General features: G+C 72.2%; 33 protein-coding genes. 12 read left to right on the forward strand and 21 right to left on the reverse strand.

From position 1 onward, the window contains the following. Positions 1–122: 122 nt before the first annotated feature. Entirely contained in the window at positions 123–1,316 is a 1,194-nt protein-coding gene (locus AB0H81_RS23245) for an FAD-dependent oxidoreductase (protein ID WP_358378079.1), read from the reverse strand. Positions 1,317–1,575: 259 nt separating this feature from the next. Here AB0H81_RS23245 and AB0H81_RS23250 point away from each other — a divergent pair, with 259 nt between their 5' ends. Further along, complete coding sequence (locus AB0H81_RS23250; RefSeq protein WP_358378082.1) at positions 1,576–2,769, forward strand: cytochrome P450; 1,194 nt, start codon at positions 1,576–1,578, stop codon at positions 2,767–2,769. 97 nt (positions 2,770–2,866) lie between these two features. Continuing rightward, complete coding sequence (locus AB0H81_RS23255) at positions 2,867–3,280, forward strand: hypothetical protein (RefSeq protein ID WP_358378086.1); 414 nt, start codon at positions 2,867–2,869, stop codon at positions 3,278–3,280. A 14-nt stretch (positions 3,281–3,294) separates the two neighbouring features. Here the strand turns inward: AB0H81_RS23255 and AB0H81_RS23260 are convergent, their stop codons facing one another. The 3 genes from AB0H81_RS23260 to AB0H81_RS23270 all read right to left on the reverse strand — a co-directional run bounded on the left by AB0H81_RS23260 (position 3,295) and on the right by AB0H81_RS23270 (position 6,095). Continuing rightward, complete coding sequence (locus tag AB0H81_RS23260; RefSeq protein WP_358378089.1) at positions 3,295–4,044, reverse strand: SDR family oxidoreductase; 750 nt, start codon at positions 4,042–4,044, stop codon at positions 3,295–3,297. A gap of 58 nt (positions 4,045–4,102) precedes the next feature. Beyond that, on the reverse strand, positions 4,103–4,453 hold the full coding sequence (locus AB0H81_RS23265; RefSeq protein ID WP_358378092.1) for a hypothetical protein: 351 nt from the start codon (positions 4,451–4,453) through the stop codon (positions 4,103–4,105). Between the two features lie 136 nt (positions 4,454–4,589). After that, the gene (locus AB0H81_RS23270) at positions 4,590–6,095 is read right to left on the reverse strand and encodes an MDR family MFS transporter (protein ID WP_358378095.1); all 1,506 of its coding nucleotides are present in this window, start codon (positions 6,093–6,095) and stop codon (positions 4,590–4,592) included. Positions 6,096–6,161: 66 nt separating this feature from the next. On the opposite strand from AB0H81_RS23270, the gene AB0H81_RS23275 reads away from it, so the two are divergent. Then, positions 6,162–6,923 carry a TetR/AcrR family transcriptional regulator gene (locus AB0H81_RS23275; protein ID WP_358378098.1) on the forward strand — a complete coding sequence of 254 codons (762 nt, stop codon included), beginning with the start codon at positions 6,162–6,164 and terminating at the stop codon, positions 6,921–6,923. Between the two features lie 205 nt (positions 6,924–7,128). Here AB0H81_RS23275 and AB0H81_RS23280 read toward each other — a convergent pair whose 3' ends face one another. Next, positions 7,129–7,242 carry a helix-turn-helix domain-containing protein gene (locus AB0H81_RS23280; RefSeq protein WP_358378101.1) on the reverse strand — a complete coding sequence of 38 codons (114 nt, stop codon included), beginning with the start codon at positions 7,240–7,242 and terminating at the stop codon, positions 7,129–7,131. A gap of 108 nt (positions 7,243–7,350) precedes the next feature. Between AB0H81_RS23280 and AB0H81_RS23285 the strand changes: the two genes are divergently transcribed. Then, entirely contained in the window at positions 7,351–8,286 is a 936-nt protein-coding gene (locus AB0H81_RS23285) for an adenosine deaminase (RefSeq protein ID WP_358378104.1), read from the forward strand. 57 nt (positions 8,287–8,343) lie between these two features. Here the strand turns inward: AB0H81_RS23285 and ilvC are convergent, their stop codons facing one another. The 5 genes from ilvC to AB0H81_RS23310 all read right to left on the reverse strand — a co-directional run bounded on the left by ilvC (position 8,344) and on the right by AB0H81_RS23310 (position 15,633). Beyond that, positions 8,344–9,327: a ketol-acid reductoisomerase gene (ilvC, locus tag AB0H81_RS23290; protein ID WP_358378169.1), complete on the reverse strand. Its 984-nt coding sequence runs from the start codon at positions 9,325–9,327 to the stop codon at positions 8,344–8,346. A gap of 23 nt (positions 9,328–9,350) precedes the next feature. Next, on the reverse strand, positions 9,351–9,875 hold the full coding sequence (ilvN, locus tag AB0H81_RS23295; RefSeq protein WP_358378107.1) for an acetolactate synthase small subunit: 525 nt from the start codon (positions 9,873–9,875) through the stop codon (positions 9,351–9,353). Then, entirely contained in the window at positions 9,868–11,607 is a 1,740-nt protein-coding gene (locus AB0H81_RS23300; protein WP_358378110.1) for an acetolactate synthase large subunit, read from the reverse strand. Before AB0H81_RS23300 ends, ilvN begins: the two co-directional genes overlap by 8 nt. A 209-nt stretch (positions 11,608–11,816) precedes the next feature. Then, positions 11,817–14,489 (reverse strand): sensor domain-containing phosphodiesterase, encoded by a 2,673-nt coding sequence (locus AB0H81_RS23305; RefSeq protein WP_358378113.1) that lies wholly within the window; start codon positions 14,487–14,489, stop codon positions 11,817–11,819. 223 nt (positions 14,490–14,712) lie between these two features. Then, positions 14,713–15,633, reverse strand: a complete 921-nt coding sequence (locus tag AB0H81_RS23310) for a 2-hydroxyacid dehydrogenase (RefSeq protein ID WP_358378116.1) — start codon at positions 15,631–15,633, stop codon at positions 14,713–14,715. Positions 15,634–15,662: 29 nt separating this feature from the next. Between AB0H81_RS23310 and AB0H81_RS23315 the strand changes: the two genes are divergently transcribed. Further along, positions 15,663–16,826 (forward strand): PQQ-dependent sugar dehydrogenase, encoded by a 1,164-nt coding sequence (locus tag AB0H81_RS23315; protein WP_358378119.1) that lies wholly within the window; start codon positions 15,663–15,665, stop codon positions 16,824–16,826. A gap of 57 nt (positions 16,827–16,883) precedes the next feature. On the opposite strand, the gene AB0H81_RS23320 is transcribed toward AB0H81_RS23315, so the two are convergent. The 3 genes from AB0H81_RS23320 to AB0H81_RS23330 all read right to left on the reverse strand — a co-directional run bounded on the left by AB0H81_RS23320 (position 16,884) and on the right by AB0H81_RS23330 (position 21,331). Beyond that, entirely contained in the window at positions 16,884–18,935 is a 2,052-nt protein-coding gene (locus AB0H81_RS23320) for a VanW family protein (protein ID WP_358378122.1), read from the reverse strand. 93 nt (positions 18,936–19,028) lie between these two features. After that, positions 19,029–19,736, reverse strand: coding sequence for a response regulator (locus AB0H81_RS23325; protein ID WP_358378125.1), 708 nt, complete (start codon positions 19,734–19,736; stop codon positions 19,029–19,031). Further along, entirely contained in the window at positions 19,733–21,331 is a 1,599-nt protein-coding gene (locus tag AB0H81_RS23330) for a sensor histidine kinase (protein ID WP_358378128.1), read from the reverse strand. The genes AB0H81_RS23325 and AB0H81_RS23330 overlap by 4 nt, the downstream gene beginning before the upstream one ends. Before the next feature lie 135 nt (positions 21,332–21,466). On the opposite strand from AB0H81_RS23330, the gene AB0H81_RS23335 reads away from it, so the two are divergent. Genes AB0H81_RS23335 through AB0H81_RS23345 form a run of 3 tightly spaced genes read left to right on the forward strand, consistent with a single transcriptional unit; the run spans position 21,467 to position 24,513 of the window. Next, positions 21,467–22,447 carry a tripartite tricarboxylate transporter substrate binding protein gene (locus tag AB0H81_RS23335; RefSeq protein WP_358378131.1) on the forward strand — a complete coding sequence of 327 codons (981 nt, stop codon included), beginning with the start codon at positions 21,467–21,469 and terminating at the stop codon, positions 22,445–22,447. After that, positions 22,447–22,992 carry a tripartite tricarboxylate transporter TctB family protein gene (locus AB0H81_RS23340; RefSeq protein ID WP_358378134.1) on the forward strand — a complete coding sequence of 182 codons (546 nt, stop codon included), beginning with the start codon at positions 22,447–22,449 and terminating at the stop codon, positions 22,990–22,992. The genes AB0H81_RS23335 and AB0H81_RS23340 overlap by 1 nt, the downstream gene beginning before the upstream one ends. Further along, a complete protein-coding gene (locus AB0H81_RS23345; RefSeq protein ID WP_358378137.1) occupies positions 22,993–24,513 on the forward strand; it encodes a tripartite tricarboxylate transporter permease in 1,521 nt (506 codons plus the stop codon). A gap of 162 nt (positions 24,514–24,675) precedes the next feature. Here AB0H81_RS23345 and gatB read toward each other — a convergent pair whose 3' ends face one another. The 6 genes from gatB to AB0H81_RS23375 all read right to left on the reverse strand — a co-directional run bounded on the left by gatB (position 24,676) and on the right by AB0H81_RS23375 (position 33,909). Then, complete coding sequence (gatB, locus tag AB0H81_RS23350) at positions 24,676–26,163, reverse strand: Asp-tRNA(Asn)/Glu-tRNA(Gln) amidotransferase subunit GatB (RefSeq protein ID WP_358378172.1); 1,488 nt, start codon at positions 26,161–26,163, stop codon at positions 24,676–24,678. An 11-nt stretch (positions 26,164–26,174) separates the two neighbouring features. After that, on the reverse strand, positions 26,175–27,665 hold the full coding sequence (gatA, locus tag AB0H81_RS23355; RefSeq protein ID WP_358378140.1) for an Asp-tRNA(Asn)/Glu-tRNA(Gln) amidotransferase subunit GatA: 1,491 nt from the start codon (positions 27,663–27,665) through the stop codon (positions 26,175–26,177). Then, entirely contained in the window at positions 27,662–27,961 is a 300-nt protein-coding gene (gene gatC, locus AB0H81_RS23360; protein ID WP_101787882.1) for an Asp-tRNA(Asn)/Glu-tRNA(Gln) amidotransferase subunit GatC, read from the reverse strand. Before gatC ends, gatA begins: the two co-directional genes overlap by 4 nt. Before the next feature lie 127 nt (positions 27,962–28,088). Next, a complete protein-coding gene (locus AB0H81_RS23365) occupies positions 28,089–30,161 on the reverse strand; it encodes an EAL domain-containing protein (RefSeq protein WP_358378143.1) in 2,073 nt (690 codons plus the stop codon). Between the two features lie 493 nt (positions 30,162–30,654). Beyond that, the gene (gene ligA, locus AB0H81_RS23370; protein ID WP_358378146.1) at positions 30,655–32,844 is read right to left on the reverse strand and encodes an NAD-dependent DNA ligase LigA; all 2,190 of its coding nucleotides are present in this window, start codon (positions 32,842–32,844) and stop codon (positions 30,655–30,657) included. A 75-nt stretch (positions 32,845–32,919) separates the two neighbouring features. Continuing rightward, positions 32,920–33,909 carry a methionine synthase gene (locus AB0H81_RS23375; protein ID WP_358378149.1) on the reverse strand — a complete coding sequence of 330 codons (990 nt, stop codon included), beginning with the start codon at positions 33,907–33,909 and terminating at the stop codon, positions 32,920–32,922. A gap of 23 nt (positions 33,910–33,932) precedes the next feature. On the opposite strand from AB0H81_RS23375, the gene AB0H81_RS23380 reads away from it, so the two are divergent. Further along, positions 33,933–34,565: an MBL fold metallo-hydrolase gene (locus AB0H81_RS23380; protein ID WP_358378152.1), complete on the forward strand. Its 633-nt coding sequence runs from the start codon at positions 33,933–33,935 to the stop codon at positions 34,563–34,565. A 25-nt stretch (positions 34,566–34,590) separates the two neighbouring features. Here the strand turns inward: AB0H81_RS23380 and mnmA are convergent, their stop codons facing one another. Further along, positions 34,591–35,649, reverse strand: a complete 1,059-nt coding sequence (gene mnmA, locus AB0H81_RS23385) for a tRNA 2-thiouridine(34) synthase MnmA (protein WP_358378155.1) — start codon at positions 35,647–35,649, stop codon at positions 34,591–34,593. 147 nt (positions 35,650–35,796) lie between these two features. On the opposite strand from mnmA, the gene AB0H81_RS23390 reads away from it, so the two are divergent. Continuing rightward, positions 35,797–36,876, forward strand: a complete 1,080-nt coding sequence (locus tag AB0H81_RS23390; RefSeq protein WP_358378158.1) for a DUF695 domain-containing protein — start codon at positions 35,797–35,799, stop codon at positions 36,874–36,876. Between the two features lie 83 nt (positions 36,877–36,959). Here AB0H81_RS23390 and AB0H81_RS23395 read toward each other — a convergent pair whose 3' ends face one another. Continuing rightward, positions 36,960–38,123: a cysteine desulfurase family protein gene (locus AB0H81_RS23395; protein ID WP_358378161.1), complete on the reverse strand. Its 1,164-nt coding sequence runs from the start codon at positions 38,121–38,123 to the stop codon at positions 36,960–36,962. Positions 38,124–38,176: 53 nt separating this feature from the next. Here AB0H81_RS23395 and AB0H81_RS23400 point away from each other — a divergent pair, with 53 nt between their 5' ends. Together AB0H81_RS23400 and AB0H81_RS23405 are read left to right on the forward strand one after the other, a co-directional pair. Beyond that, positions 38,177–38,695 (forward strand): TetR/AcrR family transcriptional regulator, encoded by a 519-nt coding sequence (locus AB0H81_RS23400; RefSeq protein WP_358378164.1) that lies wholly within the window; start codon positions 38,177–38,179, stop codon positions 38,693–38,695. Positions 38,696–39,201: 506 nt separating this feature from the next. Next, positions 39,202–40,395 (forward strand): MFS transporter, encoded by a 1,194-nt coding sequence (locus AB0H81_RS23405; RefSeq protein ID WP_358378167.1) that lies wholly within the window; start codon positions 39,202–39,204, stop codon positions 40,393–40,395. The last annotated feature ends 100 nt before the right edge of the window (positions 40,396–40,495 follow it).

Raw genomic sequence — 40,495 nt, forward strand, 5'->3', positions numbered from 1 at the left:
CGGGCGCCCCCCCCCCGGCGGGCCCGCCCGCGACCCCCCCCCCCCCCCCCCCGCGGCCGGGCCCGCCCCTTCCTCCCTCGCCGGCTCCTATCGGGTGAACCGCTCCGCACGCTCGCCGGTGGTCACGGCGATGTGACGCCCCGCGCGGTGGACGCCGGCTGCCCGGGACGCGGGCCGCCCTTGACCCAGATGGCGGAGCCCGGTCTGCCGGCCTCGCGGCGGATCCTCGTCACGGCGAACCTGCAGGTGAACTCCTTGATCGCCGCGCCCATGCGGCCGCCGACGTACAGGTTCACGGCGGTGTCGTCCTTGCGGGCGAGCTGTCGTACGCCGACGCGCCGGCCGAGACTGACGCACGCCCCCGAGAAACCCAGGCTGATCACGGCCGGTTCGGTCCCCGCGACGCGGCTCAGCACGGTGTCGGCGGCCTGCGCCCCGAGCGGCCCGGCGGCGTAGCAGCTCATCCGCAGCGGCCGGCCCGACGGTGCTGCGGCGTCCCCGGCGGCGACGACGCGGTCGTCGTCGACGCTGGTCAGCGTCTCGTCGGTGAGCAGCCGGCCGAGCGCGTCGGTCCGCAGTCCGCTCGCGGCGGCCAGCTCCGGCACGCCGAAACCGGCCGCCCAGATGGTCAGCGCGCTCGCGCGCACCGAACCGTCGGCGAAGACGACCGCGTCCGGCCGGACCTCGCTCACCACGGCGGCCTCGAGCACGGCGGCACCGTGCCGGGACAGCCACGTGGACACGGCTCGGCGAGCGGGTGCGCCGAAGGACGGAGCGAGGGCCCCGCCACACGCCAGTGTGACCGCGCGTCCCCGTTCGGCCAGTTCGGCGGCCGTCTCGATGCCGGTCAATCCACCGCCCACCACGGTGACCGGAGCGTCGAGGGGCAACCCCTCCAGCCGGGCGCGCAGCCGCCGCGCGGGCTCGAGTTCAGCGATGTCGAACGCGAATTCGGCCGCCCCGGGCACCGATGACGGTGTCGCCGCGGTGCTGCCGACCGCGTAGATGACGTAGTCGTAGTCGAGGGCGCGGCCCGATGCCAGCCGCACGGTGCGGGTGGCGGTGTCGATGCGCGTGGCGCTGTCGACGACCAGGTGGATGCCCTCGCCCAGCAGCGTGCCGTAGTCCACCGTGGCGTCGCGGGTGCCGGCCACGAACTGGTGCAACCGGACCCGTTCGACGAACTCCGGGCGGGGATTGACCAGAGTGATGTCGACGTCGTCGCGCATCCGCAGATGGTTGGCCGCGAGTGTTCCTGCGTAACCGCCGCCGACGACGACGACCTTGTGGGGGGTGTGGTGTTCGGACGTGGACATGGAGAGGTCTTCCCTTCTCACGAGGTGCGACCCGACGGGGCCGGCCTTCGTCACGAACGACAGCGCGACGCCGCGGAATGTGAGGCGACGGCCGGCCTCACAGTTCACCGAGCTGTCTTGTCGAACGGGTATGGGCAGCCGCGACAGGAACGGCAGCCGGTGCCCGAGCGATAGACAGTCGCGTTTCCCTTGACGGGTGACGCGGATGACTGGTGACGCGGAGAAGGTCTCACACGATCACAGGACGGATGGACAGAAGATGACCCAAGCGCAGGAGTTGCCGCTGCAGATGCGGCGGAACGGGTTGGACCCGGCCGAGGAGCTGGCCCGGGCACGGGACGGCGAGGGCGTGGTGCGGGTGATGACCCCGTTCGGCCCGCCCGCGTACCTGGTCTGCCGCCACGAGGATGTCCGCCAGGTGCTCTCGGATCCTGGCCGTTTCAGCAGTGCCTCGACACCGTTCCCGGGGTCCGGTGCCATGGACGAGGAGGAACGGGCGAAGATGCGGGCCGGGAATCTGATCGGGTTCGACCCGCCGGAGCACACACGATTGCGCCGGATGCTCACGCCGGAGTTCACGGTCCGCCGGATGCGCAGGCTGGAACCGCGCATCGTGGAGATCGTCGAGGCGGCCCTGGACGACCTGGAGCGGGCGGGCCGGCCGGCCGATCTGATGGCGCACTTCGCGATGCCGGTGCCGTCGCTGGTGATCTGCGAGCTGCTGGGCGTGCCGTACGCCGACCGTGCCGAGTTCCAGGAGCGTTCCGCCCGACTGCTGGACATGTCGTTGACGGTGGAGCAGCGGGCCGCCGCGGGGCGGGAGGACCGCGCCTACATGGCCGGCCTGGTGGCCCGCGCCCAGGCCGACCCGGGCGAGGACCTGCTCGGCATGCTGGTGCGCGAGCACGGCGACGACCTCAGCACCGACGAGCTCGTCGGCGTCGCGAGGCTGCTGCTGCTGGCCGGGCACGAGACGACCTCCAACATGCTCGGCCTGGGCACCCTGGCCCTGCTGAGGCATCCCGGCCAGCTGGCCATGATCCGCGACGATCCGGCGCAGGTCGAGCCCGCCGTCGAGGAGCTGCTGCGCTGGCTGTCCATCGTGCACGCGCTGGCGCCGCGCACGACCACGACGGACGTGGAGATCGCCGGGCATGCCATCCCCGCGGGCTCCTTCGTGATGCTCTCGCTTCCCGCCGCCAACCGCGACCGCGCCTTCATCGACGACCCCGACACCCTCGACATCACCCGGGGAGCCGCCGGCCATGTCGCCTTCGGCCACGGCGTGCACCACTGCCTCGGGGCGCCGCTGGCGCGGATGGAGATGCGCATCGCCTTCCCCGCCCTGCTGCGCCGCTTCCCCCGCCTCGCCCTCGCCCACCCGGACGAGCAGGTGGACTTCCGGGCCTTCAGCATCGTGTACGGCGTGAACGCGCTGCCGGTGACCTGGTGAGCGACTGATCGTCCGGCCACCCCCTCGGACGGGTGGGACATGAGCGGCCGCGGCGGGAAGGATCCCTGATGGGAGCCATGACCGTTGGGGGTGGCCGGTGCACTGGCATGCCTACGTCTGGGTCGGTGACGGCGAGGAGCGCGAGCGGGAGGAGGTCCGGCGGCCCGGTTCGCCGGAGTTCGCCGCGTCGGACGTCCCGCCCATGCTGACCGGCGACTGGCTGGCCCGGCCCGCCTCCCGCGTCGCCGCGACCTTCGACGAGCCCGGCCCCGCGCTGGAGTGGCTGTCGGACCAGTACCGCAGGGTCGAGAGGTCCTTCCCGCGGCCGGACCGGGTGGGACTGCGGGCGCGGCTCGACGGGGCGGCCGACGCGCTGCCGCGCGGTGTGGACGTGGTGTGGGGCGAGTGGCTGACGGGCGGGCGGTTCGCCGGCATCGCGATGATCTGCTGCCCGAACCGCCACACCACGCACCCGTGCCCGGTCCGCCGCCCCGCGGCCCACCGCCGGTGACGCCGGGGCTCCGGCTACATGGTCGTCCCGCCTGAGACGTCGAGCCGGTGTCCGGTGATGTAGCGGCTGTCGTCGGAGGCCAGGAAGGCGACGGTGTCGGCCACGTCCTCGGGCGTGCCCAGCCTGCCGAGGGGCGTCTGGGACGACAGCCAGGCCAGGGCCTCGCCGACCAGGCGTCCTTGGTGCATGTCGGTGTCGATGACGCCGGGGGCCACGACGTTGACCGTGATGCCGCGTGGCCCGAGCTGCTTGGCCAGGGCGGTGGTGAGGACGTCGAGCGCGGCCTTGGACATGGCGTAGTCGATCGCCCTGGGCATGGCCGCTCCCCGGGTCAGCATGGTGCCCACGGTGATGATCCGGCCGCCGTCGCGCAACCGTGGCAGCGCGAGCTGGGTGATGAAGAAGGGGGCGGTGGTGTTGACCGCGAACAGGTGCTCGAAGCCCTCCCGGGTGACGCCGTCGATCTCGGCCTGACCGCCGAGGATGCCCGCGTTGTTGACGAGGATGTCCAGCCCGTCGGCGTGGGCGTCGAAGCCGGCCCACAGGGTTTCGGCGTCGCCCGGCGCGCCGAGCTCGGCCTGGATGGCGAAGGCCTGCCCGCCGGCCGCTTCGACGGCGGCGACGGTGTCCTTGGCGGCGACGTGGTTGCCGCCGTAGTGCACGGCGACCCGGGCGCCTTCACGGGCCAGCCGGGCGGCGATCGCACGGCCGATGCCCCGGCTGGCGCCGGTCACCAACGCCGTCTTTCCGGTCAGTCTCATCATGATCAGCCTTTCCGTTCCATGCGGGGAGTTCTATGCGGGGAGTTCTATGCGGGGAGTTCTATGCGGTGTAGGGGGTGGTGGCCTTGGCGTCGCGCAGGACCCGCGCCCACCACGTCACCTGATCCAGGAGGGCCTTGGCGGCGGTGGCCGGGCCGACGGGGTCCTTCGGCTGCCCGGAGCTGTCGAAGCACTCCCAGACGCATCCGGTCAGCGGGGGCAGGTCCTCGATGAGGAAGACCGGCACGCCGGTGATGCCGAGGCGGCGCACCCGGTCGAGCCGGGCGCGCACGACGGCGGGAGGTACGCCGCCGGTGGCGACGCCGACCTCGGCGGCCAACCGGGTGAGGGTGGTGGGGTCGCCGATGTGCAGTCCGTCGGTGAAGTGGGCGCGGAAGAGGCGTTCCGCCATGGGCTCGGCCTTGTTCTTCCCTCGCTCCTGAGCCGGTCGGCGGCGCGGGCGAAGCGGGTGTAGCCCAGGTAGGAGTGTGAGCAGATGACGTCCACCACGATCTGGGCCTTCACGTTGTGCGGCATGCGTCGCCCCCTCACGCGGCCGCGCCGGCCGGTTCGGCCGACGGGCCCCGGTCGCGCAACGGGACCTCGCGGACGAACCAGGCCAGCATGAAGGCGAGCCCTCCCAGCGCGGCCGCGCCGAGGGCCATGGCGTGGATGCCGCCGGAGACGGCGAGGTGAACGGCCTCCCGGGCGGATGCCGGGAGTTGCGCGAGCGCGCGGGGAGTGAGCTGGCCGGAGGCGATCCGGGTGCCGGTCTCCGCGCCGAGGCGGTCGACGAGCGTGCCCTGCAGCCGGGCGGTGTACAAGGCGCCCAGGGCGGCCACGCCCAGCGAGGCGCCCATGGTGTGCCAGAGGGTGACCGAGCCGCTCGCGGCCCCCATGTCCCGCGGCTCGGCGCTGTTGATCGTGATGATCGTGGTGGACTGCATGAGCAGGCCCACGCCGATGCCGCCGATCAGTGTGAGACCGGAGGCGAGGGCCAGGTTGGTGCCGGGCCGCAGGAACAGCAGCACGAGCATGCCGGCGGCCACGGTGGCGCCGCCGAGGATCGGGTAGATGCGGTAGCGGCCGGTGCGGCTGATGAGCCGGCCGCTGCCGATCAGCACGGCGACCATGCCCAGCATCGAGGGCAGGATCAGCATGCCGCTGGCGATCGGCGAGGCGTTCTGCACCAGCTGCATGTACTGGGGCAGGAAGGTGGCCGCGACCACCATGCCGACGCCGCCCAGGAAGCGGATGACCTGGGCGAGGGTGAAGTTGCGGTCGGCGAACAGCCGTAGCGGGACGATCGGTTCGGCCGCGCGCCGTTCCACGAAGAGCAGGGCGGCCAGCGCCGTTAGCCCGGCCAGGGTCAGCCCGAGGATCGGAGCCGAAGTCCACGCGTACCGGGTGCCGGCCCAGCTGGCGACCAGGCTCAGCGCCACCAGCGCCACCGTCAGCAGCAGCGCGCCCAGGTAGTCGATCCGCGCTCTGATCCGGCGCCGCTCCAGCCGTACGGCGGCGCCGATGAGCAGCAGGGCGACCGCGCCGATGGGCAGGTTGACGTAGAACGCCCGCCGCCAGCTCAGATGCTCGGCGAACAGACCGCCGAGCACCGGTCCGGCGATGAAGGCGATCGGCATCATCGTCCCGAACAGCCCCATGAGCTTGCCGCTGTGACGGGGCGGCACCAGCTCGCCGATCAGCGCCAGAGCACCGGTCATCAGACCGCCCGCGCCCAACCCCTGCACCATCCGGAAGCCGACGAGCTGGATCATGTCCTGCGCGATCCCCGACAGCCCGGATCCGAGCAGGAAGACCACGATCGCGGCCATGTAGACCGCCTTGCGGCCATAGAGATCGCCGAGTTTCCCCCAGATCGGCGTCGAGGCGGCCATGCAGATCAGGTAGGCCGTCGCCACCCAGGAGAAGTACTCCAGACCGCCCAGGTCCCGCACGATCGCCGGCAGTGCGGGCCCGAGCATCATGCCGTCCAACGGCGCGGTGATCATGCCGAGCATCACGCCGATCACACCTGTACGCAGAGATCGTTCCAACGTGTCCTCCATTCGCGTACTCCGTACTCGAAATGGACCATAACCATTCAGGTACCATGTACGCAAATGAGGGAAGGGATGCGGATGGCCGACGAGCAACCGACCAGCATCTGGCTGCAGCCCGAGCGGCAGGAACGCTCCGGACCGGGACGGCGCCCCGGCTACAGCCGCGAGCAGATCACCCGCGCCGCCGTCCAGATCGCCGACGCGGAGGGAGTGGAAGCCGCGACCATGCGGCGGATCGCGTGCGAGCTGGGCACCGGCGCCATGTCCCTCTACCGCTACGTACCCCGCCGCGACGACCTGTTCGACCTGATGATCGACCTGGCGATGAGCGAGATCGAACTCCCCGGCAGCCCGTCCGGCGACTGGAGGTCCGACCTGGCGCTGCTGGCCGATCAGGTCCGCGCCGTCGGCCTGCGTCATCCCTGGCTGATCACGCTGCTCACCAGCCGCCCGACCCTCGGCCCCAGCCTGCTGCGGGTGCACGAGTTCGCGCTCGGCGCGCTCGACGGACTCGGACTCGACATCGACGACATCGCCGGCCTGGTCGACATGCTCAACGACTACGTCCACAGCGCGATCCGCCGCGAGATCGGCTGGCTGGAGGAGGCCCGCCGCACCGGCCTGGACCCCGAGCGCTGGAAGCGGGACTACATCGGGCCGTACGTACGCGAGGTCGTCGCATCCGGCGCCTTTCCGCTGTTCAGCCGGTCGGTGACGGACTCACGCACCGCCCACCTCGCACCCGAGGAACGCTTCCGGCACGGCCTCGACCGGATCCTCGACGCCATCGCCGCGCTCGTCACATCGCTCCGGCGTCGTTGACCAGCCCCCTGGCAAGGGCTTGATCGGAGTTCTTCGGGCGACTCGGGCCGGCCGCTGCGAGAAGGTCGAAGATGGCGTCCAGCGCGGCCGGGGGTCGGGCTCCGCGCCCGCGAGTTCGGGGATCTCCAGGATGTGGCGGACGAGAGCGCCGCAACGCGGCCTCCGGCAACGCCCGGCGGGTCTGCGCCCTCGAACCCGTCCAAGGTCACCTGGCCGGCTGCACGCGGTAGCGCAACGTGTTGACGTGCACGTACAGCTCGTCGGCGGCCCGCTGCCACGACCGGCAGGTCTCCAGGAAGGCGTCCAGCGTGCGCTCCAACGCAACACCCCCGATTTCCCCAAATTTGATGTTGTGCCAGGTCAGGGGGCAGCAGTTCGGAGGTTCGCACGATATCGCGACGGCCTTCGGTCCGGTTTACTCGGTCCCATGCGGCCCAAAGCAGAACTCCACCTGCACATCGAAGGCACCCTGGAGCCCGAGCTCGTCGTCGAGCTCGCCCGGCGCAACGGGGTCGACCTGCCCACCTTCGACACCGAGGAGATCAGGTCCCGCTACGACTTCGCCGACCTCCAGTCGTTCCTCGACATCTACTACGACAACATGGCCGTGCTCCGCACCGAGCAGGACTTCCACGACCTCGCCGCCGCCTACCTGCGCCGCGCGGAGGAGCAGGGCGTGCGCCACGCGGAGATCTTCTTCGACCCGCAGGCGCACCTGACGCGCGGCGTCCCGCTGGAGGCGGTCTTCTCCGGCTTGAGCGCGGCCCTCGGCGACAGCCCGGTGTCCTCCGCGCTCATCCTGTGCTTCCTGCGCGACCGGGGCGCCGAGGAGGCCGAGGCCGTGCTGCGGGCGGCCCTGCCGTTCCGCGAGCACTTCATCGGCGTGGGGCTGGACTCGGCGGAGGTGGGGCATCCGCCGTCGCTGTTCCGGCGCGTGTTCGACATCGCGACCGGCGAGGGGCTGCGGCGCGTCGCCCACGCCGGCGAGGAGGGCGGTCCCGACTACGTGTGGGAGGCGCTGGACGTGCTCAAGGTCGAGCGGGTCGACCACGGCATCCGCTCGATGGAGGACCCCGAGCTCGTGGCGCGGCTGCGCGAGGAGCGGATCCCGCTGACGGTGTGCCCGCTGTCGAACGTGCGGCTGCGGGTCGTGCCCACGCTGCGCGACCACATCCTGCCCGCGATGCTGGACGAGGGGCTGATGGTGACGGTCAACTCCGACGACCCCGCCTATTTCGGCGGGTACGTGGAGGACAACTACCGGGCGCTGCGCGACGAGCTGGGCATGACGGACGAGCAGCTCGACCGGATCGCCCGCAACTCGTTCGAGGCGTCGTTCGTCCCCATGGACGCCCCCGCGTGAGAACTCACGCGTCACCGGCGCGGGACCCGTGAGGGACCCGCACCGGCGAGCGACGGGTCAGGCCTTCAGCCAGCTCATCATCGGGCGCAGCTTGGCGCCCGTCTTCTCGATCGGGTTGCCCGCGAGCTCCTCGCGGTGGCGCTGGAACTCCTTCTGGCCGCCGTCGAACTCCTCGACGAGCTGCCGGGCGAACGTGCCGTCCTGGATCTCGCCGAGGATGCGGCGCATCTCCTGACGGGTCTCGTCGGTGATGACGCGCGGGCCGCGGGTGTAGCCGCCGTACTCGGCGGTGTCGGACACCGACCAGTACATCTTGGAGATGCCGCCCTCGTACATGAGGTCGACGATGAGCTTCATCTCGTGCAGGCACTCGAAGTAGGCGACCTCCGGCTGGTAGCCGGCCTCGATCAGCGTCTCGAAGCCCGCCTTGATCAGCTCGGACACGCCGCCGCACAGCACGGCCTGCTCGCCGAACAGGTCGGTCTCGGTCTCCTCGGTGAAGGTCGTCTTGAGCGCGCCGGCGCGGGTGCCGCCGATGCCCTTGGCGTACGACAGGGCGAGGTCGAGCGCCTTGCCGGAGGCGTCCTTCTCGACGGCGACGAGACACGGGACGCCGCGGCCGGCCTCGAACTGGCGGCGCACGAGGTGGCCGGGGCCCTTCGGGGCCACCATGCAGACGTCGACGCCCTCGGGCGCCTCGATGAGGCCGTAGCGGATGTTGAGGCCGTGGCCGAAGAACAGCGCGTCGCCCTCGACGAGGTTGGGCGCGACGTGCTCGGCGTACAGGTGGCGCTGGATGTGGTCGGGCGCCAGGATCATCGTGAGGTTGGCCTCCTCGACCGCCTCCGACGGGGTGAGAACGCGCAGGCCGTCGTTCTCCGCCTTCTCGCGGCTCTTGGAGCCCTCGGGAAGACCGACGCGCACGTCGACGCCGGAGTCACGCAGGGAGAGCGCGTGGGCGTGGCCCTGGCTGCCGTACCCCAGCACGGCCACGTGACGCCCCTGGATGATCGACAGGTCGGCCTGGTCGTCGTAGAAGATCTCGGTCACTTGCATTAAACCTTTCAGGCGGTACGGTCCAGTGCCCTGAGGGACCGGTCGGTGATGGAACGGGCGCCGCGGCCGATGGCCACCATGCCCGACTGGACGAGCTCCTTGATCCCGAACGGCTCGAGCACCTTCACGAAGGCGTCGAGCTTGTCGGAGGTGCCGGTGACCTCGATGGTCACGGCGTCGGCCGCCACGTCGACGCAGCGGGCGCGGAAGAGCTGGACGAGCTCCAGCACGTGCGAACGGCTCTCGGCGTCGGCCTTGACCTTGATCAGCATCAGTTCGCGCTGGACGCACTGCGCCGGGTCGAGCTCGACGATCTTGAGGACGTTCACCAGCTTGTTGAGCTGCTTGGTGACCTGTTCCAGCGGCAGCTCCTCGACGTTGACCACGATGGTCATGCGGGAGATGTCGTCGTGCTCGGTCTGCCCGACCGCCAGCGAGTCGATGTTGAAACCTCGCCGGCTGAACAGCGCGGACACCCTGGCGAGCACACCGGGCTTGTTCTCGACAAGCACGGACAACGTGTGCCTACTCATCCTCGTTCTCCCACGTCGGCGCCATGTCACGGGCGATCTTGATGTCGTCGTTGCTGGTGCCCGCCGCCACCATCGGCCACACCATCGCGTCCGCGTGGACGACGAAGTCGATCACGACGGGCACGTCGTTGATCTCCATGGCCTTCTCGATGATGGCGTCGACGTCCTCCGGACGCTCGCACCGCAGTCCCACACAACCATAGGCCTCCGCCAGCTTGACGAAGTCGGGGATGCGGCGCACGGACTGCAGGTCGGTGTTGGAGTAACGCTTGTCGTAGAACAGCGTCTGCCACTGGCGGACCATGCCCAGGTTGCCGTTGTTGATGACCGCGACCTTGATCGGCACGCCCTCCAGGGCGCAGGTGGCGAGCTCCTGGTTGGTCATCTGGAAGCAGCCGTCGCCGTCGATGGCCCACACCATGGCGTCGGGCCGGCCCATCTTGGCGCCCATCGCCGCCGGGACGGCGAAGCCCATGGTGCCGGCGCCGCCCGAGTTGATGAACGTCCCCGGCTTCTCGTACGTGACGAACTGCGAGGTCCACATCTGGTGCTGGCCGACGCCCGCCACGTAGAAGGCGTCGGGCCCGACGAGCGCGCTCAGCCGCTCGATGACGTACTGCGGGGCCAGCGAGCCGTCGTCGTAGTCGTCGTAGCCCAGCGGGTAGGTCTCCTTGTAGCCGTTGAGCAGCGTCCACCAGGCGGAGTAGTCGCCCCGCTGGTCGGAGCCCTCGATGGCGGCGATGAGGTCGCCGAGGACCTCCTTGCAGTCGCCCACGATCGGCACGTCGGCGTGGCGGTTCTTGGAGATCTCGGCCGGGTCGATGTCGGCGTGGACCACCTTCGCGTAGGGCGCGAACGTCGCCAGATCACCGGTCACCCGGTCGTCGAAGCGCACGCCGAGCCCGATGATCAGGTCGGACTTCTGCAGCGCGCCGACCGCGGCCACGGTGCCGTGCATGCCGGGCATGCCGAGGTGCTGCGGGTGGCTGTCGGGGAAGGTGCCGCGCGCCATCAGCGTCGTGACCACGGGGATCTCGGTCAGCTCGGCCAGCCGGCGCAGCTCGGGGGCCGCGCCCGCCTTGTGGACGCCGCCGCCGACGTACAGGACGGGGCGCCGCGCCTCGGCGATCAGCTTGGCGGCCTCGCGGATCTGCTTGGAGTGGGGGCGGGTGACGGGGCGATAGCCGGGGAGCTGCATGACCGGCGGCCAGGAGAAGGTCGTCTCGGCCTGGAGGGCGTCCTTGGAGATGTCCACGAGAACAGGGCCGGGGCGGCCGGTGGAGGCGATGTGGAACGCCTCCATGATCGTGCGGGCGATGTCGGCCGGGTCGGTGACCAGGAAGTTGTGCTTGGTGATCGGCATCGTGATGCCGGAGATGTCGGCCTCCTGGAAGGCGTCGGTGCCGATCGCCTTGCTGGCCACCTGTCCCGTGATCGCCACGATCGGCACGGAGTCCATGTAGGCGTCGGCCAGCGGCGTCACCAGGTTGGTGGCGCCGGGGCCGCTGGTCGCCATGCAGACGCCGACCCGGCCGGTCGCCTGGGCGTAGCCCTCGGCCGCGTGGCCGGCGCCCTGCTCGTGCCGTACGAGCACGTGCCGGACCTTGGTCGAGTCGTAGAGGGGATCGTAGGCCGGGAGGATGGCGCCGCCCGGGATCCCGAACACGGTGTCGACTCCGACGTGCTCCAGAGCCCTGACGAGGGCCTGTGCACCTGTCATCCGTTCGGTCATCGGCTCGTTTCCTTGCGTGGCTGTCTCGTGAGGACATAAAAAATGCCCCTGCCCCACCGAATGAGGCGGGACCAAGGGGCGGCGCGCAGGTCGTCGTGCTTCGCTATCGGCCTGCGCGCCGGCGAAGTACTACGAGGATCTGCATGCGAAGCATGGCCTCACCATAGTCCCTCGGCGCGGGTGGGTGTCAACTTGATGGGACGCGTGTCTCACACAGTGAGACTCGTCCTCATCAGCGAGTCCACTCCGCGGGCAGCCATCGGCCTGGCCACGAGGAAGCCCTGACCCCGGGTGCACCCCATCTCGCGGAGCAGTTCGAGCTGCTCCGGCCGCTCGATCCCCTCGGCCACCACGATGAGGCCGAGATCGTGGCCGAGCCGGACGATGGTCCGGGTGAGCAGGGTGAGGGTGTCGTCGCGGCCCAGCCCGGACACGAACGACGGGTCTATCTTGATCATGTCGACCGGGAGCTGCCGCAGGAACGCCAGCGAGGCGTAGCCGGTGCCGAAGTCGTCGATCGCCAGCCGCACACCGAGGGCGCGCAGCTCCGACAGGCGCCGGATGGTCTCCTCGGCGTCCTCGACGAGCATCTCCTCGATCACCTCGAGGGTGAGCGCCGAGGCGGGCAGCCCGCTCTCGTTCAGCGCCTCCTCGACGGTCTCGACGAAGCGCGGCGCGGTGATCTGCCGGGCCGACAGGTTGACCGACAGGCCGATGTCCCAGGAGGAGGCCCGCCAGGCGGCCACCTCGCGGCACGCCTCGCGCAGGATCCACTCGCTCAGCGGCACGATCAGCCCGGTGTCCTCGGCCGGGCCGAGGAACTGCTCCGGCGGCACGAACACCGAGCCGCGCCACCAGCGCACCAGCGCCTCGACGGCGGTCACCCGGGAGGTGGCCAGGTCCACGACCGGCTGGTACTCGATGGCGAACTGCTGCTCCATCAGTGCCCGCTGCAGGTCGGCGGCCAGCTCCAGCCGGCGCACCACGTCGGCGTGCATCTGCGCGGCGAACACCTCGACCCGCCGCCCGCCCAGCTCCTTGGCCCGGGCCATGGCCACGTCGGCGTTGCGGATGAGGTCACCCGCCGGCATCTCGTCCTCGGCGAAGGCGACGCCCACGCTGGCGGTCAGCGCCACGTCACGGTCGGCCACCCGGAACGGCTCCTGCGAGACCGCCCGCAGCAGCCGCTCGGCCATGTCGACGGCGATCTGCGCCTCTCCCCCGGTCTCCACGAGCACCGCGAACTCGTCGCCGCCCCACCGGGCGAGCGTGTCGTCGGCGCGCACGGCGCCGCGCAGCCGGCGGGCGGCCTGCCCGAGCAGGTAGTCGCCGCTGGCGTGGCCCACGGAGTCGTTGACCGAGGTAAAACCGTCGAGGTCGAGGAAGATGACCGCGACGTGGCCGGCCCGGCCGGAGAGCACCTCGCGGGTGCGCTCCTCGAAGTAGGCGCGGTTGGGCAGGCCGGTGACGCCGTCGTGGAAGGTCAGGTGGGCGACCTGGTTGCGCAGGGCCTCCTCGTCGCTCACGTCGCGGGTGGTGACCAGCAGCAGGTCCTCGCCGCCCACGTGGCGGGTGGCGACCGACTCGGTGGGCCGCCAGGTGCCGTCGGCGCCCCGCACCCGGCAGGCGATCATGCAGGCGCCGGGGCTCCCGCCGTCGTCGTCGAACCCCATCGCGCGCAACGCCGCCTGGATGCCGGGGACGTCCTCGGGATGGATGTACTCGAAGATCGTGCCGCCCACCAGCTCGTCGGGGCGGTAGCCGTAGGTGACCTCGACGCCGGGGCCGATCTCGCGCACGATGCCCTCGTAGTCGCAGACCAGGACCACGTCGCCGGTGCTCTCGGCCAGCTCGCGCAGCTGCCGGTCGCCGAGCGCGACCAGGCGGCGCAGCCGGGCGTTGGCGCCCGACAGGACGAACACCCGGCACAGCAGCAGCAGGACCGCCGAGCCCGCGAGCAGCACGACGCCGCTCACCGGCCGGAGCTCGTGCACGCCCGCCAGGTGGACGAGCATCGTGCAGGTGGCCACGCCGACGAGCACGAGCGGCACGAGCGCGATCAGGTTGCCGACGGACGTCCCACCGGGCGGCGGGCCGGGCTCGCGCGCGGTCCACGGCACGGCGGCCAGCAGCAGGAGCGCCATCGGCGCGAGCATGACGCTCCACACGGGCGGCACGGCGTCGGTCAGCCGGGCGACGGCTTCGGCGACCCCGGCGACCGTGGTGGTGGCCAGCACCCCCACCCCGGCCGCGGCCTGCGGCGCCGCGCGCCCCCGGAGGGCCGACGGGACCGCCGCGCAGGTCACGAGCAGCGCCAGCATCGGCGGGAGCATGGTGAAGGTGAACGTCGCGGGGTCGGCCTGCTCATACACCCGGCGCAGCGCCACCACCCAGCCGATCAGGAACAGCGAGACCGCGCACAGGTAGGAGTCGGTGACGAGCCGTAACACGGCGGTCCCCGACAGGGAGCGGCCGCTCGCGATGAGCGCGCCGCCGGCCAGCAGTACGGTGCCCAGCAGGACGAGCAGATCGGCGAAGCTCACCATGAGGCCGGTGTTCTCGGCGACCGGCCGCAGGGCCACGCCGCCGGCCCAGACGACGGCGCCGCCGCCCATCCAGCGGGTGCCCGTCGCCGCCGGGCGGTGGTCGCCCAGCCGCGCGGAGGTGGTCAGCAGGCAGGCCGCGGCGAGCAACGCCGCGAGGACGCCGGCGACCGCGCCGGTGACCGAGGCCTGACCGCCCGCGAGGAGCGCACCCGCGAACCCAGCCACACCGGTCGCCGCGGCGGCGGTCAGCGGTGTACGTGGATCACGCCAGCGGATCACAGTCGTCGCCCATCCCGTCTCGAACTCGCTCAGTGACCGCCGAAGGCCGTCGGCCACATCGCCAGTGTGTGCGGTCGCGCGGGCCCGGGTGGTGACAACGCCTATGTCGTCACCGATCTGATAACCGCGCGGACCAATCTGCTCCGAGAACTTACTTGACAGTGAGTCAGGAATCGTTGGTAGAAGCAACCGTACGCACCGAAGGTCACGGTGCAGCCACTTTCCGGAATCCTCTCAGTACGCGTCGCCGCCGCCGGCCGGTTCCTGCCCGCTCAGGGGGTCAGTACGCGTCCGTTATCACGTTGTTGAGCGGCTCTCCCGCGAGGTGGCGAAGCAGCTGGGAGCGGACCAGGCGCAGCAGCCGGCGGCCGGAGGCGGGGGTGCTGCCGGCGACGTGCGGCGTGATCAGCACGCCGGGGGCGCCCCACAGCGGGTGCCCGGCGGGCAGCGGCTCCGGCGCGGTCACGTCGAGGGCGGCGCGCAGCCGCCCGGTCTTCAGCTCGGCGACCAGCGCGTCGGTGTCGACGACCCCGCCTCGGGCGGCGTTGACCAGCAGGGCGCCGTCCTTCATCCGGGCCAGGAACGCCGGGTCCACCATGCCGGCCGTGTCAGGCGTGGCGGGCACGAGCAGGACGACGACGTCGGCCTCGGGCAGCAGCGCGGGCAGCTCGTCCATGCCGTGGACCCGGCCGTGCTCGCCGTCGCGGGCGGTGCGCGCCACGCGGACGACGTCGACCTCGAAGCCGTCGAGCCGCCGCTCCAGCGCCGCGCCGATGGAGCCGTAGCCGACGATCAGCACGGTGGCGTCGGCCAGCACGCCGGTGTGGTGGTAGGTCCACTCGCCGCGCCGCTGCGCGTCCACGAACCCGGGGAACTCCCGCAGCACCGCGATCATCGCGCCGACCGCCCACTCGGCGGTGCCCGCGTCGTGCACGCCGCGCGCGTTGCACAGCACCGCGCCCTCCGGCACGTACGGCCGGTACGGCTCGACCCCGGCCGTCACCGTCTGCAGCAGGCGCAGAGAGGTCATCCGGGACAGGATGCCCGGCACGTCGGGCACCGTGACGAGCGGCGGGATCCAGACCTCGACCTCCTCGACGCCCTCGGGCAGGGGCCCGGAGCCGTCGTACACCGCGCACTCCACGCCGGGGAGGTCGGACAGGACATCGGCCACCGCGTCGGAAGGAACCCAGATCCTCATGCCGAGAACCTTACGACCTGGAGGGAAGTATGAACCACATGATGAAGTTCAGGAAGATCCTTCTGGTGGCGGGGCTGGCGGCGGCCGTGGGGGCGTGCTCGGCCACGGGCGGGACGGCGAACGGCGTGACCGGCGGGGACGGGACGACCGGAGCGGCGACGGCCCCGCCGCCCGCGGATCCGCCCTCGGCGACGGCGGACGACCCGGGCAAGGGCTCCCCGCCGGCCGGCACCGCGCAGCCGGGCGAACCGCGCACCGTGGCCCGCGACCTGGCGGTGCCCTGGGCGATGGCGTTCCTGCCGGGCGGCGACGCCCTGGTGACCGAGCGCGACACGGCGCGGCTGCTGCGGGTCACGCCCCAGGGGCGCGTCACCGAGGTGGCCACCGTGGAGGGGGTGGAGCCCGACGGCGAGGGCGGGCTGATGGGCGTGGCGGTGAAGGGTGAGCAGGTGTTCCTGTACTTCACGGCCGCCGAGGACAACCGGATCGTGCGCTACGGCTTCGCCGGCGGCCGGCTGGGCGAGCCCAAGGTGATCGTGCGGGGCATCCCCAAGGGCGGCATCCACAACGGCGGCAGGCTCGCGTTCGGCCCCGACGGCTACCTGTACGCCACCACGGGCGAGACCGGCGAGGACGACCTCGCCCAGCAGCGTGACTCGCTGGGCGGCAAGATCCTGCGCATGACCACGGACGGCGCCCCCGCGCCGGGCAACCCGTTCGGCACGCTCGTCTACAGCCTCGGCCACCGCAACGTGCAGGGCCTGGCCTGGGACCCCTCCGGCCGCCTGTACGCCTCGGAGTTCGGCCAGAGCGCCTACGACGAGCTCAACCTCATCAAGCCGGGCGCCAACTACGGCTGGCCGGAGGTCGAGGGCCGCGGCGACGACCCGCGCTTCACCAACCCCGTGGTGACCTGGCCCACGTCCGAGGCGTCGCCGTCGGGCCTGGCCTACGCGGCCGGGTCGCTGTGGATGGGCGCGCTGCGCGGCCAGCGGCTCTGGCAGATCCCGCTGGACGGCGCGGGCCGCGCGGGACGGCCGGTGGCCCGCTTCACGGACGTCTACGGCCGGCTGCGCGGCGTGGTGGCGGCGCCCGGCGGGACGCTGTGGGTGTCGACCAGCAACAAGGACGGGCGCGGCTCGGCCCGGCCGGGTGACGACCGCATCCTGTCGGTGCCGCTGCGCACCCCGTAGCCCGGGAGGCGCCTCCTGTCGGTGCCGCTGCTCACCCCGTAGCCCGGGGGCGCCGCGTCACTCGGCCGCGCAGATCACCTGGGCCTGGGGACGGTACTTGGTGGTCTGCTTGCGGTCGCGCTTGACCTCTTTGCCGTCGTTGACGAACACCCGGGTGACGTCGATCGTGAAGCCCTGCACCCCGGTGGCGGGCACGCACGCCGGGTCGCTGCTGGTCTGGGTGCGGAACGCGGTGAAGTCGCGCTTCTCCGACTCGACCGCCTGGACCTTGTCGTAGCGCCGGGTGCTCCACAGCGTGACCGTGACCGACGTTCCGGTGGTGGCGGTCTTGATGAGCACCCCGTAGTCGGAGTCGTTGCGCCACTTCAGGTCACGGTCCGGGTAGAGGAGCGCCGCGTCGCGGCCGGCCGGGTAGCGGACGGCGTAGTAGTCCATCGGCGTGCGCTCGACCTCCTCGAACCCGGCGAAGTACGCCGCGTTGTAGAGGGTGGTCGCGAACTGCGAGACGCCGCCGCCGACGATGTTGACGAGCCGGCCGCCGACGATCTGCCCGGCCTCCACGTAGCCGCCCTCGCGGGTGCGCTCGCCGGTGGCGTCGTTCAGCGAGAACGTCCGGCCCGGCCGCACCACGACGCCGTCGAGGTCGGCGGCCATCCGCTGGATGTTGGTGGCCCGGGGCTGGCAGCACTCGAACGTGGTGGTGAACTCGCCGACGTTCTCCTTGATGCCGAGGCCGCTCACCTCGCTGGTCGCGATCTCCGGCTTGACCGTGGCCAGCTTCACCGGGATGACGCGGCTGCCCTGCCCGGCGACCACCTTGGCCACGTCGGCGGCGAGCCGCTCGGGGTTCACGCCCCGGCCGGTGCGCGCGCGCACGAGGACGGGTTTGCCGTTCACGATGTCGTACGTGGCGTCGCGCGGGGCCTGCGCCTCGTCGATGAGACCGCTCTCCACCGTGGCCAGGGCCTTCTCGGCGTCGAAGCGTGGCACCAGCTCGCCGTCGCCGTCGCCGTCGGCGGTGAAGGTGAGGCTGGCGGCGATCGTGGCGGGCGGGATCTGGACCTGCTTGCCGTCGAGCGCCAGCGAGATGGGGGCCGTGACGGCCCGCTCGGCCAGGGCCTTGGCCTTGGCGACGGTCTCGGGGGTGCTTTCGGGCTTGGCGGGCCGCAGGGTGAGGATGACCGACTCGCGCCCGCCGCGGAAGGCCGCGTCGATGGCGCGGACCGCGTCGTCGCGGTCGAGCAGCACGCCGTCGCGCGGCTCGGTCACGACCGGCCGCAGCCCCTCGAAGGCCACCTTGCCCTCGCGCGGCACCTTGTCGTGGCTCTCGGCGAGCCCTTCGACGGTGCGGGTGAGCTGGGCGACGTCGATGGTCACCTTCGGCTCCAGGTCGGTGGTGCCGGTCAGCCCGCGCCACACCTCCACGGGGCCGGGGAAGCCGCTGCGGGCCTGGCCGATCGTGCCGACCACGTCGAGCTCCAACCCGGCGTCCTCGGCCTGGATGATCTCCTTCTGGCCGCCGATGTCCACGGTTACGGGCTTGTTGAGCTTGACGGACAGCTCGTCGCGGAGCTTGTCGGCCGCCTGCGTGACGGTCAGGCCGCCGATGTCCACGCCGCCCACGCGGGTGCCGCGCAGCACCGAGCCGGACATCAGCACCGCCGGCACCAGGTACGCGAGCAGGGCCAGCATCACGAGGACCAGCAGCACGGCGGGCAGCAGGCGGCCGCGGCGGGGTGGCTCGGGCTCGAGGAAGGCGGGCGACAGGCCGGGCTGTTCGGGAAGGCCGAAGGTGGCGGGGCGTGAGGTCTCCGCCCGGGGCCGGCTCACCGGCCATGGCTGCACGGGGGCCGCCATCGGGGGCAGCGCGCTCTTGCCGGAGGCCTCGGGGCCTTTCGGCGGGCCGCCGTCCTGGGAGCCGTTCGGTGGGCCGCTCTGGCCCGGGGGTGGCGCGGGACGTGGTGGCGGCGCCGAGGGACCGAAGATGTCGGGTGACACGCCGGGAGGCAGGCCCTCGATCCGCGGCCTCCTGCTCGTGGTGCCCGAGGTGGGCAGGGGCACCGAGGAGAAGGGGTCTGTCGGCGAGTCGATCGGCCCGGCGTTACGCACGCCTCAATCTCCTCCCGCTCCGCTGCCACATCTTCAGGCAACAGTAAGGCACGAGCATCTGGATATGTCACGGAATCCGGCTACGGATGGATGTCAACCTCTCCACTGGTAGCGATGTTCGGGACGGCCCGCGGAGCCGTACCGGGGCCTCAGTTCGGCCCGGCCCTCAGCGCACAGATACTCCAGATATCGGCGGGCGCTGACCCGCGACAGGCCGGCCAGTTCGGCCGTCTCCGCCGCCGACAGGTCGCCGCCCGCCTCGCGCAGCGTCTCGGCCACCAGGGCGCAGGTGGCCGGCGACAGGCCCTTGGGCAGGGACGCGGCCTGGGAGGGCGTGCCGAAGAGCCGGTCCACGTCGTCCTGCCGGGCCTCGGGGCCGATGGAGGTGAGCCGCCGGCGGGTATCGGCGTACTGCCGGAGCCGCTCGGCCAGGGCGTCGGCGGTGAACGGCTTGATCAGGTAGTTGACGGCGCCGCGCCGCATGGACTCCCGGACCGTGGGCACGTCGCGGGCCGCGCTGATCACCAGCGCGTCGGTGTCGCGCAGGTCCTTGAGCACGTCGAGACCCGACATGTCGGGCAGGTAGATGTCGAGCAGGACGAGGTCGGGCCGGTGCCGCGCCACCTCGGCGAGCGCGTCGGCCCCGGTGTGCGCCGTCGCGACCACCCGGAAGCCGGGAACCCGGGCCACGTACCCGCAGTGGATGCGCGCCACCATGAAGTCGTCGTCCACGACGAGCACCCGGATCTCCCCCGGCTCGTCCCCGGCGTGCGGGGCGGTGGCCTCCGGGTCCCGCGTCATCGGGCCACCGCCTCGACCTGGGGCGGCAGCAGGGCCGTGAAGACCGCGCCCCGCTCGTTGCGCACCTTGACCCAGCCGCCCCGGCGCAGGCACACCTGCCGGGTCAGCGCCAGGCCGAGCCCGCGCGGCCCCGAATGGGCGGCCTTGGTGGTGAACCCCTCCCGGAACACCTCCTCCACCAGGTCCGGCGCGATGCCGGGGCCGGAGTCGCCCACCCGCACCCGCAGGCCGTCCTCGCCGGTCCGCACGGACACCTCGATCGTGCCGGCCGCGCCGTCCAGCGCGTCGATCGCGTTGGCCACCAGGTTGCCGACCACGAGGACGGCGTCGCGCGGGTCGCCGAGCGAGCCCTCGGGCACGGCGGAGTCGTCGGCCAGCACCAGCCGGGCGCCGCGCTCGGCCGCCTCGGCGGACTTGGCCAGCAGCAGCGCCGCGAGCGTCGGCTCCTGGACCCGTTCGCGCAGGTCGGCGGCGTAGGCGGTGCCGGTGCCGCGGGTGATGAAGCCGATCGCGGCATCGTGCTCGCCCAGCTCCAGCAGTCCGACGACCGTGTGCATGCGGTTGGCGAACTCGTGCGCCTGGGCCCGCAGCGCCTCGGTCGCGCTGCTGGTGTCGTCCAGCTCGCGGGCCAGGCGGATCAGCTCGGTGCGGTCGCGCAGGGTCGCCACCCAGCCGCGGTGCTGGCCCCGTACGGACACGGGGGTGCGGTTGAGCACCAGCACGCGGTCGCCGTGCAGCACGATCCGGTCCTCGCCCGGGTCGGCGCCGCCCAGCACGTCGCGCATCCGGTCGGAGACCGGCAGCCGGGTCAGGTCCTCGCCCACGAGGTCGTCGCCCACGGCGCCGAGCAGCTCGCGGGCGGCGTCGTTGACCAGCGTCACCCTGCCCGTGAGGTCGAGGGCGAGCACGCCCTCCTTCACGCCATGCAGGACGCCCTCGCGCTGCTCCAGCAGCGCGGCGATCTCCTTCGGCTCCAGCCCGAAGGTCTGCCTGCGCACCCGCGCGGTGATCAGCGCGGCGGCGGCGAGCCCCGACACCAGGACGGCCAGCGCGGTCCACAACAGCGGCGGCAGCGCGTCCGCGAGCTGGCCGGTGACCGTGGTCTGCAGCACGCCCACCGACACCAGGCCGATGACCTCGCCGTACTCGTCGAAGATGGGCGCCTTGCCGCGCACCGTGGTGCCGATGGTGCCCGTCTCGGTGCCGACCCAGCTGCGGCCGGTGTTCAGCACGGTGGTGCCGTCGGTGGACAGCTTGCGGCCGATCAGCGCGGTGTTGGGGTGGGCGTAGCGGGTCTGCTCGCGGTTGGCGATCACCACGTAGTCGGCGCCGGTGGAGTGCTGGACGCTCACCGCGAGCGGCTGGAGCACCGTCTCCGGGTTCTTGAGGTCGAAGGCGTCGCGCACCTGCGGGAGCGCCGCGACGGACTGGGCGATGGCCAGGGCGCGCTGCTCGTGCAGCGCGTCGAGCTGGTCGCGCGTGTGCTCGGCCCACACGCCGGCGGTGCCCCCGACGGCGAGCAGCACGATCACCATCTGGAGCACGAAGAGCTGCGTCCCGAGGGACGCGTCACGTACTCGTCTCACCCGACTCATGGAAACATCCGCAGGTCACAGTGGGGTAGCGACCAGAAAGACCTAAAAGACTACTATCAGATAAAGCTCGACTCCTTCCGGGACGGACTTCACCATCCAGGTTTCATACCGTGAAATCCCCCCTTTGGAGTTCTCATGCGGATGCGTATAGTCGCCGCTCTCGCGGCGATCTCTCTTGCCGCGCTGACCGGCTGCGGCGAGAACGCCGGTGGCGGCGGCACTTCAGGCGGCACCGGCACACTGCGGATCATGGCGCCCGCCTCGCCCGGCGGCGGCTGGGACCAGACCTCCCGGGTGGCCGAGCAGGCGATCAAGACGGCCGACCCCAAGCGCCGGGTCGAGGTCTACAACGTCCCGGGCGCGGGCGGCACCATCGGCCTGTCCCAGCTCGCCGGCGAGAAGGGCAACGGCAACCTGCTGATGACCATGGGCCTGGTCATGCTCGGCGCGATCGAGCAGAACAAGTCCAAGGTCACCCTGGCCGAGACCACGCCCATCGCCAAGCTGACCGAGGAGTACGAGATCGTCGTGGTCCCGGCCGACTCCCCGCTCAAGCAGCTCTCCGACCTGGTCGCGGCCTGGAAGGCCGACCCGGCCAAGGTGTCCGTCGCCGGCGGCTCGGCGGGCGGCACCGACCACATCGTGGCCGGCCTCATGGCCAAGGCCGCGGGCGTCGACCCCAAGCAGGTCAACTACATCGCCCACTCCGGCGGCGGCGAGGCGCTCAACGCGCTGCTCGGCGGCAAGGTCACGATCGGCATCTCGGGTGTCGGCGAGTTCGCCGAGCACGTCAAGTCCGGCAAGCTGCGCGCCCTGGGCGTCACCTCGGCCCAGCCGATCTCCGGCCTCGACGCGCCCACCCTCAAGGAGGGCGGCCTGGACGTCGAGCTGGCCAACTGGCGCGGCTTCGTGGCGCCCGGCGGGATCAGCGAGGGTGACAAGAAGGCCCTGACCGACCTGGTCACCAAGATGCACGACTCGCAGACGTGGAAGGACGCCGTCGCCAAGAACGGCTGGATCGACTCGTTCCAGACCGGCCAGCAGTTCGCCGACTACCTCAACTCCGAGCAGGCCCGGGTCAAGGGCATCATCGCCGAGATGGGGCTCGTGTCCTGATGTCCACCCCAGACACACCCGTACGCGCCCCCTCCGGGGGGCCCGCGGCCGGTGAGGAGCCACGTCGCTGGTGGCGGCCCGAGCTGGTGCTCGCCCTCGTGGTGCTGGCGCTGGGCGTGCTCGTCATCATCGGCACGCTCAACGTGTCGGCGGCGGCCTCCCAGCTCGGCATCGGCCCGCGGTTCTTCCCGACGCTGGTCGGCGGCGCGATGATCGTCGTGGGCGTGTTCTACGTGATCGACGTGCTGCGCGGCGGCAAGGGTGACCCGGAGGAGAGCGAGGACGTCGACGCCGACGCCCCCGCCGACTGGCGCAGCGTCGCCCTGGTGAGCGGGATCTTCCTGGCGTTCGTCACCGTGCTCAACGTCGTCGGCTGGATCATCGGCTCGGCCCTGCTGTTCTTCGGGCTGTCCTTGGCGCTCGGCGCCGAGCACAAGGTGCGCGCGGCGGTCGTCGGGGTGGTCGTGGGGGTCGTGACGTATCTGCTGTTCGTCAAGGGGCTGGGCGTGACGCTGCCGGCCGGCTGGCTGAGGGGGGTGCTGTAGGTGGAGTCGCTCCAGCTCCTGATCGACGGGTTCGGCGCCGCCCTGACCCCCGTCAACCTCCTGTACGCGCTGGTCGGCGTCACCCTCGGCACCCTCGTCGGCGTCCTGCCCGGCATCGGGCCGGCCATGACCGTGGCGCTGCTGCTGCCGATCACGTTCACGGTGCCGCCCGCGAGCGCGTTCATCATGTTCGCCGGCATCTACTACGGCGGCATGTACGGCGGCTCCACCACGTCGATCCTGCTCAACACGCCCGGTGAGTCGTCGTCGATGATCACCGCGCTGGAGGGCAACAAGATGGCCCGGCGCGGGCGGGCCGCCCAGGCCCTGGCCACGGCCGCCATCGGCTCGTTCGTGGCCGGCACGATCGCGACCGCGCTGCTCGTCGTCGCCGCCCCGGCGGTGGTGGCCTTCGCGATCTCGTTCGGGCCGGAGGACTACTTCGCGCTGGCGATCCTCGCGTTCACCGCCGTGTCGGCCGTGCTGTCGCGCTCGCTCGTACGCGGCCTCGCCTCGCTCGGGCTCGGCCTGGTGATCGGGCTCATCGGCATCGACCAGCAGACCGGGCAGGCGCGGCTCACCATGGGCATCCCGCAGCTCCTCGACGGCATCGACGTGGTGATCGTCGCGGTCGGGCTGTTCGCGCTCGGCGAGGCGCTGTACGTGGCCTCCCGGCTGCGCCACGCCACGCCCGAGGTGGTGCCCGTGGGCCGGGCCTGGATGGGCCGCTCCGACTGGGGCCGCTCGTGGAAGCCGTGGCTGCGCGGCACCGCGCTCGGCTTCCCGTTCGGCGCGCTGCCGGGCGGCGGCGCCGAGATCCCCACCTTCCTGTCGTACGCCGCCGAGAAGCGCCTGGCCCGCGGCAAGGCCCGCGAGGAGTACGGCAAGGGCGCCATCGAGGGCGTGGCGGGACCGGAGGCGGCCAACAACGCCTCCGCCGCGGGCACGCTCGTGCCGCTGCTGACGCTGGGCCTGCCCACGTCCGCGACGGCCGCCATCCTGCTGGCCGCTTTCCAGCAGTACGGCCTGCAGCCCGGCCCGCAGCTGTTCGACCACAACCCCGCGCTGGTGTGGGGCATGATCGCGTCGCTGTTCATCGGCAACACGATGCTGCTGGTGCTGAACCTGCCCCTCGCCCCGCTGTGGGCGCGGGTGCTGCGGATCCCCCGGCCCTACCTGTACGCCGGGATCGTGGTGTTCGCCGCCCTCGGCGTCTACGCGCTGAACGGGACCGTGGTGGACCTGGTCGTGCTGTACCTGCTCGGTCTGCTCGGGTTCGCGATGCGCCGCTTCGGGCTGCCCGTCGCGCCGGCGGTCATCGGCATGATCCTCGGACCGATGGCGGAGATCCAGCTCCGCCGGGCCCTGGCCATCGGCGCCGGCGACGTGACCGTGCTGGTCAAGAGCCCGGTCGCCGTGGTGCTGCTGCTGCTCGCGCTGGGCGCGCTGCTCACGCCGCTGGTGCGCAAGCTGGCCGTGCGCAAGGAACTCGCGCCGACCGTCATCCACGAACAGGATTGACCACCGGTTTCCCGGGCACAGCGATCAGTGCTTCAGGGGAATCCAGGGATGTGCTGAGGCCCCGCCGTTCATCCGCCGGCGGGGCCTTTCGCACGTCCAGAGCTCTTCGGATGACTCCGAGCCTTGGATCACTCCGAGCCTTGGGTCACTCCGAGCCTTGGGTCACTCCGAGACGCCCAGCTTCTCCAGGATCAGCACCCGCGCCCGGGCCGCGTCGGCCTTGCCGCGGCTGGCCTTCATCACGCCGCCGACCAGGGCGCCCGCTGCGGCGATCTTGCCGGAGCGGACCTTCTCGGCCGCGTCGGCGTTGGCCGCGAGGACCTCGTCGATGATCGCGGACAGCTCGCCCTCGTCATTGACGATCTTGAGGCCGCGCTTGTCGACCACCTCGTCCGGCGTGCCCTCGCCGTTCAGCACGCCCTCGAGCACCTCGCGGGCGAGCTTGTCGTTGAGCGTGCCGGAGGCCACCAGCTCGGTGACGCGGGCGATGTGGGCCGGCGTGATCGGCAGCTCGGCGAGCGTGGTGCCGGTCTCGTTGGCGCGGCGGGCCAGCTCGCCCATCCACCACTTGCGCGCGTCGGCCGCCGGGGCGCCCGCCGCGACCGTCGCCTCGACCAGGTCGATGGCGTCGGCGTTGTGCATGGCCTGCATGTCGAGGTCGGACAGTCCCCACTCGGCCTGCAGCCGCTTGCGCTTGAGCGACGGCAGCTCGGGCAGCGCCGCCTTCAGCTCGGCCACCCACGCCGGGTCGGGCGCGATCGGCACCAGGTCGGGCTCCGGGAAGTAGCGGTAGTCCTGCGCCTCCTCCTTGGACCGGCCGGACGTGGTCGTCCCGGTGTCCTCGTGGAAGTGCCGGGTCTCCTGCACGATCCGGCCGCCGCCGGCGAGGACCGCGCCCTGCCGCTCGATCTCGCTGCGCACGGCGCGCTCGACGCTGCGCAGGGAGTTGACGTTCTTGGTCTCGGTGCGGGTGCCCCACTCGGACGAGCCGCGCGGCATGAGCGAGACGTTGACGTCGCAGCGCAGCGACCCCTCCTCCATGCGCACGTCGGAGACGCCGAGGGAACGCATGATCTCGCGCAGCTCGGTGACGTACGCCTTGGCCACCTCCGGCGCCAGCCGGTCGGCGCCCGGGATGGGCTTGGTCACGATCTCGACCAGCGGGATGCCGGCGCGGTTGTAGTCGACGATCGAGTAGTCCGCGCCGTGGATGCGGCCGGTCGCGCCGCCCACGTGGGTGGACTTGCCGGTGTCCTCCTCCAGGTGGACCCGCTCGATCTCGATGCGCACGGTCTCGCCGTCGACCTCGACGTCGATGTAGCCGTCGAAGCAGAGCGGCTCGTCGTACTGCGAGATCTGGTAGTTCTTCGGCATGTCCGGATAGAAGTAGTTCTTCCGGGCGAAGCGGCACCATTCGGCGATGGAGCAGTTCAGCGCCAGGCCGATGCGGATCGTCGACTCGATCGCCTTGGCGTTGGCCACCGGCAGCGAGCCGGGGAACGCCAGGCAGACCGGGCAGACCTGCGTGTTGGGCGGCGCGCCGAACGTCGTGCGGCAGCCGCAGAACATCTTCGACGTGGTGCCCAGCTCGACGTGCGTCTCCAGGCCCAGCACCGGCTCGAACCGGTCGAGCGCCTCGTCGTAGGACATCTTCGTGGTCGTCACAGTGCCGGAGCCTCCTTCAGCAGCGGGCCGCCCCAGCGGCTCTCCAGGGCCTTCTCGACCGCGGCGGCGACACGGTAGCAGCGGTCGTCGCCCAGCACCGGCGCCATGATCTGCAGGCCGACCGGCAGGCCGTCCTCGTCGGCCAGGCCGCACGGCACGGAGATCGCCGCGTTGCCCGCCAGGTTGGCCGGGATCGTGCACAGATCGGCGAGGTACATCGCCATCGGGTCGTCGGCGCGCTCGCCGATCGGGAACGCCGTCGTCGGCGTCGTCGGCGAGACCAGCACGTCCACCTGGTGGTAGGCGGCCTCGAACTCCCGCGCGATGACCGTGCGCACCTTCTGCGCCTGGCCGTAGTAGGCGTCGTAGTAGCCGCTCGACAGGGCGTACGTGCCGAGCATGATGCGCCGCTTGACCTCGGGGCCGAAGCCGGCGGCCCGGGTCAGCGCCATGACCTCCTCGGCGCTGCGGGTGCCGTCGTCGCCGACGCGCAGGCCGTAACGCATGGCGTCGAAGCGCGCCAGGTTGGAGGAGCACTCCGACGGCGCGATCAGGTAGTAGGCGGGCAGCGCCGTCGCGAACGACGGGCACGACAGCTCGACGACCTTGGCGCCGAGCGACTCCAGCAGCGCCACGGCCTCGTTGAAGCGGGCCAGCACGCCCGGCTGGTAGCCGTCGCCGCCGAACTCCTTGACCACGCCGACCCGCAGGCCCGCCACGTCACCCTGCCGGGCCGCCTCCACCACGGAGGGCACCGGCGCGTCGATGGAGGTCGAGTCGAGCGGGTCGTGCCCGGAGAACGCCTCGTGCAGCAGCGCCGTGTCGAGCACGTTACGGGCGAACGGGCCCGGCGTGTCGAGCGAGCTGGCGAACGCGATCAGGCCGTACCGGGACGAGCCGCCATAGGTCGGCTTCATGCCGACGATGCCGGTGACCGCCGCGGGCTGCCGGATCGAGCCGCCCGTGTCGGTGCCGGTGGACAGCGGCGCCTGGTACGCGGCTACGGCCGCGCTCGAACCACCCGACGAACCGCCGGGGATCTTGTCCAGGTCCCACGGGTTACGGGTCGGGCCGTAGGCGGAGTTCTCGGTGGAGGAGCCCATCGCGAACTCGTCCAGGTTGGTCTTGCCCAGGATGACCAGCCCGGCCTCGCGCAGGCGGCGCGTCACGGTCGCGTCGTACGGCGGGCGCCAGCCTTCGAGGATCTTGGACGCGGCCGTGGTCGGCATGTCGTGCGTGCTGAAGATGTCCTTGTGCGCGATCGGCACACCGGCCAGCGGGCCGAGCCGCTCACCGGAACGCAGCCGCTCGTCGACGGCGCGTGCCTGGCCGAGCGTCACCTCCCGGTCGACGTGCAGGAACGCGTTGACCTTGGGCTCGACCTCGGCGATGCGGTCGAGGTGCGCCTCGGCCACCTCGACGGCCGACACCTCGCCGGCCGCGATCATCGAGCCCAGCTCGGCGGCGGTCTTACGGATGAGACTCATGCCTCCTCCCCGAGGATGCGCGGCACCCTGAAGCGGTCGTCCTCGACGGCGGGGGCGCCGGAGAGCGCCTGCTCGGGCGTCAGGGACTGTCGCACCTCGTCGGCACGGAAGACATTGGTCAGCGGGAGCGCGTGCGACGACGGCGGCACGTCCTCGGCGGCGACCTCGGCGACCTTCGCGACCGACTCGATGATGGCATCGAGCTGCGTGGCGTAGTGGTCGAGCTCGTCGTCGGTGAGCGCCAGCCTGGACAACCGGGCCAGGTGCGCGACCTCGTCGCGGGTTATGGCGGACATGAGTCGTTGAACCCGTTTCGTGGATGGAGTTTGGACACTCACATCCTAGGGGCCGTGACGGAACGCCTCCGAACCATTGACACCCTGGCAACACGCCCGGCCTCCACCCGTGGGGCTCGGACGGCCGCTAGGCCGTCTGGGTGACCTCCGGGCGGTAGCCGTACTCGATGGCGGACGAGGGCTCGAAGCGGTCGCGCAGCCACACCGTGGCGTCGGCCGGGGACATCGGCTTGCCGAACAGCCAGCCCTGGCCGAGGTCGCACCCCATCTCGGCCAGGCGCAGCGCCACCGCGTCCGTCTCGACGCCCTCCGCGACCGAGCGCAGCCCGAGCGAGCGGACCAGGTCGACGATGGAGCGGACGATCCGCGCGTCGTCCTCGGAGTCGGCGATGCGCCGCACGAACGACGCGTCGATCTTGACCTCGGAGATGGCCAGCCGCTGGAGCCGGATGAGCGAGGAGTAGCCGGTGCCGAAGTCGTCGAGCGCGAGCGGCACCCCGAGCGCGGCCAGCGCCTTGATCGCCTCGTGCTGGTAGGCCTGGTCGCCCATGAGGATGCGCTCGGTGACCTCCAGCTGGATGGCCGCCGGCGGGAGCTGGTACTTGGCCAGCCCCAGCTCCAGATGCTCCGGCAGCGCCGAGTCGAGCAGGTCGCGGGCCGAGATGTTGACCGAGACCCGCACCGGCAGGCCCGTGTGCCACCAGCGGGCGGCCTGCTCCAGCGCGTTCTCGATGACGTACGCGGTGAGCTGGCGCATCAGGTAGGACTGCTCGGCCAGCGGGATGAACTCCGACGGCGCGATCGGCCCGTGCACCGGGTGCCGCCAGCGCAGCAGCGCCTCCACCCCGTGGACGGTGCCGTCGGTCAGGCTCACCTTGGGCTGGTAGTGCAGCCGCAGCTCGCCGTTGTCGACGGCGCGGCGCAGGTCGCCGAGCAGGTTGAGGCGCTCGGGCGAGTTGCGGTCCTTGTTGGGCTGGTAGAGCTCCACGCCCGTGCGGCCCTCCTTGGCGAGGTACATGGCCACGTCGGCGCGTTGCAGCAGCAGCTCGAAGTCGGGGGCGTGGTCGGGGTAGAGGGCGATGCCGACCGAGCCGTCGAGGTCGAACGTCATGCCCTCCAGGCGGACGGGCTCGGTCAGGGCCGCCCGCAGCCGGGCCGCCACCTCGCGCGCCGCGTGGGCGTCGCGGATCGAGGGCAGGAGCACGGCGAACTCGTCGCCGCCCAGCCTGGCCACCACGTCGCCGGGCCGTACGGAGTGGGTGAGCCGGTGGGCCACCATCTGGAGCAGCCGGTCGCCCACCGGGTGCCCCATGGTGTCGTTGACCTCCTTGAACCGGTCGAGGTCCAGCAGGAACAGGCCGACCCGCTCCTCCTGGCGGGCCTCGGCCAGCGCCTCCTCGGTGCTCACGATGAGCATCTTGCGGTTGGGCAGGCCGGTCAGCTCGTCGTGCAGGGCCTGGTGGTCGCGGCGCATCGACAGCGTCGCGGTGAAGTAGACGGCGGCCAGCGGCGCCACGAACAGCGGCACCATCTCGGGCGCCTGGCTCATGACGACCACGACCAGCGGCGCGAGGCCGAGCAGCCCCGCGTACACGAGGCTCTGCGGGCCGACCGAGGCCCTGATCACGCGCGCGATCGACCGGCGCTCGTGCAGGGCGACGGCGCCGCTGACCAGCGCGGCCCGCACGGCGAAGTAGGCGACGCCCGCGATGCCGATGGCGGCCAGGTCGCCCCCCTCGGGCACCCACGGCCGGGCGGGACTCGGCACGATCCCGAACAGGCCCAGCACCACGGCGGCGGCGGTCAGCGCGAGCGTCGACTGCGCGGTGTTGAACATCACCCGATGCCAGGCCCGGCGCGTCACCACCCCGTTGATCGCGACGGCCACGCACTGCGTGAGCACCGCCACGGGCAGACCGAAGTGCAGCAGCACGGCGAAGGTGAACATCGTCGAGGGATACGTGCCGCCGACCAGGGCCGCCGAGGACACCATCACGGGCCGCAGCTCCCCCAGGATGACCAGCACGGCCAGCACCCAGAACAGGGACGTGCGGGCCAGCTCCATCATCGGCTCGGGTTCCAGCCTGAGCAGGGACACGGCCAGGGCGGTGAAGCCGATCGCGGTGATGCCCGCGAGGTACGCCCACAGGGGCGTACCGACGCGTGGTCCTGTGTCGCGGGTGTCGGTTGGGTCAGTCATCGGTAAACAGAACCCCCATCAGGTCACTATGGGAGGGTACGACCTTTACCCCACTTCGCGAAACCAACCGCGTACGTTCCGTCACTTCTCCTAACGGACATATGCCCGGAAAGCACACTGTGTAGACAGCATATCGACGCTCTGTACCTGCGCGGGCGAGTTTCAGCCCTTTTGCTACCCCTGAATGTGATCTGTTCTCCCTCCGGGCGTGTCGCCCCGCGTGGACGCCGCACCGCGGACGGGCCGCCGCCAGGCGGGGCACTCCCGGGGGCTGTGGGTTGCCTCGGGGTGTCCCCGCCGGTGGAAGGGGGCCGAGAGGTCGGCGGCCGTGGGCTGGAGGGGCGCCGAGAGGTCGGCCACCGGGGCAGGGAGGGGCGCCGAGGGGTTCGTCGCGCGAAGGCGTGAGGACGCGAGGGCGGGCGCGCCTCAGGGGCGCGGGCGCGCCCTCACCCCTGAGGATCCGCGAGGGCGGGCGCGCCGCCCGGCGCCACGGTCACTGCTCGGGCTTCACCGCCACCTTGGCCGCCTCCTCCGGGCCGTCCTTGAGGAGGGTGTCGAAGCCCGCCTCGTCCAGGATCGGCACCCCCAGGCTGACCGCCTTGTCGTACTTCGACCCGGCGTTCTCCCCCACGACGACGAACGCCGTCTTCTTCGAGACCGAGCCCGCCACCTTGCCGCCCCGGCTGGTGATCGCCTCGGCCGCCGTGTCGCGGGTGTAGCCCTCCAGCGTGCCCGTCACCACGAAGGTGAGCCCGTCGAGGATCTGCGGCCCCTTCTCCGGCGCCGGCTCGTCCTCCATGCGCACCCCGGCCGCGCGCCAGCGCTCGACGATCTCGCGGTGCCAGTCGACCTGGAACCATTCGCGGATCACCGCCGCCGTGCGGGGCCCGATGTCCTTGACCGCGGCCAGTTCCTCCTCCGAGGCGTTCATGATGGCGTCCATCGAGCGCATCTCGCGGGCGAGGAGCTGGGCGGTGGGCGGGCCGATGTGGCGGATCGACAGTGCCACGAGGACGCGCCACAGCGGCACCTGCTTGGCCTGCTCCAGCGACTCCATGAGCTTGACCGCGTTCTGGCTGGCCTCGCCGCTGAGGTTGGAGAAGAACGAGACGACCTTCTCCTCGCCCGTCCTGGGGTCGATCTTGGGCAGGCCGCTGTCCATGTCGCGCACCACGGAGCGGATCGGGATGAGCTGGTCGAGCGTCAGGTCGAACAGGTCGGCCTCGGTGCGCACCACCGGCTCCTGCGGCGGCAGCGGCTGGGACAGCGCGGTGGCCGCGACGTAGCCGAGGCCGTCGATGTCGAGGGCGTAACGCCCGGCCGCGAAGTAGAGGCGCTCGCGGATCTGCGCGGGGCAGCCGCGCGCGTTGGGGCAGCGCAGGTCGGCGTCGCCCTCGCGCTCGTAGGCCAGCTCGGTGCCGCACTCGGGGCAGTGCGTGGGCATGACGAACTCCCGCTCGGAGCCGTCGCGCAGCGCCGCCACCGGCCCGACGATCTCGGGGATGACGTCGCCCGCCTTGCGCAGCACCACGGTGTCGCCGATGAGCACGCCCTTCTTGACCACGATCGCGGCGTTGTGCAGGGTGGCCCGCTCGACCGTGGACCCGGCCACGGACACCGGCTCCATCACCCCGAACGGCGTGACCCGGCCCGTGCGGCCGACGCCGACCTGGATGTCGAGGAGCTTGGTGTTGACCTCCTCCGGCGGGTACTTGTAGGCGATCGCCCAGCGCGGCGCCCGGGAGGTGGAGCCCAGCTCCCGCTGGAGCCGGAAGTCGTCGACCTTGACCACCACGCCGTCGATCTCGTACGCGGGGTCGTGCCGGTGCGCGTGGTAGTGCTCGATGAACGCGTCGACCTCGGCCGGGCTGCCCACGACCCGGTACAGGTCGCTCACCGGAAGCCCCAACTCGCGCAGCCGGTCGTACATCTCGGACTGCGTGCGCGGCGGGGTGGCGCCCTCCCAGACGCCGACCCCGTGGACGATCATGCGAAGCGGGCGCTGCGCGGTGACGCGCGGGTCCTTCTGCCGCAGCGTGCCGGCCGCCGAGTTGCGCGGGTTGGCGAACGGCGGCTTGCCCTGCTCGACGAGCTGCTCGTTGAGCGTCTTGAAGTCGGCGACCGGGATGTAGACCTCGCCGCGCACCTCGACCAGGCTGGGCACGTCGTCGCCCTTGAGGCGGTGGGGCACGCCCTTGATGGTGCGGACGTTGGCCGTCACGTCGTCACCGGTACGGCCGTCACCGCGGGTCGCGCCGCGCTCCAGCCGGCCGTCGCGGTAGACCAGCGCCACCGCCAGCCCGTCGATCTTGAGCTCCACGAGGTACGGGGCCGGGTCGCGCTCGGCGAGCCGCTCGGCGCGCGCCTGCCAGGCCGCCATGTCCGCGGCGTTGAAGGCGTTGTCGAGGCTCTCCATGCGGGCGAGGTGGTCGACCTTGGCGAAGTCGCCCGAGACCGGCGCGCCCACCTTCTGGGTCGGCGAGTCGGGCGTCTGGAGCGACGGATGCGCCGCCTCCAGCGCCAGCAGCTCGTTGAACCAGGCGTCGAACTGGGAGTCGCTGACCGTGGGCTGGTCGAGCACGTAATAGCGCCAGCGGGCCTCCTCGACCAGCTCCGACAGCTCCGCATGGCGCTTCAGCGCCTCCACCGGCACGCCCCCGGTCTCGGTGTTCAGCTCGCTCACGCCGGCACTCCTTCCTCTGACGACCCCTGGGAGAACGCTATCGCCGAGCACTGACAAGAATGGCCTGGTGAGAGGTCATCCGGCGGCCCCCGCCTCCGGATCCTCCCTGAGCACCCGGCCCGCCTTGCGGCAGGCCGCCAGGGCCGCCCTCGCGTACGCGGGAGAGGCGCCGGCCAGCCCGCACGACGGCGTCAGCACGACCTGCTCCGCCAGCCGTTCGGCCGCGAACCCGAGGCGCCGCCACAGCTCCAGCGCGGGCTTGGCGACGACGCCCACGTCGGGCAGCCGCGTGTCGGTGCCGGGCACCACGCCGAGGAACAGCAGCAGCCCCGCCTCGACGGCCTCGCCGACCGCGTCCTCGTCGCGCCGCCGGACGAGGGAGGCGTCCACGGAGACGCCGCGCACGCCCGCTCTGCGCAGCACGCCGTACGGCACGGACGGCGCGCAGCAGTGGACGACCGGCGACGGGAACCCGCGCAGCGACTCCTCCACCCGCCACTCCTCCACGGCGGGCAGCCGCCCGAAGCCCGAGGCGGTCGGCACGGTGCCGGCCAGCACCCCCGGCAGACCCGGTTCGTCGAGCTGGAGCACCACCTCGGTGACGCCGGGCAGGCGCCGCCGCACCTCCGCGACATGGTCGGCCACGCCCTGCGCGAGGGAGTCGGTCAGGTCGCGCACCGCCCCGTGGTCGGACAGCACCTTGTCGCCGTGGCGCAGCTCCAGCGCGCCGGCCAGCGTCCACGGCCCGCACACCTGCACCTTCAGCGGCCCCTCGTAGGCGTGCCCGACCTCCTCGAGGCCGTCGAGGTCACGCCTGAGGTGGTCGACGGCCCGCTGGTGATCACGCCCCGGCCGCCCGGTCAGCCGCCAGCCGGACGGCTGCACCTCCACCGGCAGCTCGACCAGCAGCGCCGCCGTACGGCCGATCATGTCGGCGCCCACGCCCCGCGCCGGCAGTTCCGGCAGGTACGGCAGCCCCGGCAGCTCGCCGAACACGACCCGCGCCGCCTCAAGGTGATCCTGGCCCGGATGCGACCCGACCCCGGTGGCCTCCCACGTCAACATGGGACAAGCGTAGGCTCTCCAAGATGAAGCTCATCAAGTACGGCCACGCATGCGTGCGACTGGAGAAGGACGGCAAGGTCCTCGTCATCGACCCGGGGATGTTCAGCGAGGCCGAGGCGCTGGACGGCGCCGACGCGGTGCTGATCACGCACCAGCACGCCGACCACGTGGAGCCCGAACGGTTGAAGACCGCACCGGCGGGCCTGGAGATCTGGACGTGCGAGGCGGTCGCCGCGGAGCTGGCCGAGGTGCCGGCCAAGATCCAGACGGTACGCCACGGCGACGCGTTCGAGGTGGCGGGATTCGGTGTACGGACGTTCGGCGAGTGGCACGCCGCGAACCATCCCGACATGCCGATCGTGCAGAACGTCGGATTCATGATCGAAGACGAGGTGTTCTATCCGGGTGACGCGCTCACGGTGCCCGGGGTGGAGGTGCCGACGCTGCTGGTGCCCACCACCGCGCCCTGGCTGAGGTTGCCGGAGGTGGTCGAGTACCTGCGCACGATCCGGCCGGCGCGGGCGTACTCGACGCATGACGCGCTGTACAACGAGGTGGGGCTGGGCCTGCTGGACACCTGGCTCGAGCTGGAGGCCGACAAGCAGGGCGCCGACATCCGGCGGATCCCCGTCGGCGGGTCGGTCGACCTCGGCTGACCCGGCCCTCGGCTGAACGCGTCTGTCAGGCGGCGTGGGCGATCGTGGCGCTGCCGATGACGGTCGCGCCGGAGTAGAGCACCGCTGCCTGGCCGGCGGCGACGCCCGTGGCCGGCCGGTCGAGCTCGATGCGCAGCCCATCGCCGGTCTCCTCGAAGCGGCACCCGTACACCTCGCCGTGCGCGCGGAGCTGGACGGTCAGGGCGTCGAGGCTCGACGGGCCGTTCCACACCGGACGGCCGCACGTGATCGTCGTGACCTCCAGCGCCGAGCGCGGCCCCACGGTGACCGTGTTGGACACCGGCTCGATCGACAGCACGTAGCGCGGCCTGCCGTCGGCGGCCGGCCGGTCGATGTGCAGGCCCTTGCGCTGGCCCACCGTGAACCCGTGGGCTCCCTGATGGCTGCCCACCACCTCGCCCGACTGGTCGACGATCCGCCCCTCGGCGGCGCCCAGCCGCTCGGCCAGGAAGCCCCGGGTGTCGCCGTCGGCGATGAAGCAGATGTCGTGGCTGTCGGGCTTGTCGGCGACGGTCAGGCCGCGCCGGGCCGCCTCCTCGCGCACCTCGGTCTTGGTGGAGTCACCCAGCGGGAAGATCGCGTGGCTGAGCTGCTCGCGGGTGAGCACGCCCAGCACGTATGACTGGTCCTTGGCGTGGTCGACGCTGCGCGAGAGCACGCCGTCGACGAGCCTGGCGTGGTGGCCGGTCGCCACGGCGTCGAACCCGAGCGCCAGCGCCCGGTCGAGCACCGCCGCGAACTTGATCTTCTCGTTGCACCGCAGGCACGGGTTGGGCGTGCGGCCCGCGGCGTACTCGGCCACGAAGTCCTCGACCACGTCGCGCTGGAAGCGCTCGGCCATGTCCCAGATGTAGAACGGGATGCCGATCACGTCGGCGGCGCGGCGCGCGTCACGCGAGTCCTCGATCGTGCAGCAGCCCCGGGCACCCGTGCGGTGGGATCGGGGATTGGCCGACAGCGCGAGATGGACACCGGTGACCTCGTGACCGGCCTCGGCGATCCGGGCGGCGGCCACGGCTGAGTCGACGCCGCCCGACATGGCGGCAAGCACACGCAATCCCATGACGTTCCAAGCGTACTGTCCGATGGAGGGTGCGCCTCGCGCCCGGTGCGGCCCGGTGCGGCTCGGCGGCGGCTCACAGGCGGCTCGGAGGCCGGCCGGCGGCGTCCAACGTGCGAGGACGTGCGCGGTCTGGAAGGATGCACGGCTATGCGACTGTTCGGGCGCAAGGACGGCGAGGACGGCACCGGCGGGAACGGGACGGGCGGCCCGGGTGGCGGCGTGCCCGCGTTCTGGACGTGGTGGGAGGAGGCGCGGCCCCGCGTCGACTCCCTGGTGGCCGCCGACGACATGGCCGGCCTGGCGGAGCTGGTCGAGCCCGCCGTGAGGGCGCTCCACCCCGGCCTGACGTGGGAGCTCGCCCCCGGCAAGGAGGCGGCCCACGCCCTGGTGGTGACCTCCGCGGGCGACGCCGAGCTGCGGCCCCTGGCCCACCGCTGGGCCGGGGCGGCGCCGGAGAGCGACCTGCTGTGGGAGTTCCACCCGTCGCGGCAGGCCGACCCGCGGGCGGCGGAGCGCACGCTCGACGTGGGCGAGCACACGTTCGGGCTGGACAAGCTGACGCTCGGGCTGCGCGTGCCGCGTGACGGCTCACGCGTCGACGTGTCGGCCTACCACCCGGTCTTCGCCGACCTCGACGAGGACGACCGGCTGGAGGCGACGCTGCTCGCCCTCGACTGGCTGCTGGGCGAGGACGACGTGGCCCGGTGGGTGGGCGAGATCGCCCCGGTGACGTTCGAGCCGATCGACGCGGTCGCCGCCGCGCACCTGCCGGCCGTGGTGGCCGACCTGGCGACGGACCTCGCGCCCGGCGCGGGCGAGGAGCAGTGGGCGCTGCTTGAGGGGCAGACGGGCGGCGGCGCGCCGCTGACCGCGGCCGCCCGCCATCCGCTGCGGCCGGTGGACCATCCGCTGTTCGACCAGCACGTGGAGATCGCGCTGCCGTACCGGCACCGCGACGAGGGCGGCCAGCCCGCCGGCGACTCGCTCGCCGCGCTGCGCGCCTTCGAGGAGCGGCTGTCGGCCGGGCTGCTCGACCGGCGGGAGACGGCCCTCCTGGCCGTCCACCTGAGCGCCGAGGGGGTGCGGGTCTTCCACCTGTACGCCGACCCGGACGGCGACGCCGCCGCCTGGGCCAAGGAGCTGGCCAAAGGGTGGAACGAGGGCAAGGCGCGGGTGGCGGTGACGGACGACCCGGCCTGGACCGCGGTCGCCCCCTTCCTCACCTGATCACCGGCGGAACCTGATCGCCGGCGGAACCTGTCGCCGAGGAACCTGATCACCGGCAGAACTGATCAGCAGCGGAGCGGCGGTCAGCCGAGGCCGGCGCGGCGGGCGCGCTCGACGGCCCCGGGCAGCACCTCGATGAGCCGGTCGACGTCGTCGCGCGTCGAGGTGTGCCCCAGCGAGAACCTGAGCGACCCGCGCGCCGACACCGCGTCGGCGCCCATGGCCAGCAGCACGTGGGACGGCTGCGCCACGCCCGCCGAGCAGGCCGAGCCGGTCGAGCACTCCACGCCCTTGGCGTCGAGCAGCATGAGCAGCGCGTCGCCCTCGCAGCCGGGGAAGGAGAAGTGGGCGTTGCCCGGCAGCCGTTCGGCGGGGTCGCCGTTGAGCACCACGTCGGGCACCGCCTGGCGTACCCGCCGGATCAGGTCGTCGCGCAGCTCCGCCAGCCGTAGCCGCTGGCTCTCCTGCTCCTTGACCGCGACCCGCACCGCGGCGGCGAAGCCCGCGATGGCGGGGGCGTCGAGCGTGCCGGAGCGCACGTCGCGCTCCTGACCGCCGCCGTGCTGGACGGGGACCGGCGTCAGGCCGCGCGCCAGCAGCAGCGCGCCGACCCCGACGGGGCCGCCGATCTTGTGGCCGCTGACGGTGACCGCGTCGGCCCCCGACCCGGCGAACGACACGGGCAGCTGGCCGACCGCCTGCACCGCGTCGGTGTGGAACGGGATGTCGTGGTCGCGCGCCACCGCGGCGAGCACGTGGACCGGCTGGACGGTGCCGACCTCGTTGTTGGCCCACATCACGCTGACCAGGGCGACGTCGCCGGGGTCGCGGTCGATTGCGGCGCGCAGCGCGTCGGGCCGGACGCGGCCGAGCCCGTCGACGGGCAGGAGCTCCACCTGGGCGCCCTGCGTGTCGGCCAGCCAGTGGGCGGGGTCGAGGGCGCCGTGGTGCTCGACCGAGCTGATCAGAATGCGGCGGCGCGGGGCGCGCGCCCAGTAGAGGCCCTTGATGGCGAGGTTGTCGGCCTCGGTGCCGCCGGAGGTGAACACCACCTCGCTCGGCCGGGCGCCCAGCGCGTCGGCGATGCTCTCGCGCGCCTCCTCGACGACCCGGCGCGCCCGCCGGCCCGCCGCGTGCAGCGACGAGGCGTTGCCGACCTGGCCGAGCTGCTCCGTCATGGCCTCGATCGCCTCGGGAAGCATCGGGGTGGTCGCAGCGTGATCAAGGTAGGCCGACGGTCTGCTCACCCGCCAAGGGTATCCCGTTTGCCGCTGTACCGTCCGGACGGTACAGTAGGGCCATGAGACGGGACGAGTTGCTGGACGCCGCGGAGGATCTGCTCTGCGATCAGGGCTCGGCCGCGCTCACGCTCTCCGCCGTCGCCGACCGCGCGGGGGTGAGCAAGGGAGGCCTCCTCTACCACTTCAGCAGCAAGGAGGCCCTGATCAAAGGCATGGTCGAGCGTCTCATCGACGACTTCGACCAGCTCATGGCCGCCCAGGTGGGCGGCACCTACACCGAGCGCTACCTCACCGCCACGCTGGCGGCCGTCCGCTCGGGCCGGCTGCGACGATGGGCCGTGGTCACCGGGGCCTCGGGCAACCTGTTCCTGCTGGCGCCGCTGCGCGAGGCCATGTCGCGCTGGCATCGCGAGGGGCTGGGCGAGGAGCCCGACCCGCTGGCGTCCCAGGTGGTGCGCCTCGCGTGTGAGGGGCTCTGGGACGTGGCCAGCCACGACCCGGGGCTCAACACCGAGGGCGACCTGCTGGCCCTGGAGGCCCGCCTGCGCGCGCTGCTGAAACCTCCCCAGGCGCCGTAGCCTACGAGACCCCGGAGCGGCGCGGATTCCCGAGGAATCGGGCGAGCCGTAAAAGGGTGGGCCGGATGGAAATAAGGCGGCCCACCGTGGTGTTCCAGGCTCTGGCCCGGGGATCAGCCCCGGTCAAGGCGGCCGGTGCGGGGACGCACGGCGCCCACCTCACGTGGGCCCGTTTCCCCCGCGTTCCGGCCCATGGCCCACACGGAGAAGAGGCGCGTCGCGCCCGACGGGCGTTCACCGTGCCGCGGCCACGGCGGCACCAAGCCGCGCCCCCGCCCAGGACGCCGGCCACCCGGCGGGCGTCCGCATGCCCACAGGCGCCGGCCCCCCACCGACGCCCGACTCCGTCCCCGAGGGCCGCGGTACCCCCGCCGCGCCCGACCGAGCCCCCCACGGCGCCGCCCCTGGGGGATGCCGGCCCCCCGCCGGCGTTCCCCCCCGCGAGCAGGCGCCCGCTCCCCCCGACTTTCTAATGACGTTCGTGACGCTCTGAGAGGTGTGCTGTGATGGCGAAGGACCTGCGGATGGCCCGGTACGGGGCCATTCTGACGTTCGTGATGGCCGGACTGATGGTGGGCACGATGACCGTGCGCATCCCGGCGTTGACCGACAAGCTGGGCCTGTCGGAGTCCGTCGTGGGCACCATCCTGCTCGTCTGGGGCCTCGGCGCCCTCGTCACCATGCAGTCCATGCGCCGCGTCATGGCCCGCCTCGGCAGCAGGACCGTCCTGCGCGTCGGCGGGCCGCTCACGGCGCTCGGCCTGGTGGGCGTGGCGTTCGCGCCGAACCTCCCGGTCCTCCTGGCCGCCGCCGCGTTCTTCGGCCTCGCGTTCGGCATGGTGGACATCGCGATGAACGCGCAGGGCTCCACCGTCGAGCGCGCCTACGGACGTCCCCTGATGAACGGCATGCACGCGGGCTGGTGCGTCGGCGCCATCTCGGCGGGCGGGCTGGGCAGCCTGTCCATCGCGCTGGGCCTGTCCTTCACCGCGAACCTGGCGCTGGTCGGCCTGTTCTCCCTGCCGGTGATGATCCTGGCCGGCCGCGCGTACCTGGCCGAGGCCCCCGCCCGGGAGTCCGGGACGGCCGCGCGGCGCCGCATGCCGCCGATCGTCTACCTGCTGGGCGCGCTGATGTTCTTCGCGTTCATGGTCGAGGGCACGGTCGCCGACTGGAACGGCCTGTTCATGCGTGACTCGCTGGGCGCCCCGGAGGCGGTGGCGGCGCTCGGCTACCCGGTGTTCGAGGCGGGCATGCTGCTGGCCCGGCTGACCGGCGACCGGCTGCGGTCGCGGTTCGGGGTGCGCGGCATGCTGACCGTGTCGGGGCTGGCCACGGCCGGGTTCTTCACGGCCGTGCTGGCGGCCCCCGCGCCGCTGATGGCGGTGATCGCGATGTTCTTCGTCGGGCTCGGCGTGGCGACGATCTCACCGATGACCCTGTCGCTCGCCGGCTCCGCCACGGACAACCCCGGGCCGGCGATCGCCCAGGCCGGCGCCATGGGGTACGCGGGGCTGCTGCTCGGCCCGGTCGTGATCGGGTACCTGTCGGACGCCACCTCGCTGCGTACCGCGCTCGGGCTCGCGGTGGTGCTCGGCCTGCTGATCGCGCTCGCCGCGCGCCTGCTGCCGCGCGAGGAGCCCGCGGCGGTCCAGGTGCTGCCCGCGCGTGAGCGGGAGCGCGTGGAGGTCGCCGCCTGAGACCCCAGACTCGGGGTGTCACGCGAACGGCACTCCTCCCCCGCCCGGGGGAGGAGGAATGGCATGAGCCGGGGTCGAGCCGAGGGCGAGCAGACCGGCG

Source organism: Nonomuraea sp. NPDC050691, from assembly GCF_040654455.1.
Taxonomy (GTDB): Bacteria; Actinomycetota; Actinomycetes; order Streptosporangiales; family Streptosporangiaceae; genus Nonomuraea.

Coding starts and splice junctions, on each gene's coding strand:
- AB0H81_RS23245 (WP_358378079.1), bottom strand. CDS start 1,316: ATGTCCACGTCCGAACACCACACCCCCCACAAGGTCGTCGTCGTCGGC.
- AB0H81_RS23250 (WP_358378082.1), top strand. CDS start 1,576: ATGACCCAAGCGCAGGAGTTGCCGCTGCAGATGCGGCGGAACGGGTTG.
- AB0H81_RS23260 (WP_358378089.1), bottom strand. CDS start 4,044: ATGATGAGACTGACCGGAAAGACGGCGTTGGTGACCGGCGCCAGCCGG.
- AB0H81_RS23265 (WP_358378092.1), bottom strand. CDS start 4,453: ATGGCGGAACGCCTCTTCCGCGCCCACTTCACCGACGGACTGCACATC.
- AB0H81_RS23275 (WP_358378098.1), top strand. CDS start 6,162: ATGAGGGAAGGGATGCGGATGGCCGACGAGCAACCGACCAGCATCTGG.
- AB0H81_RS23285 (WP_358378104.1), top strand. CDS start 7,351: ATGCGGCCCAAAGCAGAACTCCACCTGCACATCGAAGGCACCCTGGAG.
- ilvN (WP_358378107.1), bottom strand. CDS start 9,875: ATGAGTAGGCACACGTTGTCCGTGCTTGTCGAGAACAAGCCCGGTGTG.
- AB0H81_RS23300 (WP_358378110.1), bottom strand. CDS start 11,607: ATGACCGAACGGATGACAGGTGCACAGGCCCTCGTCAGGGCTCTGGAG.
- AB0H81_RS23310 (WP_358378116.1), bottom strand. CDS start 15,633: ATGAGGATCTGGGTTCCTTCCGACGCGGTGGCCGATGTCCTGTCCGAC.
- AB0H81_RS23315 (WP_358378119.1), top strand. CDS start 15,663: ATGAACCACATGATGAAGTTCAGGAAGATCCTTCTGGTGGCGGGGCTG.
- AB0H81_RS23325 (WP_358378125.1), bottom strand. CDS start 19,736: ATGACGCGGGACCCGGAGGCCACCGCCCCGCACGCCGGGGACGAGCCG.
- AB0H81_RS23330 (WP_358378128.1), bottom strand. CDS start 21,331: ATGAGTCGGGTGAGACGAGTACGTGACGCGTCCCTCGGGACGCAGCTC.
- AB0H81_RS23335 (WP_358378131.1), top strand. CDS start 21,467: ATGCGGATGCGTATAGTCGCCGCTCTCGCGGCGATCTCTCTTGCCGCG.
- AB0H81_RS23340 (WP_358378134.1), top strand. CDS start 22,447: ATGTCCACCCCAGACACACCCGTACGCGCCCCCTCCGGGGGGCCCGCG.
- gatB (WP_358378172.1), bottom strand. CDS start 26,163: ATGTCCTACGACGAGGCGCTCGACCGGTTCGAGCCGGTGCTGGGCCTG.
- gatA (WP_358378140.1), bottom strand. CDS start 27,665: ATGAGTCTCATCCGTAAGACCGCCGCCGAGCTGGGCTCGATGATCGCG.
- gatC (WP_101787882.1), bottom strand. CDS start 27,961: ATGTCCGCCATAACCCGCGACGAGGTCGCGCACCTGGCCCGGTTGTCC.
- AB0H81_RS23365 (WP_358378143.1), bottom strand. CDS start 30,161: ATGACTGACCCAACCGACACCCGCGACACAGGACCACGCGTCGGTACG.
- AB0H81_RS23375 (WP_358378149.1), bottom strand. CDS start 33,909: ATGTTGACGTGGGAGGCCACCGGGGTCGGGTCGCATCCGGGCCAGGAT.
- AB0H81_RS23380 (WP_358378152.1), top strand. CDS start 33,933: ATGAAGCTCATCAAGTACGGCCACGCATGCGTGCGACTGGAGAAGGAC.
- mnmA (WP_358378155.1), bottom strand. CDS start 35,649: ATGGGATTGCGTGTGCTTGCCGCCATGTCGGGCGGCGTCGACTCAGCC.
- AB0H81_RS23390 (WP_358378158.1), top strand. CDS start 35,797: ATGCGACTGTTCGGGCGCAAGGACGGCGAGGACGGCACCGGCGGGAAC.
- AB0H81_RS23400 (WP_358378164.1), top strand. CDS start 38,177: ATGAGACGGGACGAGTTGCTGGACGCCGCGGAGGATCTGCTCTGCGAT.
- AB0H81_RS23405 (WP_358378167.1), top strand. CDS start 39,202: ATGGCGAAGGACCTGCGGATGGCCCGGTACGGGGCCATTCTGACGTTC.